The sequence below is a fragment of the Gordonia prachuapensis genome (genome assembly GCF_036350515.1).
GTDB lineage: Bacteria > Actinomycetota > Actinomycetes > Mycobacteriales > Mycobacteriaceae > Gordonia > Gordonia prachuapensis.
In genome coordinates, this window is the sequence record NZ_JAZDUE010000011.1 from 1 (window position 1) to 57,671 (window position 57,671).

The 57,671-nt window shown below is 66.9% G+C and carries 50 protein-coding genes and 1 tRNA gene (1 of these 51 running past the window's edge); 33 read left to right on the plus strand and 18 right to left on the minus strand.

Annotated features, from left to right (window positions below):
* Window positions 1–173: 173 nt before the first annotated feature.
* The 3 genes from benC to benA form a co-directional block, all read right to left on the minus strand.
* Window positions 174–2,960: a benzoate 1,2-dioxygenase electron transfer component BenC gene (benC, locus tag V1Y59_RS13935; protein WP_330505566.1), complete on the minus strand. Its 2,787-nt coding sequence runs from the start codon at window positions 2,958–2,960 to the stop codon at window positions 174–176.
* An 11-nt stretch (window positions 2,961–2,971) separates the two neighbouring features.
* Window positions 2,972–3,511 (minus strand): benzoate 1,2-dioxygenase small subunit, encoded by a 540-nt coding sequence (gene benB / locus V1Y59_RS13940; protein WP_330505567.1) that lies wholly within the window; start codon window positions 3,509–3,511, stop codon window positions 2,972–2,974.
* 147 nt (window positions 3,512–3,658) lie between these two features.
* Complete coding sequence (gene benA, locus V1Y59_RS13945; protein ID WP_330505568.1) at window positions 3,659–5,041, minus strand: benzoate 1,2-dioxygenase large subunit; 1,383 nt, start codon at window positions 5,039–5,041, stop codon at window positions 3,659–3,661.
* 243 nt (window positions 5,042–5,284) lie between these two features.
* On the opposite strand from benA, the gene V1Y59_RS13950 reads away from it, so the two are divergent.
* From V1Y59_RS13950 to V1Y59_RS13975, 6 genes are read left to right on the plus strand one after another with little or no spacing between them, the layout of a single operon-like run.
* Window positions 5,285–6,220 (plus strand): LysR family transcriptional regulator, encoded by a 936-nt coding sequence (locus tag V1Y59_RS13950; RefSeq protein WP_330505569.1) that lies wholly within the window; start codon window positions 5,285–5,287, stop codon window positions 6,218–6,220.
* Window positions 6,217–7,323: a mandelate racemase/muconate lactonizing enzyme family protein gene (locus V1Y59_RS13955; RefSeq protein WP_330505570.1), complete on the plus strand. Its 1,107-nt coding sequence runs from the start codon at window positions 6,217–6,219 to the stop codon at window positions 7,321–7,323. The genes V1Y59_RS13950 and V1Y59_RS13955 overlap by 4 nt, the downstream gene beginning before the upstream one ends.
* A gap of 2 nt (window positions 7,324–7,325) precedes the next feature.
* The gene (gene catC / locus V1Y59_RS13960; RefSeq protein ID WP_330430875.1) at window positions 7,326–7,610 is read left to right on the plus strand and encodes a muconolactone Delta-isomerase; all 285 of its coding nucleotides are present in this window, start codon (window positions 7,326–7,328) and stop codon (window positions 7,608–7,610) included.
* 55 nt (window positions 7,611–7,665) lie between these two features.
* Window positions 7,666–8,541: a catechol 1,2-dioxygenase gene (gene catA / locus V1Y59_RS13965; protein WP_330505571.1), complete on the plus strand. Its 876-nt coding sequence runs from the start codon at window positions 7,666–7,668 to the stop codon at window positions 8,539–8,541.
* A 4-nt stretch (window positions 8,542–8,545) separates the two neighbouring features.
* Window positions 8,546–10,141 carry an ATP-binding protein gene (locus V1Y59_RS13970; protein WP_330505572.1) on the plus strand — a complete coding sequence of 532 codons (1,596 nt, stop codon included), beginning with the start codon at window positions 8,546–8,548 and terminating at the stop codon, window positions 10,139–10,141.
* A 17-nt stretch (window positions 10,142–10,158) separates the two neighbouring features.
* A complete protein-coding gene (locus tag V1Y59_RS13975; protein WP_330505573.1) occupies window positions 10,159–10,701 on the plus strand; it encodes a molybdenum cofactor biosysynthesis protein in 543 nt (180 codons plus the stop codon).
* Between the two features lie 183 nt (window positions 10,702–10,884).
* On the opposite strand, the gene V1Y59_RS13980 is transcribed toward V1Y59_RS13975, so the two are convergent.
* Window positions 10,885–11,841, minus strand: a complete 957-nt coding sequence (locus V1Y59_RS13980; protein ID WP_330505574.1) for a proline dehydrogenase family protein — start codon at window positions 11,839–11,841, stop codon at window positions 10,885–10,887.
* Window positions 11,838–13,475, minus strand: a complete 1,638-nt coding sequence (gene pruA / locus V1Y59_RS13985) for an L-glutamate gamma-semialdehyde dehydrogenase (RefSeq protein WP_330505575.1) — start codon at window positions 13,473–13,475, stop codon at window positions 11,838–11,840. Before pruA ends, V1Y59_RS13980 begins: the two co-directional genes overlap by 4 nt.
* Before the next feature lie 105 nt (window positions 13,476–13,580).
* Here pruA and V1Y59_RS13990 point away from each other — a divergent pair, with 105 nt between their 5' ends.
* Window positions 13,581–15,206: a PucR family transcriptional regulator gene (locus V1Y59_RS13990; RefSeq protein WP_330505576.1), complete on the plus strand. Its 1,626-nt coding sequence runs from the start codon at window positions 13,581–13,583 to the stop codon at window positions 15,204–15,206.
* 16 nt (window positions 15,207–15,222) lie between these two features.
* Window positions 15,223–15,597 carry a TraR/DksA family transcriptional regulator gene (locus V1Y59_RS13995; RefSeq protein ID WP_330505577.1) on the plus strand — a complete coding sequence of 125 codons (375 nt, stop codon included), beginning with the start codon at window positions 15,223–15,225 and terminating at the stop codon, window positions 15,595–15,597.
* 106 nt (window positions 15,598–15,703) lie between these two features.
* Here V1Y59_RS13995 and V1Y59_RS14000 read toward each other — a convergent pair whose 3' ends face one another.
* Window positions 15,704–17,875: a glutamine synthetase III family protein gene (locus V1Y59_RS14000; RefSeq protein ID WP_330505578.1), complete on the minus strand. Its 2,172-nt coding sequence runs from the start codon at window positions 17,873–17,875 to the stop codon at window positions 15,704–15,706.
* Between the two features lie 149 nt (window positions 17,876–18,024).
* On the minus strand, window positions 18,025–19,305 hold the full coding sequence (locus V1Y59_RS14005; protein ID WP_431309172.1) for an acyltransferase: 1,281 nt from the start codon (window positions 19,303–19,305) through the stop codon (window positions 18,025–18,027).
* A 313-nt stretch (window positions 19,306–19,618) separates the two neighbouring features.
* Here V1Y59_RS14005 and V1Y59_RS14010 point away from each other — a divergent pair.
* A tRNA-Arg gene (locus V1Y59_RS14010) sits at window positions 19,619–19,691 on the plus strand.
* 42 nt (window positions 19,692–19,733) lie between these two features.
* On the opposite strand, the gene V1Y59_RS14015 is transcribed toward V1Y59_RS14010, so the two are convergent.
* Window positions 19,734–20,834, minus strand: a complete 1,101-nt coding sequence (locus V1Y59_RS14015; RefSeq protein ID WP_330505580.1) for an FUSC family protein — start codon at window positions 20,832–20,834, stop codon at window positions 19,734–19,736.
* A 72-nt stretch (window positions 20,835–20,906) separates the two neighbouring features.
* Between V1Y59_RS14015 and V1Y59_RS14020 the strand changes: the two genes are divergently transcribed.
* Both V1Y59_RS14020 and V1Y59_RS14025 read left to right on the plus strand, forming a co-directional pair.
* A complete protein-coding gene (locus tag V1Y59_RS14020) occupies window positions 20,907–21,404 on the plus strand; it encodes a MarR family winged helix-turn-helix transcriptional regulator (RefSeq protein ID WP_431309173.1) in 498 nt (165 codons plus the stop codon).
* Between the two features lie 42 nt (window positions 21,405–21,446).
* The gene (locus V1Y59_RS14025; RefSeq protein WP_330505582.1) at window positions 21,447–22,109 is read left to right on the plus strand and encodes a nitroreductase family protein; all 663 of its coding nucleotides are present in this window, start codon (window positions 21,447–21,449) and stop codon (window positions 22,107–22,109) included.
* Here V1Y59_RS14025 and V1Y59_RS14030 read toward each other — a convergent pair.
* Entirely contained in the window at window positions 22,072–23,547 is a 1,476-nt protein-coding gene (locus V1Y59_RS14030; RefSeq protein ID WP_330505583.1) for an MFS transporter, read from the minus strand. The two genes, V1Y59_RS14025 and V1Y59_RS14030, sit on opposite strands and share 38 nt — an antisense overlap.
* Window positions 23,548–23,646: 99 nt before the next feature.
* On the opposite strand from V1Y59_RS14030, the gene V1Y59_RS14035 reads away from it, so the two are divergent.
* The 4 genes from V1Y59_RS14035 (at window position 23,647) to cobF (ending at window position 27,570) form a co-directional block, all read left to right on the plus strand.
* The gene (locus V1Y59_RS14035; protein WP_330505584.1) at window positions 23,647–24,087 is read left to right on the plus strand and encodes an SRPBCC family protein; all 441 of its coding nucleotides are present in this window, start codon (window positions 23,647–23,649) and stop codon (window positions 24,085–24,087) included.
* 260 nt (window positions 24,088–24,347) lie between these two features.
* Entirely contained in the window at window positions 24,348–25,940 is a 1,593-nt protein-coding gene (locus V1Y59_RS14040; RefSeq protein WP_330505585.1) for an LGFP repeat-containing protein, read from the plus strand.
* A gap of 35 nt (window positions 25,941–25,975) precedes the next feature.
* Window positions 25,976–26,809, plus strand: a complete 834-nt coding sequence (locus V1Y59_RS14045) for an SDR family oxidoreductase (RefSeq protein ID WP_330430858.1) — start codon at window positions 25,976–25,978, stop codon at window positions 26,807–26,809.
* A 5-nt stretch (window positions 26,810–26,814) separates the two neighbouring features.
* Window positions 26,815–27,570 (plus strand): precorrin-6A synthase (deacetylating), encoded by a 756-nt coding sequence (gene cobF / locus V1Y59_RS14050; RefSeq protein ID WP_330505586.1) that lies wholly within the window; start codon window positions 26,815–26,817, stop codon window positions 27,568–27,570.
* Between the two features lie 7 nt (window positions 27,571–27,577).
* Here cobF and V1Y59_RS14055 read toward each other — a convergent pair whose 3' ends face one another.
* On the minus strand, window positions 27,578–28,318 hold the full coding sequence (locus V1Y59_RS14055) for a 3'(2'),5'-bisphosphate nucleotidase CysQ (RefSeq protein ID WP_330505587.1): 741 nt from the start codon (window positions 28,316–28,318) through the stop codon (window positions 27,578–27,580).
* Between the two features lie 25 nt (window positions 28,319–28,343).
* Here V1Y59_RS14055 and V1Y59_RS14060 point away from each other — a divergent pair, with 25 nt between their 5' ends.
* Both V1Y59_RS14060 and V1Y59_RS14065 read left to right on the plus strand, forming a co-directional pair.
* Window positions 28,344–29,237 carry a DNA-formamidopyrimidine glycosylase family protein gene (locus V1Y59_RS14060; RefSeq protein WP_330505588.1) on the plus strand — a complete coding sequence of 298 codons (894 nt, stop codon included), beginning with the start codon at window positions 28,344–28,346 and terminating at the stop codon, window positions 29,235–29,237.
* 22 nt (window positions 29,238–29,259) lie between these two features.
* Window positions 29,260–30,009, plus strand: coding sequence for an SDR family oxidoreductase (locus tag V1Y59_RS14065; protein ID WP_330505589.1), 750 nt, complete (start codon window positions 29,260–29,262; stop codon window positions 30,007–30,009).
* Window positions 30,010–30,035: 26 nt separating this feature from the next.
* Here the strand turns inward: V1Y59_RS14065 and V1Y59_RS14070 are convergent, their stop codons facing one another.
* Window positions 30,036–30,689 (minus strand): hypothetical protein, encoded by a 654-nt coding sequence (locus tag V1Y59_RS14070; protein ID WP_330505590.1) that lies wholly within the window; start codon window positions 30,687–30,689, stop codon window positions 30,036–30,038.
* Window positions 30,690–30,708: 19 nt separating this feature from the next.
* Between V1Y59_RS14070 and V1Y59_RS14075 the strand changes: the two genes are divergently transcribed.
* A complete protein-coding gene (locus V1Y59_RS14075; RefSeq protein ID WP_330505591.1) occupies window positions 30,709–31,242 on the plus strand; it encodes a hypothetical protein in 534 nt (177 codons plus the stop codon).
* Between the two features lie 242 nt (window positions 31,243–31,484).
* Here V1Y59_RS14075 and pgi read toward each other — a convergent pair whose 3' ends face one another.
* Window positions 31,485–33,176 (minus strand): glucose-6-phosphate isomerase, encoded by a 1,692-nt coding sequence (gene pgi / locus V1Y59_RS14080; RefSeq protein ID WP_330505592.1) that lies wholly within the window; start codon window positions 33,174–33,176, stop codon window positions 31,485–31,487.
* Between the two features lie 167 nt (window positions 33,177–33,343).
* A complete protein-coding gene (locus V1Y59_RS14085; RefSeq protein ID WP_330505593.1) occupies window positions 33,344–33,679 on the minus strand; it encodes a chorismate mutase in 336 nt (111 codons plus the stop codon).
* A 46-nt stretch (window positions 33,680–33,725) separates the two neighbouring features.
* On the opposite strand from V1Y59_RS14085, the gene V1Y59_RS14090 reads away from it, so the two are divergent.
* Window positions 33,726–35,585: a hypothetical protein gene (locus V1Y59_RS14090; RefSeq protein WP_330505594.1), complete on the plus strand. Its 1,860-nt coding sequence runs from the start codon at window positions 33,726–33,728 to the stop codon at window positions 35,583–35,585.
* A gap of 19 nt (window positions 35,586–35,604) precedes the next feature.
* On the opposite strand, the gene V1Y59_RS14095 is transcribed toward V1Y59_RS14090, so the two are convergent.
* Window positions 35,605–37,200 carry a hypothetical protein gene (locus tag V1Y59_RS14095; protein WP_330505595.1) on the minus strand — a complete coding sequence of 532 codons (1,596 nt, stop codon included), beginning with the start codon at window positions 37,198–37,200 and terminating at the stop codon, window positions 35,605–35,607.
* Between the two features lie 190 nt (window positions 37,201–37,390).
* On the opposite strand from V1Y59_RS14095, the gene V1Y59_RS14100 reads away from it, so the two are divergent.
* On the plus strand, window positions 37,391–39,892 hold the full coding sequence (locus V1Y59_RS14100) for a UvrD-helicase domain-containing protein (RefSeq protein ID WP_330505596.1): 2,502 nt from the start codon (window positions 37,391–37,393) through the stop codon (window positions 39,890–39,892).
* A gap of 250 nt (window positions 39,893–40,142) precedes the next feature.
* Here V1Y59_RS14100 and V1Y59_RS14105 read toward each other — a convergent pair whose 3' ends face one another.
* Window positions 40,143–41,258, minus strand: a complete 1,116-nt coding sequence (locus V1Y59_RS14105) for a M23 family metallopeptidase (RefSeq protein WP_431309174.1) — start codon at window positions 41,256–41,258, stop codon at window positions 40,143–40,145.
* 407 nt (window positions 41,259–41,665) lie between these two features.
* Here V1Y59_RS14105 and sucC point away from each other — a divergent pair, with 407 nt between their 5' ends.
* From sucC to V1Y59_RS14125, 4 genes are all read left to right on the plus strand, one after another.
* Window positions 41,666–42,829: an ADP-forming succinate--CoA ligase subunit beta gene (gene sucC, locus V1Y59_RS14110; RefSeq protein ID WP_330505597.1), complete on the plus strand. Its 1,164-nt coding sequence runs from the start codon at window positions 41,666–41,668 to the stop codon at window positions 42,827–42,829.
* A 10-nt stretch (window positions 42,830–42,839) separates the two neighbouring features.
* The gene (gene sucD / locus V1Y59_RS14115) at window positions 42,840–43,730 is read left to right on the plus strand and encodes a succinate--CoA ligase subunit alpha (protein ID WP_330505598.1); all 891 of its coding nucleotides are present in this window, start codon (window positions 42,840–42,842) and stop codon (window positions 43,728–43,730) included.
* Between the two features lie 99 nt (window positions 43,731–43,829).
* Window positions 43,830–44,510, plus strand: a complete 681-nt coding sequence (locus tag V1Y59_RS14120) for a hypothetical protein (protein ID WP_330505599.1) — start codon at window positions 43,830–43,832, stop codon at window positions 44,508–44,510.
* A complete protein-coding gene (locus V1Y59_RS14125; RefSeq protein WP_330505600.1) occupies window positions 44,503–44,979 on the plus strand; it encodes an RDD family protein in 477 nt (158 codons plus the stop codon). Before V1Y59_RS14120 ends, V1Y59_RS14125 begins: the two co-directional genes overlap by 8 nt.
* On the opposite strand, the gene V1Y59_RS14130 is transcribed toward V1Y59_RS14125, so the two are convergent.
* On the minus strand, window positions 44,967–45,443 hold the full coding sequence (locus tag V1Y59_RS14130; protein ID WP_330505601.1) for an SRPBCC family protein: 477 nt from the start codon (window positions 45,441–45,443) through the stop codon (window positions 44,967–44,969). The genes V1Y59_RS14125 and V1Y59_RS14130 overlap by 13 nt on opposite strands.
* Window positions 45,444–45,532: 89 nt before the next feature.
* On the opposite strand from V1Y59_RS14130, the gene V1Y59_RS14135 reads away from it, so the two are divergent.
* The 8 genes from V1Y59_RS14135 to V1Y59_RS14170 all read left to right on the plus strand — a co-directional run bounded on the left by V1Y59_RS14135 (window position 45,533) and on the right by V1Y59_RS14170 (window position 55,390).
* Window positions 45,533–46,969: a carboxyl transferase domain-containing protein gene (locus tag V1Y59_RS14135; RefSeq protein WP_330505602.1), complete on the plus strand. Its 1,437-nt coding sequence runs from the start codon at window positions 45,533–45,535 to the stop codon at window positions 46,967–46,969.
* On the plus strand, window positions 46,966–47,364 hold the full coding sequence (locus V1Y59_RS14140) for an NUDIX hydrolase (RefSeq protein ID WP_330505603.1): 399 nt from the start codon (window positions 46,966–46,968) through the stop codon (window positions 47,362–47,364). The genes V1Y59_RS14135 and V1Y59_RS14140 overlap by 4 nt, the downstream gene beginning before the upstream one ends.
* Window positions 47,365–47,477: 113 nt before the next feature.
* Window positions 47,478–48,098 carry a nitroreductase family protein gene (locus V1Y59_RS14145; RefSeq protein WP_330505604.1) on the plus strand — a complete coding sequence of 207 codons (621 nt, stop codon included), beginning with the start codon at window positions 47,478–47,480 and terminating at the stop codon, window positions 48,096–48,098.
* 45 nt (window positions 48,099–48,143) lie between these two features.
* Entirely contained in the window at window positions 48,144–48,767 is a 624-nt protein-coding gene (locus V1Y59_RS14150; RefSeq protein ID WP_330505605.1) for a TetR/AcrR family transcriptional regulator, read from the plus strand.
* Window positions 48,768–48,874: 107 nt separating this feature from the next.
* On the plus strand, window positions 48,875–49,243 hold the full coding sequence (locus V1Y59_RS14155) for an SseB family protein (RefSeq protein ID WP_330505606.1): 369 nt from the start codon (window positions 48,875–48,877) through the stop codon (window positions 49,241–49,243).
* The gene (locus V1Y59_RS14160) at window positions 49,231–49,866 is read left to right on the plus strand and encodes a type VII secretion target (RefSeq protein ID WP_330505607.1); all 636 of its coding nucleotides are present in this window, start codon (window positions 49,231–49,233) and stop codon (window positions 49,864–49,866) included. Before V1Y59_RS14155 ends, V1Y59_RS14160 begins: the two co-directional genes overlap by 13 nt.
* Window positions 49,866–55,010, plus strand: a complete 5,145-nt coding sequence (locus V1Y59_RS14165; protein ID WP_330505608.1) for a putative T7SS-secreted protein — start codon at window positions 49,866–49,868, stop codon at window positions 55,008–55,010. Before V1Y59_RS14160 ends, V1Y59_RS14165 begins: the two co-directional genes overlap by 1 nt.
* A complete protein-coding gene (locus V1Y59_RS14170) occupies window positions 55,010–55,390 on the plus strand; it encodes a hypothetical protein (protein WP_330505609.1) in 381 nt (126 codons plus the stop codon). Before V1Y59_RS14165 ends, V1Y59_RS14170 begins: the two co-directional genes overlap by 1 nt.
* Window positions 55,391–55,645: 255 nt before the next feature.
* Here the strand turns inward: V1Y59_RS14170 and V1Y59_RS14175 are convergent, their stop codons facing one another.
* A complete protein-coding gene (locus tag V1Y59_RS14175) occupies window positions 55,646–56,386 on the minus strand; it encodes an NAD(P)-dependent oxidoreductase (RefSeq protein ID WP_330505610.1) in 741 nt (246 codons plus the stop codon).
* A 113-nt stretch (window positions 56,387–56,499) separates the two neighbouring features.
* On the opposite strand from V1Y59_RS14175, the gene V1Y59_RS14180 reads away from it, so the two are divergent.
* Window positions 56,500–57,138, plus strand: a complete 639-nt coding sequence (locus V1Y59_RS14180; protein ID WP_330505611.1) for a TetR/AcrR family transcriptional regulator — start codon at window positions 56,500–56,502, stop codon at window positions 57,136–57,138.
* A gap of 181 nt (window positions 57,139–57,319) precedes the next feature.
* On the opposite strand, the gene V1Y59_RS14185 is transcribed toward V1Y59_RS14180, so the two are convergent.
* On the minus strand, window positions 57,320–57,671 hold the final stretch of the coding sequence (locus V1Y59_RS14185; RefSeq protein WP_330505612.1) for an indolepyruvate ferredoxin oxidoreductase family protein. It continues 3,212 nt past the right edge of the window; the window shows 352 of its 3,564 coding nt (coding positions 3,213–3,564); its start codon lies beyond the right edge, outside the window; its stop codon occupies window positions 57,320–57,322.

Below are 57,671 nucleotides of genomic sequence, written 5' to 3' on the forward strand. Positions count from 1 at the left end.
TGATGATTTCGACGTCCAGGCGGCGCCTCGCTTCGTTGGCGTCGTCGCAGGTACATCCAGTACCTGCTCCTCCGCCGCCTCGCGATGCATCCACCTGGACCGCCGAACTCATGAAACGAATTTCCGATGCGGGACACCAGGTTCCGATCGCCCCACGGCGGCCCGGATCGCACTCAGCCCAGGTCGCCTCCGGCGACGGGCAGGACCGTACCGGTGATGTAGGACGCCTCGTCGGACGCGAGGAAGGTGATCGCGGCGGCCTGCTCGTCGAGCGTGCCGTACCGATGCATCAGGCCCGATGCCAGAGTCTGGTCGATGTGGGCCTGGAACCACTGCTGTTCGGTGGCGTCGGCCGGTTCGGGCGTACCGCGCGAGATCCGCCGCGGCGGCGCTTCGGTCCCGCCGGGTGCGGTGGCGACCACGCGGATTCCGTCCTCGGCATATTCCATCGCCAGCGACGCGGTGATCGCGTTGATGCCGCCTTTTGCCGCCGAGTACGGGATCCGATTGATTCCGCGGGTGGCCGCCGACGACACGTTGACGATGACACCGGCTCCGCGCCGGACCATCGACGGCAAGGCGGCGCGGCATGCGAACAGAGTGGTCATCAAGGAGCGGTCGATCTCGGCGCGGATCTGGTCGTCGGTGAACTCGGTGAACGGCTTGAAGTTGATCGCACCACCCACATTGTTGATCAGCACATCGATGCGTCCATGTGCGGCGAGCGCCGCCGCCACCACCGATTCGGCGCCGGCGTAGGTCTCGAGGTCGGCGATCGCTGGTGTCGCGGCAGGACCGGTCGTGGCGAGTTCGTCGGCCAGCTCGGTCACGAGATCCGAGCGGTCGGCCAACACCACCTTGCCGCCCTCGGCACTGATCCTGCGTGCGGTCGCCGCACCGATACCCTGGGCGGCGCCGGTGACCACCACGACCTTTCCGGCGAATCGGCCGGGGGTGACGAAACGCGGCCGGTGGGCGGCGAGTTCGTCGGCCATCGCCCTGCGCATCGTCTGTTTGGAGCGGTCGGCGTGCGCGGAGATGAGCGTGCGGGCGGCGTCGCGGTCACCGGATTCGAACGCGGTGACGATGTCGACGTGATCCTGTGCGCAGAGTGGGTGACACCAGGTGGCGTGGCGGAGCACCTCGCTCATCCGGCCCTTCACACCGAGCGCCTGATACGCCTCCAACAGGTGGGAGTTGCCGGTCAGGCTGAACAGATAGTCGTGGAAATTGGCGTTCGTCTCGGTGTATTCGGCGGCATCGACGAATTGGTCGCCGTCGACGAACGGCAACGTCGTCTCTGCGAGCAGCCGGTATCCCGCGAGCTGCTGGCTGGTCAGTCGGCCGAAGGTCAGTTCGAGCGCGCCGAGTTCCAGAGCCGCACGGGCTTCGAAGAGCGCGTCGGACTCGTGGATGGCCGGATGCTCCTCACCGATCTGGTAGCCCTCCGATGCGACCGTCGGCGCAGCCGTATCCGGTTGCTCGACAGGCATTTCGGGTATCAACCCGGTGGGGGAGACTGCGGTGGGTGCGGACGCTGTGTCGGTCGGATGCAGAACGGTGACGCCGGCCGGCGCGAACATCTCCTGTCCGGCGATGCCGCGTGCCTGGATCGGGATGAGGCGACCGTCATCGGGGTCAACGGCGGCGTCCGAACCCGAAGCGGTCCAGACGGTTTGGCCCGCGATGCACAGCCGGGTGTCGTCGTCGGCCGGAGGTGCCGTCGCCTCGGGCCAGGCGGCGATGTCACTGGCGGGCAGCGTGATCTGGCCGGCGATCGCCCGGGCGTCGGGCGCCTCGATCAGGGCGTCCTGGGTGACGGTCACCGAAAGGGCAGCGGCCGCCTCGGTCGCGACCTCGGGCTCGGTCGTCGCCGCGGCCGCGGGAACCGCGAGCGCGAACTTCTCGTAGTAGAAGCCGGTTGGGTCGATGCCCTCGTCGGTGACGTGTTTGCGTACCGACTCCACCATCGGTGGCGGACCACAGAGGTAGATGGCGACGTCGCCGTCGTAGAGGTGGTCCGGCTCGATCAGGCTCATCACGTAGCCCTTGTTGGCGGCGGCGCTCTGCGGGTCGGAGACGCAGTGGTCCCAGGTGAATCCGGGCAGTTCGCGCGCGAAGTACTCGATCTCGTCGAGGGCCACCAGGTCGATGTCGGTGGAGACACCGTAGATCAGATGCACCTTGCGGCGACTGTTGTCGTCGTGCAGCTTTCGCAGCATCGACAGGATCGGCGCCAATCCGGTGCCGCCGGCCAGGAGCAGGACCGGTCGACTCGCCTCACGCAGGAAGAACGAACCGTGCGGACCGGTGAACGTGATCGACTCGCCGCGCCGGGCGCGATCGGTCAGGTAGGTGGACATCGCGCCGCCCGGTGACAGTTTCACGAGGAAGACCAGTCGCTCCTCGTGGGGTCCGTTGGCGAAGGAGTACGACCGCGACAGCAGTCCGCCCTCACCGTCGTCGGTACCGGGCACCGCGATGTTGACGTATTGGCCGGGCAGGAAGGCCAGATCTCCACGGTTGGGGATCTCGATCCCGAGCCGCATCGTGGAATCCGACAGCCGCTCGATGTCGACCACGGTTCCGGTGAACGTGGCGGCCTGTGTCTTGGCGACATCGGAGGTGGCCGAGATCTGCAGGATCAGATCGGTTCTCGGCTTCATGCTGCACGGCAGGGCATAACCCTCGGCGGACTCGGACTCCGACAGGGCATCCTCGATGTAGGTGCCGCCGTCGTAGTCTCCCGACTCGCAGAACGCCTTGCAGGTGCCGCACGCACCGTCGCGGCAGTCGAGAGGGATGTTGATCCGCTGACGGTAGGAGGCGTCGGCGACGGTCTGATCCTCGCGACAGGTGATGAACCGTGTGACACCGTCCTCGAAGGCAAGTGCGACCTGGTGCGTCGGTGCGTCCGCACCGGTTGCGGCAGCGGTGTTTCGGTCGGTCGTGACAGTCATCTGCTCGGATCCTAGAAGTGGTAGACGTCGACCACGTGATGGATGTAGTCGTTCTTGAGGACGATCGTCTTGCGCCGGATCAGCGGTTGCTCACCGGAGAAGTCGATCGTGTAGAACGAGGTCCCGTAATAGGGGTCCACCGTGTGATACCGGAAATACATGGTGTGCCAGTTGAATCGGACGTCGACGAGGTCGCCGCGCCGTTCGATGACCTCGACGTTGCTGATGTTGTGGCTGGTCCGGGGCTCGGGCAGAGATGTCGCCGACGATCGCTCGGTTCGGATGCGGAACACCCGGTCCTCGAGACCGCCCTTGTTGGGGTAGTAGATCAGCGAGATCTCGCGCTGGGGATCCTCGGTGAGCCGGTCGGCGTCGTCCCAGGACGGCATCCAGTAGACGACGTCGTCGGCGTAGCAGTCGAGCCACTTCTCGAACTCGCGGTCGTCGAGATAGCGGGCCTCGCGGTAGAGGAACTGCTCGATCATGTTCTGGGTGATGAGCTTTCCCTCCGAGGAGGGTACCTGGGTGGGGGTGGGCTGGGTGGTGGTCATGGGATGTCCTGTTCGGGGTTTGGCGGTCTGGTCTCGAGGTCTCGATACGCCCTCGGCTAGCGCCTCGGGCTACTCGACCGGCGAAGGGGCTAGCGCCTCGGGCTACTCGACCGGCGAAGAGGCCGGCGGTGGGGCCGGCGCCTCGGGCTACTCGACCACCGAAGGATCGGCTTCTTCCGCGGCCGCGGCCTTGCGCATCGTGTCCAGCCAGTAGCCGTGCTGCACCGGATACAGGCCCTCGTCCTCGTTCTTCATGCCCGCCGAGATGACCCCGGTCATGCCGAGGGTCTCGGCGACCTCGTCGGGGCCGGTGAGCCAGTGTTCGGCGCCGCGGCTCATGTCGTTCCACGGCGCTGCCTGCGCGCGGAAGGTGAGTTGGCAGGACCGGAACTCCTCGAGGTCGTCGGGGGTCGCCATGCCGGAGGCGTTGAAGAAGTCCTCGTACTGCCGGATCCGGTGGGAGCGGGCGGCATCGCTCTCACCCTTCGGGGCGATGCAGTAAATGGTGACCTCGGTCTTGTCTGGCGCGATCGGCCGGAAGTGGCGGATCTGCGTCGAGAACTGGTCCATCAGATACACATTCGGATACAGGCACAGATTGCGCGACCCCTTCACCATGAACTCGCCCTTGGCGTCGCCGAACTGCTCCTTGAGTTCGTCCATCTTGTCCCACAACGGACGATCCTGAGGATTCGCCGCCCAGGTCCACAGGCACAGATGGCCGTTGGGGTAGGACCAGTACCCGCCGCCGGACTTGCCCCAGCCGCCGGCGTCGAGCGCCTTGGTCTCGTTCTTGGACTCACCGGTGGATCGCCGTGAGGTGGTCGCCGCGTAGTTCCAGTGCGTCGCCGTCACGTGGTAGCCGTCGGCGCCGTTCTCCGCCTGGACCTTCCAGTTGCCGTCGAAGGTGTAGGTGGAGGCGCCGCGCAGCACCTCGAGACCGTCGGGTGACTGGTCGACCAGCATGTCGATCACGAGGCGGGTGTCGCCGAGGTGCTCATCGAGGTCGAGCACATCGGGGTTGAGGCTGCCGAACAGGAAACCGCGGTAGCTGTCGAACCGAGCCACCTTGGTGAGGTTGTGCGACCCGTTGACGTTGAAGGTCTCCGGGTAGCCGGCGCCGTAGGGGTCCTTCACCTTGAGCAGGGTGCCGTCGTTGCGGAAGGTCCAGCCGTGGAACGGACAGGTGAGGGTCATCCGGTTGTCCGTCTTACGGCGGCAGATCATCGCGCCGCGGTGGGCGCAGGCGTTGATCAGGCAGTGCAGTTCGCCGTCCTTGTCACGCGTGATCATCACGGGCTGCCGCCCGATGTAGGTCGTGAAGTAGTCGCCCGGATTGGGCACCTGGCTCTCGTGCGCCAGGTAGATCCAGTTGCCCTCGAAGATGTGTTTCATCTCGAGTTCGAAGATGTCCTCGTCGGTGAAGATGCGGCGATTGGCCCGATAGATGCCGGCCTCGCGGTCGTCGATGACGGCATCTTCGAGGACCGAGTGCACGTGCTGCAGGTTGTCGGTGATCGACGCGGTCATGTCCTACCTCCAAGAGATGTGGGCTGTCTCCTGCACTCTCGCACTGCGTGGTGGCGATCACACCCGGGCAAACGCTAGTCCTGACCTAGGACAATATTGATAACTGACATCGATCAATTGTAGGAAAATGTGTCCTTGTCTCGTATGGATTGCCGTCCTACCGTGGATTCAGACGTGGTGCCGATCACAATGCACTCCGTCGTGAGACATCGGGACCCGAGGCACACAGAAAGTTCGCGCAACATGGAGCTACGGCATCTCCGCTACTTCGCGGCCGTCGCCGAGACCTGCCATTTCGGGCAGGCGGCCCAGCAGCTGCATGTCGCGCAGCCCGCGCTGTCCTACGCGATCCGCCAACTCGAAGCCGAGCTCGACGTCACGCTCTTCACGCGGACGACGCGGCAGGTCTCCCTCACCCCCGCCGGGGAATACCTACAGGCCGAGGCTGCCCGGATACTCGGGCGCGTGGACGACGCCGTTGACGGTGTGCGACGCATCGCCGCCGGCCGAAGCGGCCTGATCCGGCTCGGGCTGACGGGCATCGCGGCGTTCTCCCATCTGCCGCGCATCGCCCGCGTCGTCAAGCGCGAGCTGCCCGATGTCGACCTGGAGATCAGTTCGGACATGCTGACCCCGGCCCAGTGCGACGGCTTGCGCGCGCTGAGCATCGATCTCGGTGTGCTGCGCCCGCCCGTGGTGGGCGAGGGTATCGACACCCGGATGATCGACGTCGAGCCCATGGTGCTCGCGGTGTCGGTGGATCACCGTCTCGCGATGGAGCCGGTGGTGTCGGTCGGCGATCTGCGCAACGAGATGTTCGTGATGTATGACAGCCGCGATTCCGCGGTCAACGATGCGACCTTGCGGACCTGTCACCAGGCGGGGTTCGTGCCCCAGCGTGCGCACCGGGCGCCCGGGACCGCCGTCCTGCTTGCCCTCGTCGCCGCGGGCATGGGGGTGGCCGTGGTACCGGCGTCGATCCGCTCGCTTCCGCTGGAAGGCCTGGTCGTTCGCGATCTCGTCGACGCGGGCAGTGTCGAACTGGCACTCGCGTGGCGAACAGACCAGGACAACCCCGTCGTCGATGCGGTCGGTGAGGTGATCGCGGCCGCGTTCGGTGCGGACGTGACAACCGGAGCGCATCCCACCAACGACGTCTACTTGGGAGAGTCAAGATGAAAATAACTGCAGTGGAGGCGATCCCGTTCTCCATTCCGTATTCGAAGCCGTTGCGATTCGCATCCGGTGAGGTGCATGCCGCCGAACACGTCCTGGTCCGGGTGCGCACCGACGACGGCATCGTCGGGGTCGCCGAGGCCCCGCCGCGGCCGTTCACCTACGGAGAGACGCAGGACGGCATCATCGCGGTGATCGAGAAGGTGTTCGCACCCCAGATCGTCGGCCTGACCTTGCTCGAACGGGAGGTCGTCACCACCCGGCTGGCCCGCACAGTCGGGAATCCGACCGCGAAATCCGCAGTGGACATGGCGATCTGGGATGCGTTGGGAAAATCCCTCGGAATGCCGGTGGCCGACCTGCTCGGCGGCTACACCGACCGCATGCGGGTCAGCCACATGCTCGGATTCGACGATCCGGCCACCATGGTCGCCGAGGCCGAGAAGATGCGGGATGTCTACGGCATCAGCACATTCAAGGTGAAGGTCGGGCGTCGTCCCGTCCATCTCGACACCGCGGTGGTCCGGGCCCTGCGCGAGCGGTTCGGCAACAGCGTCGACCTGTACGTCGACGGCAACCGCGGATGGACGCCGTCCGAATCCGCGCGGGCGATGAAGGACATGGCCGACCTCGATCTGCTGTTCGCCGAGGAACTCTGCCCGGCCGACGACGTGATCGGCCGGCGGTGGCTCGTCGGCCAACTCGACGTGCCCTTCATCGCCGACGAATCGGTGCCGACGGCAGCCGACGTCACCCGCGAGATCCTCGCGGGAGCGGCGACCGCCATCAGCATCAAGACCGCCCGCACCGGATTCACGGCGTCGCGACGAGTCCATCACCTCGCGGAAGGACTCGGCCTGGAGGTGGTGATCGGCAACCAGATCGACGGACAGGTCGGCACCGCCTGCGCGCTGGCGTTCGGGTCGGCGTTCGAGTCCACCTCACGCAATGCGGGCGAGCTCTCCAACTTCCTGGACATGACCGACGACCTGCTCACGATACCTCTCCGGATCAGTGACGGGTATCTGCACCGATCAGCTTGCGCCGGAATCGGATTCGAGATCGACCCGGACAAGCTGGCCCACTACCGACTCGATCGGAGCTGACGATGCTATTTCACGTGCGGATGGACGTCCACATCCCGACCGACCTCGATCCCGACGTGCGTGCCGAGATCGTGGCGCGCGAGAAGGGGTATTCGCAGGATCTGCAGCGCAGTGGCAAGTGGCCGCACATCTGGCGCATCGTCGGCGAATACTCCAACTTCTCCATCTTCGACGTCACCGACAACGACGAACTGCACGAGATCCTGTCCGGCCTCCCATTGTTTCCCTACATGGACATCGCGGTGACCCCCCTGGCCACCCACCCATCGGATATCGCTGCGGGCTGACCGGCCCCCTCCCACAGCGCCAGCCCACGGGCCACATCAAGAAGGAGCACGACCCATGACCGACACCAGTTTCGACACCGAGGTCAACGCCAAGGCGGCGGAGTCCGGCGCCAACGCATCCGCCCGTTTCCGTGAGCGTATGGCCGGCGCCGGCACGCGTTCCGGCGTCGTCGACACCGCGCGGGTCGACCATCTCGCGTCCAAGGTCATCAAGGCGATCAACGACATCGTCATCGACGACAAGGTCAGCTACGAGGAGTACAACGCGCTCAAGGCATGGCTGATCAAGGTGGGCGAGGACGGCGAATGGCCGCTCTTCCTCGATGTCTGGGTCGAGCACTCCGTCGAAGAAGTGGCCAGCGCCCACCGCGAGGGCAGCAAGGGCACCATCGAGGGTCCGTACTACCTGGACGGCTCACCCGAGCTGGGGTGGAACGGAACCATCCCGATGCGCGACGATGAACCCGGCACCCCGATGGTGTTCTCCGGTCAGGTCCGTGCCGTCGACGGCACCCCGCTCACCGGAGCGAAGATCGAACTGTGGCACGCCGACGATCTCGGCTTCTATTCGCAGTTCGCGCCCGGACTCCCGGAGTGGAACCTGCGCGGCACCTGGACGGCCAACGAGGACGGCCGGTTCGAGATCCACAGCCTGCGTCCGGCGCCGTATCAGATCCCGACCGACGGTGCCTGCGGCCAGCTCATCGCGGCCGCCGGTTGGCATGCCTGGCGTCCGGCGCACCTGCACTTCAAGGTGAGCGCTCCCGGCTACGAGCTGATCACCACGCAGCTCTACTTCCCGGGCGACCCGCACAATGACGACGACATCGCATCGGCGGTCAAGCCGGAGCTCATGCTGGACCCGCACGACATCCCGAACGGCGAAGGCGTCGCGGTGGAGTACGACTTCGTGCTCGACCCGGAGCGCTGAACGCGTGCTCGTCGCCCCGACGTCACTGGTGGCCGCCACGTCGTCCGACGCTCTCGTCGCCGCACGGCGACAGGCGCAGGCGTGGCGATCACCGGAGATGGCGATCGCCGACCGCGATCTGACCGACGCCGCGTTGAGTGACCTCGCGGTCACGGCGGAGGGCGTAGGGGAGGATTCGTTCGGCCGTGCCGTGTCGGCGATCCAGGCGGCGCGGTCCGGACGATTTCCCGTCATCCCGCACATCGATGCGGCGACAGAGATATTCCGGAGCTTCCTGTCGCATGACCTGATCGACGGATGGGTCTACGTCCGCGAATCCGACGGGCATCTACACCCGTATCTGGTCACCGACATCACCATGGAGCATGCCGACCGCACCCACGGTGCCCGGATCAAGATCACCATGGAGGCCGACAACGCAACGGTGAAGCGGCCGTCGCGCAAACCCCGGGTGTTGTTGTTCGAGGCCACCGAAGTCGTCGGCAAGGTTCCCGCCGACGTCCTCGCGGCCGGCGGGGCCTACAAGGAGACCCGAGAGCTGAAGGCTGCGTACGAAACCCGCCGCAACGACTACCGCGACATCATCGACAACGGGTTCGGCAGACAGTTCCGGTTCACCGGCCGGGTGATCCGGACCGACGACTACCGGTCGCCGAACACACGGGAGAACCGCAAGGTCGTCCACGACGTCGCGCCCGGCGAGATCGCCGCGTTGCGGATGGTGGCGCCGTCGATCCTGTTCTCGGACAGCGTCGCCGGGGATGGCGCCTACGGCCCCGTCCCGGTCATCACCGCCGTCCGGGTCTTCGACCTCGGCGCGCAGGACTTCCTCGACGTCAACACCGCCGACCTGCGGTCCTACGAGTACGACGCCCACCTACAGGACAAGCTGGTGTTGCCCGACGAGCAGCGGGAACTGCTCAACATCCTCACCACCGACATCTCCGTCTTCACCGGCGACATCATCGACGGCAAGTCGGCGGGCAACGTCATCCTGGCGAAAGGCCGACCGGGAGTGGGGAAGACGCTGACGGCCGAGGTGTACGCGGAAGTGACGGGACGTCCGCTGTACTCCATCCATTCCGGCTCGCTCGGGGTGACCGCCGAACTGGTCCGCAAGAACCTCGAGGTGATCTTCGACCGCGCGAAGCGGTGGGACGCGGTCCTGCTGCTCGACGAGGCCGATGTGTTCGTGATGGAACGTGGACTCGACCTCGCGCAGAACGCGATCGTCGCCGAGTTCCTGCGCACCCTGGAGTATTTCGACGGCCTCCTGTTTCTCACGACCAACCGGGTCGACGGCGTCGACGAGGCGATACTCGCGCGCTGCGCCGCGGTCATCGAGTACCAGCCACCCGGCCCCAAGGATGCCCGCGAGATCTGGCAGATCCTGGCGGCCGGCAACGACGTCGCCCTCGGCGAGGAACTGCTCGACGACCTCGTCGGCGGATTTCCCGACATCACCCCGCGTGACATCAAGATGCTGCTTCGCCTCGCGTTGCGGATGGCGCGGCACCGCGGTGTGGAACTCGAGCCGTCGGTGTTCGCGAGCAGCGCGGTGTTCCGCGGCTTGCACTACCTGCCGGTGAGCGAGCGCTGACGCCTACCCTCGAACTCGTGGAGTATCCCTTCGAGATCGTCTCGCTGTTGGTGTCGCCGCGCCACGCGTACTTCGGCAGGCCGAAGGACGGGCCGGCCGACGAGGTCGAGACGTCTACACCGGAGCAGGTGGAGATCGTCGCGGACAAGGGCATTCGCGGCGACCGCTTCTTCGGGGTCCGTGCGCACACCGAAGCGGCGGTCACCTTCCTGGCGCTCGAGGCGTGGCAGGCCGCGGCCGGGGACGTCGATCCGGTCGTCGCGCGCCGCAACGTCGTCGTCCGAGGACTCGAACTCGATCCGCTGCGGGGCAGGGAGTTCACCATCGACACCGGCGACGGGCCGGTGCGGTTCCGCGGCGGACGGCCTGCGCATCCGTGCTCGTGGATGGACACCGTTGCCGGCGACGGGACCCGTAAGGCATTGATCGGGCGCGGCGGCCTTCGAGCCCAACCGCTCTCGTCCGGCCTCCTTCGGGTCGGGTCGGCGGTGATCGGCGCGGACGTCGAACTCGACGCCGCCCGCGCGGCCGATCAGGTGAAGCGGGCCCAGCCGTTGTAGGTTGGATTCGATTGGGTGAGCGGAGATCTCGATACGGTGACTCGCCTAGCGGCTCGCCACCTACTCGATCAGCGGAACAGGCGCCTCCCCCCCGTTGGTCGAGTAGCCGGCGAGCCCCCGCCCCCCGATGGTCGAGTAGCCGGCGAGCGGCAGCGAGTCGGCGTATCGAGACCTCGTGACCCGTCAACCCGCCAGCGAGCGCAGGAAGAACCGCAGATTCGCCGGCTTCTCGGCAAGTCGGCGCACGAAGTAGCCGTACCACTCGGTGCCATACGGGATGTAGACCCGAACCCGGGCGCCCTCGGCGGCCAGCCGACGCTGCTCGTCCGCGCGGATGCCGTAGAGCATCTGGTGTTCCCAGCTGTCGGGTGCCCGGTCGAACTCGTCGGCGGTGGCGCGAGCCGCATCGATGATCACCGGATCGTGGCTGGCGATCATCGGATAACCGTTGCCCTTCATCAGGATTCGCAGGCACCGCAGATACGACTCGTCGATCAGGGCACGGGTGGGATAGGCGACCGAAGCCGGCTCCGCATAGGCACCCTTGCACAACCGGATGCGTGCGCCCGACTCCGCGAACTCGACGCAGTCGTCCTCGGTCCGCCGGAGGTAGGCCTGCAGCACGGTTCCCACCTCGGGGAAGTCACGCCGGAGGCTCCGGACGATGTCGAGGCGTCCGTCGACCGTCGTGTGATCCTCGGCATCCACGGTCACCAGCACGCCGGCCTCGTGTGCGGCGGCGGCGATGGTGCGAGCGTTCTCCTCGGCGATCTTGGCGCCGTGCTCGGGAAGCGACTGGCCCAGAGCGGTCAGTTTGAGAGACACCTCGAGTCGCGCTGCACCGGACCCGGATTCAGGGAGACTCCCCATCGCTGCGATCAGTTCGAGGTAGGCCTCGACCGTCGCCGTGGCCTGCGATTCGTCCGTCGTGTCCTCACCCAGGAAATCGATGGTCACCGACAGTCCGTCGTCGAGGGATTCGCGGATCGCGGTCAGGGCGGCGGACCGGGTCTCGCCGGGCACGAACCTCTCGACCACACGGCGGGTGACGGTCAGTCGCTGTAACGAGTCCTTGATCCGCGCGCTTCGGGCGGCCGCGAGGATCATCGGGCGCAGCGTGTTGTCGAAGACGGTGCTCATGTGGGCTGCTCCATGTGGGGGTAGGCCGACGATGTCGGCGGGACGAACGTCTCTTTGATGGTGCGCGTGGAGGTCCAGCGCATCAGGTTCGCCTTGGAGCCGGCTTTGTCGTTGGTGCCGGACGCGCGGGCGCCGCCGAACGGTTGTTGTCCGACAACGGCTCCGGTCGGCTTGTCGTTGATGTAGAAGTTGCCGGCGGCCTGTCGAAGCGCACTCGACGCGGTAGCGGCTGCGTCGAGGTCGGTCGCGATGATCGAGCCCGTGAGCGCATATTTCGCGCTCGAATCGACCTGCTGGAGAGTCGATTCGAAATCGGCGTCGTCGTAGACGTGGACCGCCAGGATCGGGCCGAAGTACTCGGTGGAGAACGCCTCGTCGGTGGGGTCGTCGGACAACAAGACCGTCGGACGGACGAAGAAGCCTTCGGTGTCGTCGCAGCTCCCGCCGGCAGCCACGGTGAGGTGCGGTGCGGTCTTGGCGCGGTCGATGGCCGCCACGTTCTTGTCGAAGGCGCGTCGATCGATCAGTGCCCCACCGAAGTTGGACAGGTCGCGGACATCGCCGTAGGCCAGTTCGGTGGCCTCGGTGAGGAAGTCGTCGCCCATGCGGTCCCAGACCGACCGTGCCACGTAGGCGCGGGAGGCGGCCGAGCACTTCTGGCCCTGGTACTCGAATGCGCCTCGGATCAACGCGGTCCGCAGTACGTCCGGGTCGGCCGAGGTGTGCGCGACGATGAAGTCCTTACCTCCGGTCTCGCCGACGATCCGCGGATAGTTGCGGTATCGCTCGATGTTGGTGCCGACCTCGCGCCACAGGTGCTGAAATGTCCGGGTCGATCCGGTGAAGTGGATGCCGGCGAGGTTCTCGTCGGCGAGGACGACGTCGGAGAGGTCCTGTCCGTCACCGTGCACCAGGTTGATCACCCCGTCGGGAAGGCCGGCGGCCCGCAGCAGTTCCATCGTCTGGGCGGCAGCGTGGGCCTGGGTGGGCGACGGCTTCCAGATGACCGTGTTGCCCATCAGCATCGGTGCGGTGGGGAGGTTGCCGGCGATCGCGGTGAAGTTGAACGGGGTGATCGCGTAGACGAAACCGTCCAGCGGACGGTGGTCGAGGCGATTCCACACCCCGGGGGACGAGATCGGCTGCTCGGCGAGGATCTCACGGGCGAAGGCGACGTTGAACCGCCAGAAGTCGATGAGCTCGCACGGCGCGTCGATCTCGGCCTGCTGCACCGATTTGGACTGTCCCAACATGGTCGCCGCGGCGATCCGCTCCCGCCACGGGCCGCTCAGCAGATCTGCGGCGCGCAGCAGCACGGTGGCGCGCTCGTCGAACGAAGCGGCGGCCCACTGCGGTGCGGCGGCACGAGCGGCGTCGACGGCGGCCCGCGCGTCGTCGTGGGTGGCGTTGCTGATGGTGCCGAGCACCTCACGGTGCGCATGTGGCTGCACGATGTCGACGCGCGATCCGCTACCGCGATGCTCGCGGCCGCCGATGATGTGCGGCAGGTCGATCGGGTCGGCCGTCGACTGGCGTTCGAGTTCGGCCTGGATTCTCGCGCGCTCGGCGGTTCCGATCGCATAGGTGTGTACCGGCTCGTTGACGGGGCGTGGGGGAGAGGTGATGGCGTCCATGAAGACAGTCCACCTGGAGCTCTCACCAGGCGAAATGTTCTATCAGTCAATACTTGGTGGGTCTTGTTGTCCGATCGGACAAGGCTGGTGCGGCATACTCGAACCATGACGGCATCCGCAGGCGCCACCCTCGGACGGTTGTTGCTGGCCTTGGACCGCACGGTTGCCACGCTGTCGGTGGCGCCGACCGGGCTCGATGTCCGGGTGACGTCGGCGGCTCTGCTCGACGTCGACGACATCCGGCTCGGGTTGGGACGGGCGGCCCGCGGCGCCGATCTGTTCCTGTTCGTGGGTGTGCCCGACGACGCGGTCCTCACCTGGTTATCGGGTCTGTCCGGCCGACAGCCGGTGGCCGTCTTCTGCAAGTCGCCGTCGGATCGGGTGGTCGCCCGCGCGGAGGAGGCCGGGGTCGCGGTGGTCGCGGTCGACCCGCATGCACGGTGGGAACGGATCTATCACCTCGTGATGCGTGTCCTGGAATCGGATACCGACGGCTCCCTGATGGCCGGGGAATCGATGCGGTCGGGAACCACCGGGGACCTTTTCGACCTCGCCGCCGAGATCGCCCGCCGCACCGGCGCCCTGGTGAGCATCGAGGACGAACGTGCGCACGTCCTCGCCTACAGCAGCGCGGGCGACGAAGCCGACGAACTGCGCAGGCTGTCGATCCTCGGCCGGGAGGGACCACCCGAGATGATGGCCTGGTTGCGCAACTGGGGTGTCATGGACGTGCTGCGGACCACGTCGGAGATCGTCACGGTCGCCGAGCATCCCGACCTGGGTGTCCGATCGCGCCGGGCCGTGGCGATTCGCGGACCTGCAAGGGAACGATCACCCGGCGAATTCCTGGGCGTGATCTGGCTGCAACGCGGTGCCACGCACTTCTCCCGAGACGTCGACGACATCCTCACCGGGGCCGCAGCCGTTGCCGCACGGGTGATCTCGCGCAGCCGCTCGGTAGGGTCGGGCCACGACGACGTGGTACGACGACTTCTGGGGCTGCGCGGTGAGGTCGTCGACGCTGAGTTCCTTGCGACGCAACTCGGCATCCCCGTCGCAGCGTCGATTGTTCTCGTCGGATTGGCAGCCGCCGATCCGTCCGGCTCCGACGGCCCGAACCCGTTCGGGTCCTCCGGCGCGATATCCGCATTGACCCTGCATGCGAGCGCGTTCAGCCCGTTGTCGGTGACGACCACCTCGGGTTCGCGCGCTTACGTGATGCTGCCCGAGGTGACGAGTCCGGGGACGGTGACGTGGGCACGCGCGACCCTCCTGGCGTCGCGTCGACAGTTCGGCGCGAGGTTGCGTGCGGTCGTCGCGGGCCCGGCGAACGGACTGCATGAGGTACCTGCGCTACGCGGGCAGGTGGACCGGGTGCTCGATGCAGCCGAGCGCGAGGGAGAACTGATCGACGAGGTGAGCACAGTCGAGCAATCACAGACAGGCGTGCTGCTCGGCGAGATCGTGGCCCACCTGGCGGCCAACCCCGAGCTCGTCGACAGCCGCGTCACCGAGCTCGCCGATCTGGATGAGCGCACCGGCAGTGCGTTCACCGAGTCGCTGCGCGCCTATCTCGATCATTTCGGCGATGTCCGCGCCGCCGCATCCGCGTTGCACGTGCACCCCAACACCCTGCGCTACCGAATTCGCCGACTGCACAGTCTCACCGGCATGGATCTCGACGATCCGGCGACCCGGCTGGTCGTCGCGCTGTCCCTGCGTGCAACGTGATGACGGGAGCCGACCGATGAGCAACGATTTCGAGTTCGACACAATTCGCGAGGCATTGCGCGTCGAACGCGAAGACACGGTCGCGCTGATCGACCAGATGGCGTCGCGACTCGACGCCGTCATCGAGGCGACGGCGGACTCGAGTTCCGACGACGAGCATGACCCGGAAGGGTCGACGCTCGCCGTCGAACGCGGCCACCTCGTGGCGCAACTCGAACGGTCCCGTGTTCGTCTCGACGAGCTCGACGCCGCCCTGATCCGGGCGGAGCGCGGCGACTACGGCATCTGTGAGATCTGTGGCGAACGGATCTCGGCCGCGCGTCTCGAGGCACTACCGGCCGCCCGTCTCTGCATCACCTGCGCGACAAGGTATCCCACCCGCCGCTGGTGACTGTGGGCTCTCACCGCCGCACTGGCCGGAACGACGCCGACCGTGCCCACCATCTGGAGATGGGCACGGTCGGCGTGATTCGGGACCCGGTCGGCGAGTCCGGGGATCAGAGGATGGTGAGCATCTCGTGATAGGTCGGGAGCGGCCACAGATCATCGGCGACCATGCTCTCGAGTTTGTCGGCGACCGTTCGGACGTCGTTCATCGCCGGGATCAGGGCCTTGAGCGCGCACTCGGCCTCGGCTTCGACGGTGTCCCCGTGGAAATCGTCGATGGCTTCCTCCAGGGTGAGCATCGCGGAGTACAGATCCTTGATGTTCTTGGTGACCGTATGCATCAGCGGGTGATCGGTCTCGACGCCCGCTGCCTTGAGACTTGCTGCGGTGGCTGCCAATTCACCCTGATAGCGGTTGGCGGCCGGCAGGATCATCGTCTTGGCGATCTCCAGGGTCTCCTTGGCCTCGACGAGCAGGGCGAGCGCGTACTGCTCGAGGACGACCTCACGGCGTGCCTCCAGTTCGCGGTTGCTCAGGATGCCGTAGTCGCTCATCACCGACTTGATCGCCGGCTCCTCGAGCTGTGCCATCGCGTCGACGGTGGTGCGGAGATTCAGCAGCCCGCGTGATGCCGCTTCCTCCTGCCATTCGTCGGAGTACCCGTTGCCGTTGAACACCACCTTGCCGTGTTCGACGATGATGTCCTCCAACAGCTTCTGCACGGCGGCGTTGAATTCGGTGCCGGCGCTGATCTCCTTCTCCAGGAAGGTCGCCACGTAGTCGAGGGACTCGGCCAGCATCGCGTTGATGGCGATCATCGGGTCGGCGATCGACTGGTTCGAGCCCGGTGCGCGGAACTCGAAACGGTTGCCCGTGAAGGCGAACGGGCTCGTGCGGTTGCGGTCGCCGGCGTCGGCCTTCAACGGGGGAAGGGCGTCGACCCCGAGTTCGAGGACACCGGACTGCTTGCTCGCCTTGGCGCCGCCCTTGGCGATCTGGTCGAACACGTCGGCGAGCTGATCGCCGAGGAAGATCGAGATGATCGCCGGCGGAGCCTCGTTCGCGCCGAGACGATGGTCGTTGGACGCCGACGCGATGGACGCGCGCAGCAGGCCGCCGAACTTGTGCACACCGCGGATGATCGCCGCGCAGAAGACGAGGAACTGCTCGTTCTCGTGCGGGGTGTCACCGGGATTGAGCAGGTTGCCCTGGTTCGAGTTGCCCAGCGAGAAGTTGACGTGCTTGCCGGAGCCGTTGACCCCCTCGAAGGGCTTCTCGTGCAGCAGGCACACCATGCCGTAGCGCTCGGCCACCTTCTTCATCGTGGTCATCATCAGCTGTTGATGATCGTGCGCCAGATTGGACTTCTCGAAGACCGGTGCGATCTCGAACTGGCCCGGCGCAACCTCGTTGTGACGCGTCTTGGCGGGGATGCCCTGCTTGAACAGCTCACGGTCGAGCTCGATCATGAACGCCAGCACACGGTCCGGGATGGCGCCGAAGTAGTGGTCGTCGAACTCTTGTCCCTTGGACGGTTTCGCTCCGAACAGAGTGCGGTTGCTCGACATCAGGTCGGGGCGGGAGAAGTAGAAGTGGCGATCGATCAGGAAGTACTCCTGCTCGGCGCCGGCGTAGGACACGACGGTGTCGACGTCTTCGTGGCCGAAGAGTTTCAGCACCCGCATCGCCTGCTTGCTCATGGCCTGCTGGCTGCGCAGGAGCGGCGTCTTCTTGTCGAGGGCCTCGCCCGTCCACGAGATGAAGATCGTCGGGATGCACAGCGTGTTCCCGTTCGGATTCTCCAGGATGTAGGCGGGACTGGTCACGTCCCAGCCGGTGTAGCCGCGGGCCTCGAACGTGCCGCGCAGGCCACCGTTGGGGAAGCTCGATGCGTCGGGCTCGCCCTGCAGCAGGGTCTTGCCCTGGAACTCGGCGAGCGACGCGCCACTCGAGTCGGGTTCCAGGAACGAGTCGTGCTTCTCGGCCGTGAACCCGGTGAGCGGATAGAAGACGTGTGCGTAGTGCGTCGCACCCTTTTCGATGGCCCAGTCCTTCATCGCCACCGCGACGTAGTCGGCCAGCGCCGGGTCCAGCGGGGCGCCGTTGTCGATGGTGGCCGAGACGGCCTTGAACACGTGCTTGGGCAGTCTGTTCTTCATCACGGTGAGTGTGAAGACGTTGCGGCCGAACGTGTCCGCCAGCGGTTCGGGGAATCCGTCCGTCTCCACCGCGTACGTTGTGACGGCTTCGATTGCTTGACGGCGAGACATGCTGCCACTCATGATCACTCCTCGGTTCGTCGCCCTGACGGCAGGGGTCACCGACAAGGTCGTTGTGCGAGCGATACGACGCTATGAGCGCGAGGTACCTCAGCCATTTCCCGGATGTGACGGTCGTGAAAACACGTGTCGCTTGTGTGAATTCTGGGCGTTCAGTCGGACTTGCGCACGGGGATGCGCGGCCGGGCCACCAGCCATCGGCTCAGCGGGGTACGAAGCAGCAGGTCCACGAGCACCAGCGAGAGCGTCAACGTCACGACGACGAGGAGAATCGACCGGAGTACCGCGGAGTTGGGGAACCAATCGAACAAGGCGCCCATGAAGCCCAGTCGCGCCAAGATGTCGAGGATCAGCGGATGAACCGCGAACACCCCGAACGCGCGCACCGTTGCGGCACTGACCACCTTCGCACCCACCGGCCTGCCGGCCGCACGGAGATCGTCCCACCCCATCGCGGCCAACCAGAGGAGAGCGAGCCCGCCGAGCAACCACGGCAGCGTGGCGGGGTTCCACGGCGTGTTCGATTGGAGCGGGACGTGTCCGGGTGACGTGGCGAGCAGATAGGCGCCGACGCTGATGGACGTCCCGACGAGCCCGGCCGCGATCACGCCGACGACGTGGTCGCGCAACCATCGCTCGACCGCCTCGTGGTGGTAGGCGGCCAGGGCGCCGATGGCGACGAACAGCGCGTACATCGGCAGTGTCTTCCAGAGGTTCTCGTACACCTGGAACCAGAACTCGCCGCCGGGCCGGGGCAGGTACTGGTAGACGACGAACATGGTGAGCTGGATCGCGGCGGCCGCACCGAGCACCGCCCAATGCCGGTTCTCGGTGCGACGCAACAGCCAGGCGATGGCGGGGAATGCCAGATAGATCTGCATCGAGATCAGCAGGAAGTAGAGCTGATACTTGCCTTCGCCGTCGATCATGTTGAGTGCCAGGTCGCCGACGAACTGCGACGGAGAGCCGAACGGGTTGCCCTGGATGACCAGATGATCGGTGACCGAGTAGATGAGGGTCCACAGCAGGTACGGCCACACCACCAGCCCGAATCGGCGCCGCCAGAACGTGCGGGGAGCCATCGGCCGGTCGCGAGTGCTGAGGACCAGCACGAACAGGGTCACCGCGACGAAGCCGTAGCGGGTGAGGTGCAACAGCGTGCCCGCGAGGTTGCTCGCGCGGACCACGTCCGGGGCCGTGTTGATGCCGTGGATGCTGTGTGCGACGACGACGCCGGTGAACAACAGGACGCGGACGAGGTCGGCGGTGTGTGCCCGGCTGCGCGTGGTCGCGGCCCGCGACGAGGCAGCGGTCTGTGCGGGTGCGCCGGGCCGAGTGGAGACAGGGGGCCGAGCGGTCGATGACGCGACCGCGGCCGGATCGTTCGTGTCCGGGTCCGCGGCGGTTCTGGCGGCGCCCTGTTGCACGTGCACCCTCCTGCCGACGTCGTGATGGCAACCGTCGCGCAGTGTACTGGCACTTCCTGGTATTCAGATCATCGAGCAACGCGGGGGTGACGACGACATCGCAGGTCAGCGCGGTTTGACAGGTGTAGGACTATGGCACGCGCCACACCGTCGTTCACCTCGAGCGGCTCGCGGCGCGCGAGTGACATCCGTCCCGCTCGAGACGGATGGGTCTCGCGGGAGCGGAAACGGACTCGCGGCGGCGAGGGTCGATCGGTGTCGTAGACTCTCGGTGTTGCGTCGCCGCGTCGGCGCCCGACGAGAGGGTGAACCCTCTCTCGCTCTCGTAGCTCAGGGGATAGAGCACGGCTCTCCTAAAGCCGGTGTCGCAGGTTCGAATCCTGCCGGGAGCACACCCTGTGGCTGACGGCAGTGCCCGACTCCGGGCGGGCCGGCTATCCGCCCCCGGGATGCTCGTCCGCCGAGATCGTCAGAGCGGCCACCACGACTCCCACCACGACCCCGATCAACGTGTCGGCGACACGGTCGACCGCCGCGTCGGCACTGAGTCCGGCGCTCAGGGCGGTGAGCAGCAACGCCATCGGCGTGACCGCGATGGACGTGACCGCGTAGTTCACCGGCGCCCAGATCTCGGCTGTGATCAGGCATGCCACGATCGCGGCCACCGATCCCCAGTAGCCGAGGCCCGACATGAGCAGCGCGGCCCCGATGAGCGCGCCGACCACACTGCCCAGCAGCCGCTGGACGCCGCGCTGGACGGTGAGGTGGTAGGAGAGCCCCTGCATGGCGGCCAGCGCTCCGAGGGCGGCCCACATCGGGTGTGCGAATCCGGCCCATGCGGCGATCACGGCACTCAGCGCGGTCGGGCCGACGATCCGCACGCTGTTGCTCAGGAGGTCGGCCCGGGGCCGCCTCAGCAGGATGACCCAGCTCGATTCGTGCTGGGCCGCAGATGCGCCGGGGCGTCCGCGCACTCGTCGCCACAGATCCGGCGCCAAGGAGGCCACGACACCGGCGACCGCGCCAAGAGAGGTGGCGGCGACCGCCACCGCGAGATCTGCCGCGTCGCGGGTGAACACGGTTGCCGCAGTGGCCGCGAAGACGAACACCACCGCTCCCGGTCCGGTCACCTGCAGCGCGCCCACGCCGAGCGCGACCAGCCCGCCGAGCAGCGAGAGCGTCGCGATCTCCACCGTCAACGGAGCATTGGTGAGACCGAGGACCGCACCGATGGCCACGGAGGTGACGATTCCGATTCCCAGGGCCGTGAGCCGCTCGGCGCGCACCCGGTACGGCGCGGTGCGGCAGAACGCGGCGACCAGCGCACCGAGGGCCGCGAGTCCGGCGACGCCGTGATGACCGAGCAGGCCGCCGAGGACGAGGGTGCTCCCGACCGCGACGCCGACGCGCACGGGCGCGGCGAGGGCCAGGCGGTCGAGGTCGGCTGCCAGCGCCGCACGCCACACCGACGGTCGGAGCGCAAGCGTCAGCGCAGTCCGACGCTGACGCGCGTGTCCGACGAGGTCTGTACTCACGGTCGGATACTTTACCACTATTTCACTAGTAAAATAACTGGATGATCGAGGGTCGCGCCTACGATGTCCCATGTGACCGGCCCAGACACGTCTGATCTCGTCGAACGCATCCAACAGGAGTGGGCGCAGGCGTACCCGGATCTCGACGTCGCGCCCATCGGAATCCTCGGTCGCATCCAGTTCATCGCCGCCCGGAGTAGTCACCGACTCGACCGTCGGCTCGAGCCGCACGGCGTCACCCGATCGGAATACGACGTGCTCGGCGCCCTCGCGCGGTCGCCCCACCCGCTGCGGGCGAGTGAAGTGGTGTCGACGACGATGCTCAGCGGCGCGTCCATCACCAAGATCACCGAGAACCTGGCGCGTCGGGGACTCCTGGTCCGCCGAAAGTCCGAGCGCGATGGTCGCGTGGTCCTCCTGGAACCGACTGACGCCGGACGGGAATTGGTCGAGACGGAACTCCCGCGGCGCCTCGCCGACGACGAGGCGGCCCTGTCCGGGCTGACTCCGGCGGAACGGGAATCGCTGGCCGAGCTGCTCCGGAAGGTGTCGGCGGCGGTGCACGTCTGAGCATCGTCGCCGGTCGGCGACGACGGCGGGCATAGTGGACGCATGGAGCTCTACGACGTCATGCGGACCACCTTCGCTGCACGCGAGTTCACCGACGACCCGCTGCCCGACGACACGCTGCGCCGCATCCTCGACAACGCGCGCTTCGCGCCGAGCGGCGGCAACCGGCAGGCGGCGCACATCGTGGTGGTGCGTGATCCGGACACCAAGCGTCGACTCGCCGCCCTGGGCGAGTCGACGGTGCGACGCTATGTGGCGCAACGAGTCGCCGGCGAGAACCCGTGGAATCCGGTGATTCCCACCGCTGTTCCCGATCAGGTCATCGAAGCAACCGCAGTGCCGGACAGTTTCGTCGAACCCATCCGAACTGCACCCGCCGTGTTGGTCGTGTCCGTCGACATGCGACGGGTCGCCGCCGTCGACCAGTACCTCGACCGCGTCGGCCTGGTCAGCGGTGCCAGTGTCTATCCCCTGGTGTGGAACATCCTGCTCGGTGCCAGGGCCGAAGGTTTCGGCGGCACCATCACATCGATGGCGGTGGCGCAGGAACCCGCGGTGCGCGAACTGGTGCATCTGCCGGCCGAACACGCTGTCGCGGCGGTGATCCCGATCGGGAAACCGGTCAAGCAGCTGACGCGACTGCGCCGTCAGCCCGTCGACGACTTCGTCACCGTGGACTCCTTCGACGGGGCGGCGTTGGGCTGACCGGACCCGGGCGCACCGACGCGACCGCTGCGAGCACCCCGACGCCGGCGAGTGTGGCGAAGCCGAACGTCAGGAAACGCGCCGACGTCACATACGGTTCGGTGCCCGCCCCGACCGTCGCGCCGACACTCACCAGGAGCCCGGCCATCGCCGACCCGACCGCGTTGGCGATCATCTGCACGGTGTTCACGCCGGCCGAGGCGCGTGCCGCTTCGGTGTCGTCGCGGGTGATCGTCATCGCGGCGGTCGCGATGTGTGGGAAGGCCATCCCGATGCCGGTCCCGGCGATGAACAGGGCGACGAACCAGCCGGCGACGCCGATCCCGCTCGACGCGAACTGGAGCGCTCCATAGCCCGCCAGGCCAACCGCCAGGATCGCCGGTCCGATGACGCGGACCATCGCGGTCGCCGGTCCGTGCACCCAGGTGGTGCTCACGAGCTGGGCGCTCGACCATCCCCACGACAGGGCTGCTCCGAGCATCCCGGCGACAAGTGGATTCATCCCCGCGATCTGTTGGCCGAACAGCGGGATGAACGCCTCCGCGGTGGAGCCGACGGCGAGAACCGCGATCGACACGTAGATCCACTTCAGCGGGTTCTGCCTCGCATATGTCAGTCGCGGGAACAGTCCGTTCGACGTGCGCCGATCGACCGCGACGAAGACGACTGCCAGCCCGGCGGCGAGGACGACGAGGGCGAGCGGGACCCGGATTCCGTCGAGCACCCCGGCCACCGACACGGCAACCGTGGCGGCCACCAGCCACGCCAGGGAAGCCGATGGCACGGAGTCGGCGCCGGGACCGTCGCGCCGCCGCGTCGGGAGGGCACGCAGCAGCCCGGTCATCAGCGCGGCGACGATGACGAGCAGCCAGAACGATCCCCGCCAGAAACCGATCTGGGCGAAGAATCCGCCCAGCACAGGCCCGATCAGGTTGCCCACACCCCACATCGCGGACGCGAACCCCACGGCCCTGACCCATAGGCGTTCGGGCAGGGCCATGCGGATGACCGCGAACGACAGCCCGGTCAGCAACCCGCCGCCCAGACCCTGCACGCCCCGTCCGGCCAGCATGACCGCCATGACCGGACTGATCGCACACACGAACGAACCGAGCGCGAAGAGTCCGAAACCGAGGAGATAGGCGCCGCGAGCACCCCATCGGGACAGTGCCCGGGTGACGAGCATGGACGAGAACACCGACGTGATCAGAAAGACCGTCATCACCCAGGCGTAGAGCCGTTGGCCCCCGATCTCGGCGACGGCGCTCGGCAGCGAGGCCGCCGTCAGATATGTGTTGATCGCGAAGACAGCGATTCCGCCGGCGAACACGGTGACCGCCGCGCGATGGCCGCGGTCGAACAACTCACGCCACGTGCCTGATGTGGCAGAGTCGGAAGCGCCGGAATCCGGATGCGGTGAAGGATCCTGTTCCGGCATGCTCCGACGAGTAGCGCTCCACGCCGGCGTGGTCAAGTGACCCGACGGGCGCCACGGGTCATACACATGCTCGGTCAGACACACTGGGAGGAAACAACTGTGGCGACGATTCGCCATCGGTCCGCGGTCGCCGTATCGCGAGATCGCGTCTTCGCGTACGTGAACGACTATCGGAACGTTCCGAAGTTCTTCTTCGGGGTCAGCCGGTTCGAGCCGGTGACCGACGCCACCGATGGTGTCGGGTCGCGATTCACGACGACGCTGAAGGTCGGTCCCAAAACTCTCTCCTCGACGGTGGAGACCGTGGAATGGGTGGAGAACGAGGTCATCCGACTCGAATCGGTGGAGGGTTTCTCGGCCAACACGACGTGGCGCTTCACCGACAAGGACGGCGGCACCGAGGTAGACGTCGACTTCGACTACACCCTGCCCGGCGGAATCGCCGGGCGCGCGCTCGGCGGCATCATCGAACCCTTCGCCGGCCAGGCCGTTCGGCAGACGGACAAGAATCTCACCGAACAGGTCTCCCGGCTCGCCTGAGCGCTATTCGACAGTTTGCGGCGGAATCCGTCGTGAAATTGATTTCCGGCACGGCTCCCGGATTCTGCGGAGGTCGCGACGTACATTCGTGACCAGGCGATTCTCCTGTACAAAAATGGCTTTCCGCGCGTTGCGCCTTTGCCGACCGTTCATCGGTGTATGTTCAATTGTCGATTGAGTCATATCGGTACATTGGGCGGTTTGCGCCGCCTCGGACGACAGGTGCGGCCACAACTGCGATGACGACAGGTCGAGGTGCCATGACGACGACTACACGCAGACGGGCACGGAACAGGGTCGCCGGGCTCGTTCTCGGCATCCTGGCATTGGCCGGTTCTGCCTTCCTCGCGACGCCGACGGCAGTTGCCGATCCGCAGAGCGACGCCCAGTCCGCGATCGCCGAACTCTCCGACCAGATCGACAGCGGGGACGTGGACGGTGGCCGCGCAGGCAGCGGCCTCGGCGACGAGGAGGGCTCGCTCGAAGCGGTCGGCGACGGCTACCAACAGGAGTTCGCCAACGGGACAGTGTTCTGGTCACCCGACAACGGTGCTCGGGTGCTCTACGGCGCCATCCTGAGCAAGTACGACGACGAGGGCGGTCCGACCGGCAGCCTCGGCTTCCCGGCCTCGAATGAGGCACCGGCCGACGACGGCTCGTCGGCTCGCGTCGCCGAGTTCGCAGCTGCCGACCGACCGCAGATCTACTGGACTCCCGACGACGGGGCGTGGGTGGTGCGCGGGCCGTTCACCGTCGCCACCGACGAACTGGGCAGCGAACTGGGCGCTCCGACGGCCGACATGACGAGGTCCGGCGACGTCATGTCACAGGAGTTCGCGAACGGGACCATCACCTACGACACCGCTTCCGGCGAATGGACCAGCTCACCGGACGACGGCTGGGCCGACCAACTGGCCGGGTCGCCCATTCCCGGAACCGCAGATCCGTCCGACGTCGGGGCGTCGAGCGCCGACACCAATGCCACTGACGACGCCACCGAGGGAAGCGGCTGGTGGTGGCTCCTGATCCCGTTCCTCATCATTCTCGTGGGACTGATGCTCATCTGGCTGTTCCGGAAGTTCGGACAGCCGGTCGGCGCCCGCGACCAACACACCGATGACGCACCGGACACCGCAGACCGCGCGGACGCCGCAGCAGGGCCGGATGGCACGACTGCCGGACTGGTGGGTGCGGCGGCAGCCGGAACCGTCGCCGGCGGCGCGGCCATCGCGGCAGACCGTCCAGACGCGGAAGACGCCGACGCGACACCCGGAGACGAAGTGCCGGGCGGCGAATCGGAGTCGGCCGATGCAGAGTCCGGGGCCCCGGTAGGCGACACCGCTTCGACGGACGAGCCCGTCCTGGACGAACCCGCCGACGACGCGACGCCCGACGACGGGGCGACTGTCCTCTCGGACGCCGAGGTCGCCGACGCCGGGACCGAATCCGACGTGCCGGCCGCCGCCGTCGGATCGACCACAGCCGCGGCGCCTCTCACCGACGAGACGATGCCGCTGTCGCTCGAGGAGTTGATGGCCGAGGACATCTCCGAAGTGATGTCGCCGCCCGACGACGCCGAGTTGGGTCTGGGTGACACGTCGCACCACGCGTCCGGTGACGGCGTCGGGTCCTACTACCGCAATGGTGAGAAGCTGCCGGTCCCGCTGGGTGCGCACCTACCGCTCGACGGTGACGACCCGGCGCCGGAGGGTTATCCGGTGAAGGCGGATGTCGCCGCGGGCGTCTACCACACACCCGACCAGGCCTCCTACGGCGACGTCGTGCCGGAGATCTGGTTCGCCAGCGAATCGGCCGCCGAATCGGCCCATTTCCGCAGAGCCGACGCCGACTGACCGAACGGACTCGTCGACGCGCTACGGTGTTCGACGTGGCTTCATCACAATCTGCACCGTCGAAATCCCAGGTCGTCCTGGTCACCGGGGCCTCGAGCGGAATCGGCGCCGAGGTCGCCCGACAGTTCGTCCAACGCGGGCACACCGTGTACGGCACCACGCGTCACCCGGAGAACGTCGCCGATCCGATCCGCGGGGTCAACTATGTGCGGCTCGACAACGCCGACTACGACAGCGCCGCTCAGTGCGTGGCGAAGATCGGTGTGATCGACATCGTGATCAACAACGCGGGGGAGAGCCAGGCGGGCGCCCTCGAGGACACGTCGATGGAAGCGATCGAGAAGCTGTTCGCGGTCAACGTATTCGGGCCGATCGCACTCACGAAAGCGGTGCTGCCGGGTATGCGGGAACGCGGTACCGGCACCGTCGTCATGGTGGGGTCGATGCTGTCGAGCTTCCCGGTCGCATTCCGATCGAACTATGCGGCAACGAAATCGGCCCTCAAGGCATTCGCGCTCGCCACGCGCCGGGAGGTGGCGCCGTACGGAATCCGGATGATCTCGGTCGAACCCGGAACGATCGCGACCGGGATCGGCGACCGGCGCAGCATCCACATCGGCGACGGTTCCCCGTATGCCGACGAATACGAGACGCTGGCGTCGGCCACCCGCACCAACGAGGACGCCGGCATCGGGGCCGCCACCATGGCCCGCGTCATCGTCGACGCCGCCCTCGCCGAACATCCGAAGCCGTTCTACGCCAAAGGCAATCAGGCCGGCATCGTCTTCGCTCTGCGGCGGCTGTTGCCCCGTCAACTGATCCTGGACATGACCGCACGCAAGCACGGTCTGCCCCGGGTCAGGGTCTAGCCGCCGTGCGGATCACGCTGCGTGTCATCGGGATCGGCCCCGGCAATCCGCGACAACTCACGCTCGAGGCCGTCGATGCGCTCGCCGACGTCGACGTGTTCCTCGTCCTCGACAAGGGAAGTGCCAAGAGGTCTCTGGTCGCCGCGCGCCATGAGATCCTGGCCCGCCACGCCCCGGCCGACCACCGCGTCATCGAGATCGCCGACCCGCCCCGCGACCGCCATCCCGACGACTACGACGCCGAGGTGCGGCGCTGGCATGCCGCGCGCGCCGCGGTCATCGCCGAAGCGCTGGCCGGTGAACTCGCCGACGGCGGTGTGGCCGCGTTCCTCGTCTGGGGTGACCCGGCGCTCTACGACAGCACTCTGCGGATCGTCGACGACCTGTGTGCGCAACCGCATCTCGACATCGACGTGCAGGTCATCCCCGGCGTGACCAGCGCCAGCGCGCTGACCGCCGCCCATCGCATCACCGCCAACCGCGTGGGCGAACCCATCCACATCACCACCGGACGGCGACTGGCGGAGACGCCCGACGGCGCGGACACCAATCAGATCGTCATGCTCGACGGCGACCTGACCTTCCGAGACATCGCCGACCGCGACGACCACATCTGGTGGGGCGCCTACGTCGGAACCGACGACGAGATCCTCATCAGCGGCCGCGTGGCCGACGTCGCCGACCGGATCGTCGCCGCCCGCGCCGAGGCCCGGTCGCGGGTGGGATGGATCATGGACATCTACCTGCTGCGCAAGAATTGAGTGCCGGTCACCAGATCTCATCGATCGCGGCCAGGACGTCGTCGCGGATCTCCTCGCGGCAGATGACGAAATCGGGCATGTACGGCTGCGGTCGGTTGTAGACGATGGTCGATCCGTCGAGTCGGCTGCAATGCAGGTCGGCAGCCAGCGCGACGCCGACGGGTGCGCAGTTGTCCCACTCGTACTGACCGCCGGCGTGAACGTAGGCGTCGACGTCGCCGCGCACCACTGCCATCGCCTTGGCGCCCGCCGAGCCGATACCGATCATGTTGAGCGACAGACGGCGTGACACCCACGCGCTCTCGTACGACCCGCCGTAGCGTGATGCCGCCATCCGGCCGGTGAGCGGTCCGCCCGGAGGTTTGACGGTGTCGGATCGGAACACCTCACCGACCGCCGGCAGGGAGACGGCGGCCTCGGTGACCACGCCGTTCTCGGTCAGCGCCACGTGGACGGCCCAGTCGGCGGAACCGGCGGCGAACTCGCGTGTGCCGTCGAGCGGATCGATGATCCAGACCCGGTCGGCGGTCGCACGGTCGCCGATGTCGGCGCCCTCCTCGGACAGCACGGCGTCGTGTGGGCGGTGACGGACGATGACATTGGCGATCCAGGCCTGCGCGATCGCGTCGCCGACGTCGCCGAGGTGGCGACCCGCCAGCAGGTCGCCGTGGCGAACACCGAGCAGGATCTGGCCTGCGCCCTCGGCGAGCCGCGCTGCCAGGTCGGCGTCGGAAAGGCGCGAGATCATCCCCCTACTAGAGCACACTGGACACATGCCTGAGCTTCCTGAGGTCGCGGCGATCGCGGACTACGTCGACGGGCGCGCGGCCGGTCTGCCCATCCGGCGCGTCGATGTGGCGTCACTCGCGGTGCTCAAGACCGCCGACCCGCCCTATTCCGCCCTCGCGGGGCGCATCGTCGAATCGGTGAGTCGCATCGGCAAGTACCTGGTCATGCGCACCCTGCCGGGGCCCGACGACGACGCGGCCGCCGAACCACTCGTCGTGCTCGTCATCCACCTGTCCCGGGCGGGTTGGCTGCGCTGGAGCGACCAGCTGTCGCAGACACCGCCGCGGCCGGGTGGGAAGGGGCCGATCGCTCTCCGCGTGCATTGTGGCCTTCCCGGTGAGGGATTCGACGTCACGGAGGCCGGCACACAGAAGCGCCTGGCGGTGTGGATCGTGCGTGATGTCGGCGAGGTGGAGCGGATCGCCACGCTGGGGCCGGACGTGCTGGCGATGGGCCGCGACGAGTTCGGTGCGATCCTGGCCGGGTCTTCGGGCCGGATCAAGAACGTGCTGACCGACCAGCGAACCGTGGCCGGTGTCGGCAACGCCTACTCCGACGAGATCCTGCACACGGCCAAACTGTCGCCGTTCGCATCGGCGAAAACCCTGGACGACGCGCAGGTGGACATCCTCTACGACACGATCCGGTCGGTGCTCACCGACGCGATCTCCCGGCTCGAAGGGCAGGAGGTGGCGCGCCTGAAGTCGGAGAAGCGCACCGGTCTGCGCGTGCACGCCCGGACCGGTCTGCCGTGTCCGGTGTGCGGTGACACCATCCGCGAGGTCGCGTTCACCGACCGGTCGTTCCAGTACTGCCCGACCTGCCAAACCGGTGGGAAGGTGCTCGCCGACAGGCGGATGTCGCGCCTGCTGAAATAGCGACCCGGTAGGTTGGGGAGCCGTGAAAACGACCACACGGCAGAAGATCCTGATCACCGGCGCGAGTTCGGGTCTCGGTGAGGGGATGGCGCGCCGCTTCGCCGACGACGGGCGGGCGCTGGCGCTGTGCGCACGGCGGCTCGAGCGTCTCGACGAGCTCGCCGTCGAACTGCGGCCGCGGGCAGCGCAGATCGCCACCGCTCGTCTCGACGTCACCGACACCGACTCGGTACCAACAGTTTTCGCAGCTCTCGCGGACGAACTCGGCGGATTGGACCGAGTCATCGTCAACGCGGGACTGGGCAAGGGTGCGCCGATCGGTACCGGCAAGGCGGCCGCCAACATCGAGACCGTCCAGACCAATCTGGTCGGCGCGTTGGCCCAGGCGGAGGCGGCGCTCGAGATCTTCCGCGCCCAGGGACGCGGGCACCTGGTGCTGATCAGCTCGATGAGTGGCATTCGTGGCCTGCCGAAGGCGCAGGCCGCGTACTCCGCGTCCAAGGCGGGACTCTCCGCGCTGGGACATGGACTCCAGGCGGAGTTCGCCGGGTCGCCCATCACCGTTTCGGTACTGCTGCCGGGCTATATCGAGACCGACATCAACCGGGGCGTCGAGACCGCGTTGATGACCGACACCGACAGCGGTGTGCGTGCGATGGTCGCGGCGATCGAGAAGGAAACCGCGTGGGCGCCTGTCCCGACCTGGCCGTGGCTGCCGATCGCCGGCGCGCTCCGTCTGCTGCCCTCCGCGATCACCCGCAGGTTGGTCTGACGCGCGCGGAGCCGGCCAGAACAGGCTCAGCCGGTGGGCGGCGGGGATGCGGACGGTGACGGGGCGGGCGCCCAGACGACCGGTGCGCTCTGGTAGTCCAGCGCCGGGTCCGATGTGGTGTCCGCCCAATAGATCACCTGCTCGAGCCGCTGCTCGGGATCAGCAACAGAGACGAGGCAGGTGGCGTACGACTCGCCGCGACTCATCTGCTCGGGCGGCGTGGACTGGGGGCACTCGGCGAGACCCGGTGTCGGCGCGAGGGTGAGGGTCGGTGTCATGCCGTCGGCGCTGCCGCTGAGGCCGATCACCGATGGAGCCGGGGCCGGGCGGTCGGCCAGCGAGGTCACCGTCACGTAGAGGAAGTATGCGACGCCGCCGTCGGTGACGTCGTCGGGGACGCCGGTACCCGGCGTGATTCCGGTGACGGTGAACATGGCGCGCCGACCGGCGGCGGCGAAGGCGTTGGCCGGCAACACCGCGGATTCACCGAACGCCAGACTCGAACCCGGTGCCGAGCGGGGCGCCTGACCCGCGGGCACGGACACCGACGCGCTGGTGGGCACCGAGGTCGGGGCCGGACCGTCGGGCGTCGACGACGAACAGGCGCCGATCGCGAGCACACCGACGATCGTGGACACGAACACACGCCGCCTCGCACGCGTCGCGGGACTGAGGGTCACGTTGCGTAAGGTAGCCGATGTGTCGTCGAAGCAGGGACAGGTTGTGGCCAATGGCGCATTTCAGCTGTTCGGTGCGCGCCGGCGCGCCGATGTGGGCGAGGTCCTGACCGACGTCTTCGGTCGTGACGACATCGCGGCCCTCGGTGCGGATTGGCGCGGCATCGTGTATTTCACGCTCGACGACGACGCCGAGATCGATGCGGACACCGTCGTCGGGTTCGATCCGTCCAGCGGCAGCAGCGGGCCGTTGGCCTCCGTCGGAGAGGTGCTTACCGCGGTCCGCAACGGGGACATCGCCGACGCCGTCGACGTCGCCAGTTTCGACGCCTGGCGCACCGCGACCGGTCAACGGTCGATCGACATGGGTGACTGTGTGCCGCCGTCCGTCCACGAGTTCATGGGTGGCGATCCGGCCGAACGTTCAACGGAGCCACAGGATCTCGTCACCTTCATCGCCGTGGCCGCCGCACTCATGGGGCGGCTCGAGAAGCTCGGTGTCGAACCCGGTGAGGAGATCCCCGACGAGGTGTTCGACGAGACCCGGTGGCAGTAGCCCCGACGCGATTCTCGCTGGTCGAGTAGCCGAGACGCCCCATCCGCCGGTCGAGTAGCCGAGACGCCCCCAACCGCTGGTCGAGTAGCCGAGGCGCCCCCAACCGCTGGTCGAGTAGCCGAGGAGCTTGCGACGAGGCGTATCGAGACCTCGGGACCGGTACTCGATCTCGATACGCACGCTCGCCTGGGGGGCTCGCGGGCTACTCGATCATCGGGTGGGGCGAGCGTCGCCCCAACCGACTACGCAGAACGCCCGCGATGCCCGCGGTACCAGCGGACCAGGGCGTCGGTGGACGAATCGTCCTGGGCCGGTGGCGATTGCCCGTCGACGATGACACCCAACAGTTCCTTCGCCTGGGTCTTGCCGAGCTCGACGCCCCACTGATCGAACGGGTTGATGCCCCAAATCGCGCCCTCGACGAACACCTGATGCTCGTACAGGGCGACCAGTTGGCCGACGACCGACGGCGTCAACGTGGGCGCGAGAATCGAGGTGGTCGGCTTGTTGCCGGGCATCACCTTGTGCGACACCACGTTCGGCGGCACACCTTCGGCCGCGATCTCGTCTGCGGTCTTACCGAAGGCCAGCACCTTCGTCTGCGCGAAGTAGTTGCTCATCAGCAGATCGTGCATCGATCCGGTGCCGTCGGCGGTCGGCAGATCGTCGGTGGGCTCGGCGAAGCCGATGAAGTCGGCCGGGATCATCCGGGTGCCCTGGTGGAGCAGCTGGTAGAAGGCGTGCTGTCCGTTGGTGCCGGGTTCTCCCCAGAAGATCTCACCGGTGTCGGTGGTCACCGGATGCCCGTGGGCGGTCACGGATTTGCCGTTCGACTCCATCGTCAGCTGCTGCAGATATGCCGCGAATCGGGCCATGTCGTTGGAGTAGGGCAGCACCGCGCGGGTCTGGGAATCCCAGAAGTTGTTGTACCAGAGGCCGATCAGGCCGAGGACGACCGGAGCATTCTGCTCGAGCGGAGCGGTACGGAAATGCTCGTCGACGATGTGGAATCCGTCGAGGAACTCGCCGAAGCGTTCCCTGCCGATCGCCGCCATCACCGCCAGGCCGATCGCCGAGTCCACCGAGTACCGGCCGCCGACCCAATCCCAGAACCCGAACATGTTGGCGGTGTCGATGCCGAACTCGGCGACCTTCTCGGCGTTCGTGCTGACCGCGACGAAGTGCTTGGCCACCGCGTCGTCGCCGGCGCCGAGCGTCTTGAGCAGCCACGTCCGTGCGGCTGCTGCGTTGGTCAGCGTCTCGAGGGTGGTAAAGGTCTTGGACGCGATGATGAACAGGGTCGTCTCGGCGTCGAGGTCGGCGAGGGTGCCGACCATGTCGGCGGGATCGACGTTGGAGACGAAGTGGCAGCGGATGTTCGAGTCCACATAGTGCCGCAGTGCCTGATACACCATCACCGGCCCCAGGTCGGAACCGCCGATGCCGATGTTCACCACGTCGGTGATCGGCTTGCCGGTGTGTCCCTTCCATTCACCGGAGCGCAGCTTGTCGGTGAACTCGCCCATGGCCGAGAGCACTTCGTGGACGTCGGCGACCACGTCCTGTCCGTCCACCGTCAGGTTGGCGTCGGCCGGAAGCCGCAACGCGGTGTGCAGCACCGCGCGATCCTCGGAGGTGTTGATGTGCTGGCCTGCGAACATGTCGTCGCGTCGGTCCTCGAGCCCGGCCTCGCGGGCCAGACTCGCGAGCAATTCCAGGGTTTCGCGCAGGACCCGATGCTTGGAGTAGTCGATGTGCAGGTCGCCGACGTCGATCGTCAGCTCCCGGCCGCGATCGGGGTCCGCGGCGAAGACCTCGCGGAGGTGCATCGCGTACACGTGGGGTTGGTGGGCGGCCAGAGCTTGCCAGGATTGCGTTGCGGTGATGTCGTCGTGGTCACTGATGTCGAAGTCGCTACCTGAGACGTGACTCATGCACTCACCCTATGCGGTCATGCGTCGGTGCGCGACGGCTCGGATGGCGCCGACGAGTGGTGTCCGGGAGTGGCACGTGGGGCGCTGGATGGTCGGGAGCATCACCACTCGGGACCGTCGACTGGATTATCCAATCGGACATGCTCTGCGGTGATGCGGACGGACACCTACCGCCCGAGCGGACCGCGCCCGAGACGCAGTAACAACATCGCCAGGGTGTGGCCCTCTTGGCCGAGTTCCGCGAACCGGTCGAGAACCTTCACCTCGCGGCTGTGAACCAGGCGGGTGCCACCGGAGGCCATGCGCGCGGCGCCGATCTTCTTCGAGACCGCCGATCGCCGTTTGACCGCCGCCAGGATCATCGAGTCGAGTCGATCGATCTCGAGACGCAACTCGTCGATGTCGGAGGCCAGGGTCGACACGTCGTCGGACAGGTCGTAGGCATCGGCGTCGAAAGGCGTGGATGCGCGGGTCTGCTCGTCGGGTGTGTTGGCGTCGGTCACGCGCACGATTTTGCCACGCGCGCAGTGCGCCGTGAGACTGGACCGCATGCTCAGCAGGCGGACGGTCGCAACGGCGGCGATCACCCTGATCGTGGCGCAGCTCGCCATCCGCGCCTGGCTCGCCGGAACCGGCAACTTCTACTGGGACGATCTCGTCCTCATCGGGCGGGCGTCGTCGAATCCGATTCTGAGCTGGGACTACCTCGGTCACAGTCATGACGGACACTTCATGCCTGCGGCGTTCCTGGTCGCGGGGGTGACCACGGTGATCGCTCCGGTCAACTGGGTGGTCCCGGCGATCACGCTCGTGGTCCTGCAGGGCCTGGCCTCGTTGGCCGTCTGGCGGATGATTCGGGTGCTCGCGCCGCGTGCGGGGATCGGGGCTCTGGCCGCGTTGGCGTTCTACCTGTTCACACCGATGACGGTGCCGGCCTTCGCGTGGTGGGCGGCCGCGTTGAACTCGCTGCCGATGCAGGCGGCGATGGCGTGGATCGTCGCCGACGCGGTGCTCCTGGTGCGGTCGCGGGGACGACCGGATGCCCGGCTGCTCGTCGTCCGGTCGTCGGTCGTTTTCGTGTTGGCCCTGGCGTTTTTCGAGAAGTCGCTGTTCATCCTGCCGGTCGCATTCCTCGCCGCGGTGCTGTCCGCGCGCCGGTTCACCGACAGCGGTGACGCGCCGGACATCGAGACGTCGCCTGCCGGGGCGCCCCAGCGCATCGACAGCGCCCTCACCCGCGCGTTCGTCGGCGCACGAACGTTGTGGGTCGTCATGGGCGCGATCTTCGTGGTGTGGGTGCTGATCTTCTTCTCGGTGTCCGACGCCACCGCGGGCGAACACTCGATCGGACAGACCGTGCGGCTGGTGTGGCGGTCGATCAACAACGCGGTCGTGCCGTCGTTCGTCGGCGGTCCGTGGCAGTGGGACCGCTGGATACCGAGTCCGCCGATGGGTTTCGCACCGACGTGGATGATCGTGCTGGGCTGGCTGGTCGTCGCGGCTCTGGTGACCTGGGCGGTCCTCGCCCGACGCGGGTCGATCGCTGTGGTGGCGTGCACGATCGGTTACCTGGTGGTGGCTCAGCTCCCCGTGATGTGGAACCGTTCGAGCACCAACACGGCTCTCGAACTCGCGCAGACCATGCGCTACCTTCCCGACACCGCAGTCGTCGTGACCATCGCGATCGCGCTGATCGTCGCCTCACCCCCAACGGCACGCGCGGCCACCGGTCGTCATACCGGGACGGCCTCGGAGCATGGGCGTGTCGTGGTCGCGGTGACTGTCGTCGGCGGGCTCCTGATCGCGTCGGCGACCATCTCGCTGGTCGGGTTCTCCACATCGTGGCGCGACAACCCCACCGGGGACTACCTCGCCAATGCCAAACGTTCGCTGGCCGCCCATCAGGAGCAGACGATGTTCGACCAGGCGTTGCCGCTCGAGGTCCTCCTCCCCGTGGCGTATCCGAACAACCAGATCAGTCACACGTTCGGTCGCTTGTCGGACCGGCCGCAGTTCGGGGTGACGACGGATCGGCTGCAGGTTCTCGACAGCAACGGGAACATGGTCGCCGGTGCCGTGACGCCGGCTCGGACGATCCGGCCGGGTCGCGGCGCGTGCGACCGGCCGGAGGTCACCGGCCCGGCGCGGTTGCGGCTGTCGGGCCCGTTGTTGCGCTGGCGCTGGACCGTCGCCGTCAGCTACTGCGCGAACCAGGCCGGCGAGATCGAATTGTCGCTCGACGACGGTGATCCGGTGCGTGTACCGGTCGACGCCGGCCTCCACGTGGTGTACGTGCAGCTCGAAGGTCAGGGTGAGCGCATCGCGATCCGGCCGGTGACCCCCGGGCTCACCCTGCACACCGGCGAGGGTCGCGTCGGTGAGGTCGCCGACGCGCGGTTCGTCGGCTGACAAACGCCGTACCGCGACATCACTGTTCGACCGGTGTCGAGAAGACGGTGATGTCGTCGAAGTCGACTCCCTCGGTCAGCGCGAGCAGACGTAGAGCCGATGCCAGCTCGGGTTCGGCTGTGACATAGGTGATCTCGCGGTCACCCGCGGCCGCCACCTGGGCGTCGAGTTGCTGCGTGAGCAGGTCCGTGCCCGCCCAGTCCGCATCCAGGCGCCCGCCGGTGATGTGCTCGGCGTAACCCGGCGCGAACGCCACGAACAGGTTGCCCTGCGGTCCCACGCCGTCGAACACGTAGTCGCCGACCTTGACTCCGTAGCTACTGGGGAAGCCGACCACCTGATCGTTGTACCGTGCGGCCTCCGCCTGCTTGATGCCCGTGCGCACCAACGAGATCGGCTGCTTGCTGGACTCTTCCTGACTGTCGATGTACTCGTTGAGGTCGCCCTCGGTCGAGTCGACGAACGGGAGGTACTGCAGCGTGGGAATCGCCCGGACACCGCGTGCACCCTGGGGGAGATCGGTGGCCGCACACCTGGTATCGGCGCGCCCGCCGAACGGGGTGGTGAGAACCCGGGTACAGGTGCCGCCGCGTTCGCCGGGCCGCCCGTCGTCGACCGCGTAGCGCACGGTGATCCCGAAATTGACGTGGCCGTTCACCGGTCGCATCTCGTCGGCGACCTCGGGGTTGAGCGCGCCACTGGCAGTGATGGTGAAACCGCACGAGGCGGGTGTGCACGATCCGGTCGCGCGGGTGGTGATCGGATTGTCCGCCAGCGGGACCGCCGGGGCGGGGATGCTCAGGAGATCGGGGACCAACGCGCGTTCGTCCGCGTACAGCGTGGCGAGGTCGTCGGGCGCCAGCACGGTGACGTCGGTGTCGATGCTGACGTGGATGCCCTCCCGCTCGAACTCGCCGGTGATGTGGGTGACTTGTTTGGTCGACGGATCGAACGTCGTCTCCATCGACCCGACACGCAGGGTGTCGGCGTCGACGGCGGTGATCACGGGGTCGCTGGTGGGCCAGAACCGGGCGTCCGGTGTGCCCTGATTCGGTGCCGGGAGTTCCAGGCCGAGTTGGGGTGGCTCCACACGTTCGGTGTTGCCGATACGGCCGGCGAGCAGTGCCGGCGACAGGAGATAGCCGAGGTCGGGCAGGCCGGAGTAGCGCAGATCGGTCCAGGTGTCGTCGACCGCGCCGAGGTCGAGGGCGGAGGCAACCGGCGCACCGTCGAACAGGTCGGTCCACACCCGCGACGGACCCTTCAGATACCGGTAGTTGCCGATCTGTCGGTACTCGGCGGGCGTCGAGTTGTAGGCGATCTCGCCGTCGGCGTTCTTCGTCGCCGCGACCGTCAGGTCGGTGAACTCCACCGTCTGCGGATCGGAGTCGGGCGCATCCGACGTGGTCGTGAGGGTGCCCGTGTATCGGGCTCCGGGACTTCCACCGAGGCCGAAGGCCACCTCGTCGAGGTTCTTCTGGGCGGTGAACACCGCGGTGGGTGATGCGGAACCGTCGGTGGGGAAGGGCACGAGGGACAGCACGACCCCGGCGACGAGCGCCACCACGCCGATACCGAACAGAACCGCGGGACCGGCTATCGACCGTTGGCGCATCGCAGACCTTTCCAGGTGCCTCGACGACCCCCGCGGTCGTCGGTGTGACCAGCAGATCATGCCGGACCCGGCGGGCGACATGCACCGGATGAATGACCCGGCGACGCCTCCCCCGATTCGGGCATATCGTAACCGCCGGTCACCGACCTACGCCGGGGGTGTCGGCGCTCGGGGGTAGCCTTGTCTCCTGATGACAAGCTCCACCCGCGCGACGGCCGCCGGTACTCCGACAGCCCGGTCCGCCGACACCTCCGATGACCCCACCGCCCGCCTGCTGGCCGATCTGAATCCGCAGCAACGTGCGGCGGTGCTGCATGCCGGTTCACCGCTGCTCATCGTCGCCGGCGCCGGGTCCGGCAAGACGGCCGTGCTCACACGGCGTATCGCGTACCTGCTCGCCGAACGGGACACCACTCCCGGACAGATCCTGGCGATCACGTTCACCAACAAGGCGGCGGCGGAGATGCGGGAGCGGGTGATCGACCTGGTCGGGCCCCGCGCGGCCTACATGTGGGTCTCCACCTTCCACTCGACCTGCGTCCGCATCCTCCGCGCGCAGTCCGCCCTGCTCGGCGCACGGAACTCCAACTTCTCGATCTACGACTCGGACGACTCGAAGCGCCTGCTGGGCATGATCATCCGCGACATGGATCTCGACCCGAAGAAGTTCAGCGCCCGCGGCGTGGCGGTGAGCATCTCGAATCTCAAGAACGAGTTGATCGACCCCGACGAGGCGCTGACGAAGGCCGGCGAGGGCGAGCCGTCGGTGTTGGTGATCGCGCAGATCTACGCCGAGTACCAGCGGCGCCTGCTCGCGGCCAACGCGTTCGACTTCGACGATCTCATCGGCGAGACCGTGTCGTTGCTGCAGCGCCATCCGGAGGTGGCCGAGTACTACCGGCGCCGGTTCCGTCATGTCATGGTCGACGAGTACCAGGACACGAACCACGCCCAGTACGTGTTCGTCCGCGAGCTCGTCGGCGAGGAGAACACCGACTCGCCGGTGCCGCCGTCGGAGTTGTGCGTGGTCGGCGACGCTGATCAGTCGATCTACGCGTTCCGCGGGGCGACCATTCGCAACATCGAGGAATTCGAACGCGACTACCCGAACGCGGAGACGATCCTGCTCGAGCAGAACTACCGCTCGACGCAGACGATCCTGTCGGCCGCCAACGCGGTGATCGCCCGCAACGAGAACCGCCGGGACAAGCGGCTGTGGACGGATTCGGGCGACGGTGAGCTGATCGTCGGGTACGTGGCCGATTCGGACCGCGACGAATCCCTGTTCATCGCCAAGGAGATCGAGGATCTCACCGACTATTCGATCGGCGGCTCCACGAGTCACTCGTACTCCGACATCGCGGTCTTCTACCGCACCAACACCGGTTCACGGCCCCTGGAAGAGGTGTTCGTCCGGCACGGCATCCCGTACAAGGTGGTCGGCGGCACCAAATTCTACGAACGCAAAGAGGTCCGCGACGTCGTCGCCTACCTGCGTGTGGTGGCGAATCCCGACGACTCGGTGAGTCTGCGGCGCATCCTCAACACCCCGCGACGGGGGATCGGCGATCGGGCCGAGGCATGTGTGGCGGTGCATTCGGAGAACCGCGGCATCAGCTTCTACGAGGCGCTTGTCGAAGGTGCCGAGGGCAAGGTGGGGATGCTGAACACCCGTGCGGTCAAACAGATCGGCGGCTTCGTCGAGCTGATCGAAGGTCTGCGCAACGACTTCCTCGCGACGTTCGGGGCGGCCGGTGACGCCGCCGAAGACGTCGCGGTCGTGGACGCGACCGAGGAGGGCGCCGACATCGGCGAACTCGTCGACGCCATCGTCGAGCGCACCAACTACCGCGCCGAACTCGAGGCATCGCGCGACCCCCAGGACGGTGCGCGGCTCGACAACATCAACGAATTGGTCGCCGTGGCAAGAGAATTCAGTGCCGAAGCGGCGGGGCTGGCCGCCGACGACGGAATCGACCTCGATGACCTCGACGACGTCGACGCCCCGGTGGGTGACGGCGAGCCCGAGCCCGGATCCCTGGCCGCGTTCCTGGAGAAGGTGTCGTTGGTCGCCGACGCCGACCAGGTGCCCGACGAGGGCGAGGGAGTGGTGACCCTCATGACGTTGCACACGGCGAAGGGGCTGGAGTTCCCCGTCGTGTTCGTGACCGGTTGGGAGGACGGCCATTTCCCCCACATGCGGGCATTGGGTGATCCTGCCGAGCTCAGTGAGGAACGCCGCCTCGCCTACGTGGGCATCACCCGCGCGAAAGAACGGCTCTACCTGACCCGGTCGATGACCCGGGCATCATGGGGTCAACCGGTGTCCAACCCGGAATCCCGTTTCCTGCAAGAGATTCCGCAGCATCTGCTGGATTGGCGACGAACCGAGCAGTCCCGATCGGCGGGCCGTCGGTTCGGCTCGTCCGGCGGTGTGTTCGGGCGCGGTGACTCCGGATTCGGCAGTGATCGGCTCGGCCGGTCGTCGTACTCGTCGGACCCGACGCGCGGCCGAAACAAGCAGGTGCACTACGACATCGGCGACCGGATCAACCATCCGAAGTACGGCATGGGCAAGGCCGTCGCGAAGGAGGGGAGTGGTGCCACCGAACGCATCACCTTCGACTTCGGAGGCAGCGTCGGCCGCGTCACGCTCCTGACCGCCGGTGGTCTACCCGGCGACAAGCTGTAGTCCAGCCTTCCGCAACCGCACCAGAGGCTCCCAACGCCATCAGCACGGAGGTCGACTGGGCGCTAGATTTCGTCGAGTGTGCACACCATCCCGACTTCGTTAGCCGAGTTCTGAACCCGTGTGCACACTCGACGAAATCTAGCGCCCAGTCGACACGAACTGCTAACCCAGGCGACAACCTACGCCCAGTCGACCTCCGTGCTGATGGCGTTGGCGGCCTAGGTGCGGTTGGGAGCGTTGGGTGCGGTGGCTAACTACCGTAGGCGGACAGCTGAACGCCGTGCTCGGCCAGCCACGGTGTCGGGTCGACCTTGGTGGTGCCGTTCTTCCAGACCTCGAAGTGCACGTGCGGGCCGGTGGAGAAGCCTTCGTTGCCGACCAGGGCGATGACGTCGCCCGCGGTCACGTGCTGGCCCTTCTGGACCAGGACGCCGGAGGACGACATGTGGCCGTACATGGTGACGGTGCCGTCTTCGGCGCGGATCTGCACCCAGTTGCCGTAGCCGGAGGCCGGGCCGGCGTCGATGACCACACCGTCGGTGACGGCGTGGATCGGGGTGCCCAGCGGGGCTGCGAGATCGATACCGCCGTGGAAGCTGCCCCAGCGCATCGCGAAGCTCGACGTGAAGTCGTACTGGCCCATCGGGATGGGCGAGGCGAACATGGGACGGCGGGCCAACGCCTCGCGACGGTCCTCCTCGGCGGCCATGGCCTTGCCGACGGCGAGCTGCTCGGAGTAGCCGCTCATGTCCTTGGTGGGGGCGGTGGCAGCGAGTCCCGGTCCGAGATCGGGCGTCTCGCCGGTGGTGCCGACGTTCGCGGTGTTCGACGGCGCGGGCGCATCGATGCTGTCGGTGGAGCCGACCTGGGCGACGGCGGCGACAGCGGCGCCGGCGGCCATGGCGATGAGTGCGGCACGACCGCCCTTGAGGGCGGTCGGTGGGGCGCTGATGCGGTGCTTCCCGCCGCGGCGGGCCGGAGCGGAGGCGGGGCGGGTGCGGAACGGCTTCTCGTCGCCCTCCACACGCATCGGGAGGTCGTCGCTCTCGGTGCTCGTGAGGGCGTAGTTGTCGAGGCGGGCGCCGTCGATGTCGAACGGTTCGTCGTGCTCGTAGCCGTCGAACTCGCTCTCCGGGATCAGGATGTCCTGGGTGATCTCGGAACGGGTCGGTCGGTAGTAGCGGTCCCACGACGCGGGATCCCACGTCTGGTCCGTGGACTCCCACGCGGGCGACTCGGCGGTGAACTCATCGATCGGGATGATCGTGGTGACTTCCGTGCCGGAATGATCTTCGTCGCGGGCGGCGGGGTGCCCGGTGGTCGTGACCGACCGGCCTGAGAAACCAGATCCCGTCAAATCGTCCACCTCATCTCTTTACTGCCGAGGACTACCCGTTGCCGTCCGTAATCCTTTTGTGACCAACTGCCAGCCGACGGTAACGAAATGATTGCGGCAAGTCCAACGCAGGGACCCGAAAACCCGGCAATCTGTGAGCCGCATCACAGCGGATCGAACCGGAAAGTGGCGTTCGTCCGAATACGGCGCGGGCGGCCCGTCTGTCGGCGGACAATCTATGAGAGCACGCGTCGGCCACGCCCGGACGCCCCGGGTCGCTTTGTCGTGGCCCATCCGACCGAGCGAGTGATCTGTCGCACAAGCGCCGGGTGTGCCGACAAAGCCCATACGCGGCAGGTTTAGAGTCCGATATGGCCCGCACAACACCCCTGCGGTGTACATCCTTCCGCGGTCAAATCTACGAGATGGTGAGCTGAATGGATCTCTTCGAATACCAGGCGAAGGAACTCTTCGCCAAGCACGAGGTGCCCACCTCGGCCGGTCGTGTCACCGACACGGTCGCCGGGGCACGTGAGATTGCCGAGGAAATCGGCAAGCCCGTCATGGTCAAGGCCCAGGTCAAGGTGGGTGGCCGCGGCAAGGCCGGCGGCGTCAAGTACTCCAAGGACGTCGACGAGGCCGTCGCGAACGCCGAGGCGATTCTCGGCCTGGACATCAAGGGCCACGTCGTCAAGAAGCTGCTGGTCGCAGAGGCGAGTGACATCGCCGAGGAGTACTACATCTCCTTCCTGCTCGACCGCACCAACCGCACCTACCTGGCCATGTGCTCGGTGGAGGGTGGCGTCGAGATCGAGGTCACCGCGGAAGAGAATCCCGACGCCCTCGCCAAAATCCCCGTCGACGCCGTCAAGGGTGTCGACCTCGCGTTCGCGCGCAGCATCGCCGAGGCCGGCAAACTGCCTGCCGAGGTGCTCGACGCCGCAGCCGTCACCATCCAGAAGCTCTGGGAGGTGTTCATCAAGGAAGACGCCCTGCTGGTCGAGGTCAACCCGCTGGTGCGCACCCCCGACGACCAGATCCTCGCCCTCGACGGCAAGGTCACCCTGGACGCCAACGCCGACTTCCGCCAGCCCGGTCACGAGGCGTTCGAGGACAAAGAGGCCACCGACCCGCTCGAGCTCAAGGCCAAGGAGAACGACCTCAACTACGTCAAGCTCGACGGTCAGGTCGGCATCATCGGCAACGGCGCGGGGCTGGTCATGTCGACCCTCGACGTCGTCGCCTACGCCGGTGAGGCCCACCAGGGTGTCAAGCCGGCCAACTTCCTCGACATCGGTGGCGGCGCCTCCGCCGAGGTGATGGCTGCGGGCCTCGACGTCATCCTGGGCGACGAGCAGGTCAAGTCCGTGTTCGTGAACGTCTTCGGCGGCATCACCGCCTGCGACGCGGTCGCCAACGGCATCGTCGGCGCGCTGCAGAAGCTCGGCGACGAGGCGAACAAGCCGCTTGTCGTCCGGCTGGACGGCAACAAGGTCGAAGAAGGCCGCAAGATCCTGGCCGATGCGAACCACCCGCTGGTGACGCTGGCCGAGACCATGGACAGCGGCGCCGACAAGGCCGCCGAACTGGCGAGCAAGTAGGAGCAGCAGAATGTCCATCTTTCTGAACAAGAGCAACAAGGTCATCGTCCAGGGCATCACCGGCGGTGAGGGCACCAAGCACACCGCCCTGATGCTCAAGGCAGGCACCAACATCGTCGGCGGCGTCAACGCCCGCAAGGCCGGCACCACCGTCAGCCACGACGGCGGCGTGGAGCTGCCGGTGTTCGGGTCGGTGTCGGAGGCCATGAAGGAGACCGGCGCCGACACGTCGATCGCCTTCGTGCCGCCGAAGTTCGCCAAAGACGCGATCATCGAGGCCATCGACGCCGAGATCCCGCTGCTCGTCGTGATCACCGAGGGCATCCCGGTGCAGGACAGCGCCTACGCCTGGGCCTACAACCAGTCCAAGGGCAACAAGACCCGCATCATCGGGCCCAACTGTCCGGGCATCATCACGCCGGGTGAGTCGCTGGTCGGCATCACGCCGAACAACATCACCGGCAGCGGCCCCATCGGTCTGGTGTCGAAGTCGGGCACGCTGACCTACCAGATGATGTACGAGCTGCGTGACATCGGCTTCTCCACCGCCATCGGCATCGGCGGCGACCCGGTCATCGGCACCACTCACATCGACGCCATCGAGGCCTTCGAGAAGGACCCCGACACCAAGGTCATCGTGATGATCGGTGAGATCGGTGGCGACGCCGAGGAGCGTGCCGCCGACTACATCAAGGCCAACGTCTCCAAGCCGGTCGTCGGCTATGTCGCGGGCTTCACTGCGCCCGAGGGCAAGACGATGGGCCATGCCGGCGCCATCGTGTCCGGCAGCTCGGGCACCGCGCAGGCCAAGAAGGAAGCCCTCGAGGCCGCCGGCGTGAAGGTCGGCAAGACGCCGAGCGAGACCGCGAAGCTCGCCCGCGAGCTGTACCAGGGCCTGTAGCCCACAGATCGAAGGATGTAGCCGTTGTTCCCGTCTCGCGGGGGCAACGGCTACATCTCTTTGTGCTCCTTGCGCGTGTGCGATGTCTACGATTCATCCGTGGGTCATGACAGCAAGGTGCCGAGAGGTGCCGTGCCCGCCATCGGGGCGGTGGCGCTCGGCGCCCGGGCAGTGGTGGCGTCGGCGCGCATCGGCGCGGCCGGTGCCGGGTTCGTCCTGCGACTCCCCGTCGTCGGGCCGTTGGGCCGCAAGGGCATCGAGCGCCTCGACGCCGAGGGCGACCGAGTCCTGGCGGCCGTACCCGCTCTGGTCGACCGGGTGCGATCCCTCGTCGTCGTGGTCGTCACAGCGGTGATCGAGGAGTTGGACCTGACGACGTTGGTGCGCGAGAACGTCGATCTGAACGCGATCGCCGAGGCCCTCGACATCGAGGCGGTTCTCGACCGCGTCGACCTCGACGCAGTGATCCGAGATCGGGTCGATCTGAACGGGGCGGTCGCCCTGGTGGACCTCGATGGTGTCGCGGCGAGAATCGACATCGACGGCATCGCGGCGCGGATTGACATCGATGCCATCCTCGGCCGGGTCGACCTGATCGGGTTGGCCGACGAGATCATCGAGGGGGTCGATCTGCCCGACATCATCCGCGAGGCCAGTACATCGGTCACCGCCGACGTCATGACCGACGTCCGCAGCACGAGCGAACGTGCCGACGACGCCGTCGCGCAGGTCGTCGGCCGCATCCTCCGGCGGGCACGGGAGACGACGCCCGATGACTGATCAGCACCGTCCCGCCGCCCACCACGCACTTCATTCCCCTGCGGTACACGACACCGACAAGAGCGCCGGGATCGTCAGCCGTGGCGTCGCCGCGTTCGTCGATCTGCTGGTCGTGCTCGCGATCCTGAGCGGCGCCTACCTCGGATACGCCATGGTGCGCTTGCTGTTCAGCATCCGCGACTTCTCGTTCCCCCAGCCGAATGCAGTGTTCACCGCCACCGGGTTCATCGTGGTCTCGGTCGGCTATCTCGCACTGTGCTGGGCGGTGTCGGGCCGCACTTTCGGTTCGGTGGCGATGGGCTTGCGCGTGGTCAACCACAAGGGCAGTCGACTGAAGCCGGTGGCAGCGCTGTTGCGCGCGTTGATCTGCGTCTTCTTCGCGATCGGATTGCTGTGGGTCGCAGTGCATCCGCAGCGACGGTCGGTGGCCGACATGATCCTCCGTACGCGAGTGGTCTACTCGCGCTGACCCGCTGCGCGCTCTGCCTCGGATTTGAGCGCGGTCAAGCCCTTCTCGAAGTCCTTCCCGAGCATGCGGTCGAACAGGCCCAGCGGAGCTGCGATCCGGGAGAACAGTGAGTGCGGCCCGGTCATCGTCCACGTCACCTCGGTCATCGCCTCGCGAGGGGCGAGGGTGAACACGCTGGTGCTGCTGGATTTCATGGGCTTCTCGAAGGTGACGGCAACCGCGACACGGGTGGGTGTGGTGTCCTCGACGATCTCCATGGTTCCTTTGCCCGCCTTACCATTTCCGGACCACGCATACTTGGCGCCGACTCCGCTCTCGGCGCCGGAGTATTCGCGATGCAGATCAGGGTCGATGTCCTCCCACGGTGACCAGCGCCGCCATTCATGGAGGTCGACGATGAGCGGATAGATCTGGTCGGGCAACGCTGCGATCGTTTCGGTCCGGGTCACGGTGTACTCGCCCATGGTGATCTCCTGTCTCGGTGATGGTCGCATGCAGTATGACCGAGGTGACGCGCAAGATTCATCGTCATGCCCGGGACTAGGGTGGAACCGTGACCGACCCACTTCGCGTCGACGCCCGCACGTTGGTCGAACTCCTCGTCGACGAGGGCACCTGGATCAGCTGGGATGCGCCTGCGGTGTGGGAGCCCGATGACCCCGACTATCGGGCCGCTCTGGGCCGGGCACGCGACCGCACGGGTGTCGACGAGTCGGTGATCACCGGCGCCGGTCGGATGCGCGGTGTGCCGGTTGCGCTGGTGATCAGCGAGTTCGGGTTCCTCGGCGGATCGATCGGCCGCACCGCAGGTCAACGTGTCGTCGCCGCCATCGAACGGGCCGCCCGTGACGAACTACCCGTGGTGGCATTGCCGGCGTCGGGTGGTACCCGGATGCAGGAAGGCATCTCTGCCTTCCTGCAGATGGTCGCGATCACCGGGGCGGTCAACGCGCACAAGGCGGCAGGTCTGCCGTACATCGTGTATCTGCGGCACCCGACCACCGGCGGGGTGTTCGCGTCCTGGGGTTCGCTCGGCCATGTCACCTGGGCGCAGCCGGGAGCGCTGATCGGGTTTCTCGGTCCGCGTGTCTTCGAAGGGCTGACCGGCCACGCGTTCCCGGACGGTGTGCAGACGTCGGCAAACCTGCACCGCCACGGCCTGATCGACGCCCTGGTCACCCCGGATGAGCTGGCCGACGCCCTCGGCCCGGTCCTGCGACTGCTGAGCACCGGCGGTGCCGAAAAGCCGTCGAGGATGACACCTGCCATCGTCGACCCGACACGCGAGGTGTGGCCGTCGGTCCTCGCGACACGCGATCCTCACCGCCTCGGTATGGCAGACCTGCTCGCGCCCGACAGGTCGGCGGTGTTGCGGGGCGATGCGCCGATCTGGTTGGCGCTGAGACGATTCGGCGGACGAGTCGCGGTCGTGATCGGACAGGACCGTCGGCGTCAGGCAGGCGGTGATCTGATCGGCCCGGCAGATCTGCGAGCGGCGAGGCGTGCGATGGAATTGGCCACGGACCTGCGGTTGCCCGTGGTCACCGTCATCGACACGCCGGGTGCCGAACTGTCCCCGGCCGCAGAGGAGGGCGGGCTTGCCGGCGAGATCGCCGGGTGCACATCGGAATTGATCGCGCTGCCGGTGCCCACGGTGTCGGTGCTGCTCGGTCAGGGCGCCGGAGGGGCGGCGCTGGCGTTGTTCCCGACCGACTTCCGGGTCGGTGCTGTCGACAGCTGGTTGTCGCCGCTCCCGCCGGAGGGGGCCAGCGTCATCGTGTACCGCGACACCGAACACGCCGCGCAGATGGCCGAGGCGCAGGGCATCGCCGCGAGCGCGCTCTACGTCGACGGCACCCTCGATCACCTCGTGGACATCTCTGCCGACCACGGCATGGACGTGCTGGAAGCCGTGATCGCCGACGAACTACGGAGTCGATCACGTCCGTCGGTCCGGCGTCGGACCCGCACCCCCGGCGGTGGTCGGTGACGCGGCGGGTCGTCGGCGTCGGCGCGATCGTCTGGGACACCGCAGACAGGCTCCTGTTGGTGGAGAGGGGTCGCCCACCGCAGGCAGGTCGATGGACCGTGCCCGGTGGCAAGGTCGAGCCGGGTGAGTCGCTGCCCGCCGCTGCGGCCCGGGAGGTGTTGGAGGAGACCGGCCTTCACGTACAGGTGGGTGTCGAAGCGTGGGTCGTCGACATACCGGGCGACGACGATGTGGTGTTCGAGGTACACGATTTCGTCGCCGAGGTGCGCTCGGGAACCCTGCGGGCAGGGGATGACGCGGCCGACGCGCGGTGGGTGCCGGTCGCCGAGCTGCAGCGTCTGCCGTTGACAGATGGACTGGTCGAACACCTGACGCGGTACGGCCTGATGCGCTGAGCAGCGACTTCGACATGGCGACGATTGCCGAGCAAGCTGGGTACGTGACGGGCGGGCCCCGCCCCATGGGAACAGGCGCCCGTGCGACAACACGCCTCGATGAAAAGGACGACATGACCGAACTGCTGCCCCTCGATCCCGACCAGTTGCTCACCACCACCCGCTCGGTGCGCAAGCGACTCGACCTGGAGCGGCCGGTGGAGCTGGAGGTGGTCCGCGAGGCCCTGGAGGTGGCGCTGCAGGCACCATCCGGCAGCAACAGCCAGACCTGGCACTGGATCGTTCTGACCGACCCGGAGGTCAAACAGAAGGTCGCCGACCTGTATGCGAAGTCGTTCGCGGCGTACTCGGCCAATCAACCGGGGAAAGACGCGACGGCGCAGCGGGTCAGGTCGAGTGCGCAGTATCTCGCCGACACCATGGGTCAGGTGCCGGTGCTGGTGATCGGCGCGATCTACAGCGGCGGTGAGCTGTCGAAGGGGAATCAGGCCGGGTTGTGGGGATCGCTGCTGCCCGGAGCCTGGAGCCTGTCGCTCGCACTGCGGGCCCGCGGTCTGGGCTCGGCGTGGACGACGCTGCACCTGGCTTACGAAAAGGAGATCGCCGAGATCCTCGGTATCCCGTCGACCGTCCACCAAGGTGTTCTGCTGCCGGTCGCGTACACCAAGGGCACGGACTTCAAACCCGCCGGCCGCAAGCCGCTCGACGACATCCTCCACGTCAACCACTGGTGAGGTGCGGCCGGGCCGCCGACCGGGCCGGTAGAGTCCGAATGCACCATGACCACCTCGCCCTCCGCTGAACAGCCGCCGCGCACGCGCCGAGGTCAAGCGAAGGCCGCGCGCCGCGCAGAGCTGCTCGAGGCCGCCGCGAGACTGATGGCCGAACGCGGATTCACCGGGGTCACCCTCGAGGACATCGGGCGCGCCGTCGGCATCAGCGGCCCGGCGATGTACCGGCACTTCTCGTCGAAGACCGACCTGCTCGACCAGATGCTCGTCGACATCAGCCAGCGGCTTCGCGACGGCGGCGCCGAGGTCGTCGAGGGCGCGACAGATCCGGAGCAGACCTTGCGCGAGTTGATCCGCTTCCACATCGACGTTCTGGTCACCAAACCGGACCTCATTGCCGTGCAGGACCGCGACCTCACCTCGCTGACTCCCGCCGCCAACCATCAGGTGCGCTCTCTGCAGCGGCGATATGTCGAACAGTGGGTCGACGTGCTGCTCGCAGTGGACGACGCTCGTCGCGCCGGGCTGTCCCGAGCGGAGGCTCGCGTCCGCGTCCATGCCACCTTCGGACTGCTCAACTCGTCACCGCGGCTGCCGCCGTTCGCGCCCGACGATCTGAGGGCGTTGCTCACGACGATGGCGTGGGCGGCCTTGGTGGCGCCTCGCGGGTGAGTGGCGTCGGGCGGACGAATGATCTGTGCGGTGCCGTGAGCTCCGAGAGGCATCTGTCCTGATAGCGTCCTGTCAGGGCCATTCGGGGATGGCCAAAAGGGGGATCGATGGGTGCGCAGTGCGACGATCTGGTCGATGAGATCGATGCGTTCTACCAGGGGTTCGGACAACCCGCCGCGTTGATCGGTGCCCTACGGACTGCTGTCCTCCTCGTTCCCGTCAGCGAGGCCGGATGTGTATGGCGCACCGTGGTAGATGGTGTCGGTTGGATCGGCGTGTTCACCAGTGAACGCGAGTACGCCAAGTTCCTGGCGGCCCGAGGCGAGTACGGCCCGGCGAAATACCATGCGATGCTCGGCTCTCGAATCGTGGACGACGTCACCCTCAGTTTCGACGATGCCACCGGAATCGTGATCGACCCGTGCGGCGATCGGCCCATGCCCTTCCCGCAGGAGGCTTCGTCATGGGCGAGCTGAACGTCGATCCGAAAGTGCTGCAGCAGGCGGCCGACGGCATCACCGGAATCATCGACGGGCTCTCCGGGCTGGGAGTGGGACAGACCGGCGCGCTGGGCCGTGGATTCTCACTGCTGACCATGTCGCCGGAGGAGGCCGGAAAGCAGGAGATCCAGACGAGCTTCGAAGAATTCGCGGAGCGCTGGTCGTGGGGCGTGCGTCACCTCGTGCAGGCTGCCAACGAGATCGCAGAGGCGCTGGACCTGTCGGCCGGCCGCTACCACATCATGGATGAAACGGCGTCCGACGCGTTCAAGACCATGTGGACTCACCTCGCCGGCAACCCGCACCTGAGCTCCGAGGAGATCAGCGAGCGGAGCTGGGGAGACACCTTCGCGGACAACCCGATCAACAACGTGATGAATCCCGACTACAGCGCCGAGTCCTTCGACGAGGCCCTCGATCACATCGAAACCAACAACGCCGTCATCGGTGCCGTCGGCGACCAGGCCCTCGCCAACCTGTCGCCCACTGCCGGGCTTCTCGGTGCAGGAGACCCCGCGTACAACTCGGGTGCGGCCGACGAGGCGGCGGAGATCCTCGACGGCGCGCAGTCGCCGTCCGACACCGGTAGCTCCGACTGATGGGACTTCTCGACGGGATAACCGACGGCCTCAACCAAATCGGCGACGCTGCCGAGGATGTCATCGAGAGCGGAGTCGAACACGCGGGCCAGGCCATCGATGCGGGACTCGACGCCGCAGCGGGGGTCGCACGACACCTCGGAGCCGACGGGGTCGCCGAATCGCTGGATGATGCGGGTGACCGGGTTGCCAGCGCGACCGGTGGTGCGGTGGACGAACGCGAACTCGGCGAGACCGAGGACAAACGCGAACTGGTCCGCGGTGACCCGGGAAAGATCAACGAAACCGCAAGCACCCTGGACGACATGGGCGCGGACATCGGTTCCACCGGTTCGGCATTGCGTCAGGTGGACGCATCGGGCTGGACGGGCGACGGTGCGGACGCGTTCAATGCGGTTTTCGATCAGCAGCCGGCGCTGTGGAACGAGGCGTCCACGGCGATGGCCGCGACCTCGGCACAGTTGTCAGGGTGGGCGAGCACGGTGGAATGGGCTCAATCCGAGGCTGCCGAAGCGATAGCGAAATGGCGAGAAGCCGAGAACGACGAGCGCGCCAAGAAGGCCGAATACAACGCACTGTCCGGTGACGAGCAGGCGGCTACACCGCTGGTCGACACCTGGACCGCCAAGTACGACGAAGCACGTCGAATCCTGACAAGGGCCCGGACCGAACGTGACAGCATCGCCGGTGAGATCGCGGGTTCCATCGACGCGCAGACTGCCATGGCGCCCACCGAGCCGCCGTTCCTCAATCGGATGGGCGCCAACGCGATCGACGCGAAGGATGCGGCCGACCATGCACGCCTGAGCTTCACGACCGGATTGGCGACGAGTCTGACCGGCATCGTCCAGTTCGGTCGAAAGATCAACCCCACAGACCCGTACAACATGAGCCATCCGGCCGAGTACCTGAAGGGGACAAGCGATCTGGTCACGGGAATGGTTGTCGCGGCGGCGGATCCGGGTGCGGCGGTGGACACTTTTCTCTCCGAAGCGCGCAAGAACCCGTTCGAGACGATGGGCAGCCTCACCGGTGACGCGATTCTGACGGCGGCCACCGGAGGCGGCGGCGCGGCAGTTGCCCTGGGCAAGAATGGCGCACGGGTGAGTGGGCTGGGGCGGGAAGCGCTTGATTCGGCACGTGGGGCCGAACGCGCCACGGATCCACCGCGTGGGGACTCGCGGGCGTCCGGCCGCAGCGCCGAAGGTCGAGGTGCGACACCGCGAGATGACGCCGCTCCGGAGAGTCGCCCGACCACGGCCGGTGACGACCCACCGCATGCCGCCGGCGAGGCACAGCCCGGGAAGGAGCCGTCGCAACCGACGGTGCACGCGCAGGAGCGTGACGAGCCTGCAACATCTGGCTCGAACGACACCGAATCCCGACCGGAAACCGCCGCGACAACGTCGGACTCGGCGGAGCCGGGTACCCCGACCGACCCGTCCACGTCCGGGTCATCGGACTGGGCCGACCCGGCCGATGGCGGTGAGGCGTCGGGTGACGCCTCCTCCGACGCGACCACGCCCCATGCCGACAGCAGTCGAGATGTGGAGGAATCGGGTCCGACGGTCACCCAGCAGGCTGCCGACGACCAAGGCGCCGGCCGAGCTGTCGAGGAGTCGGGCGGGGCCAATGATCAATCCGCACAGGATGTCACAGTGGGCGGCGACCCGGTCGACCTGGCGACCGGCGAGTTCCTGCTGCCCGAGGCCGATCTCGAACTGCCGGGTGTGTTGCCGCTGACCATCGGTCGCCGCCACCGCTCCGGATACCGTTTCGGTCGGTGGTTCGGGCCCAGCTGGTCGACGACTTTCGACATGCGGGTCGTCGTCGAACAGGCGGGCGTCACCATGCTGGCGGAGGACGGTGTGATGCTGACGTATCCGCACCCAGGCGTCGACGTACCAGTGTTGCCGCGAGATTCCCGGCAGCGATGGACCATGTCGCGAACCGATCGTGGCGGCTATCGGGTCCATGATCCCGACCGTCGTCTCACCTGGCACTTCGCGCCCAAACCGGAACTGGCTGGGCTGGATACGGCTCTGGGGAATCTCGCCATCAGCGCCATCACCGACCGCCACCACAATCGGATTCGGTTTCACTATGACTCGGAGGGAGCTCCCGCCGAGATCAGTCATTCGGCCGGGTACCGGGTCGCCGTCGACACGCGGGACGGACGAATCCGCTCAGTCGCTGTCGTAGCCCCAGGTCGGGAAGCCCCCACCGTGGTTCGCGAGTTCGACTACACGGCAGGCCATCTGACCACGGTCACCAAGCCGTCCGGTGGCGTCACCACCTACCGGTACGACGAGCACGGACGCATGGTGTCCTGGCATGACGCCAACGGCAATCAGATGGCGAACACCTACGATTCGGACGGACGCGTCATCGCCCAGGACGGAACCGACGGCATCATGTCCACCGGCCTCGACTACGTCACCACCGGCGACGGATCGGGATCGGTCACGGTGCTCACCGACTCGGTCGGCACGCGGACAGGGTACGGATTCGACCAGGACCTGCGGCTGCGCGACGTCCAATTGCCCAGCGGCGCGCGAACACATACAGACTTCAATCAGCGCCGCGACCCACTCCGGGTGACGTCACCGGACGGTGCTGTCACCCGGTACCTCTACACACCTGACGGCGACGTCGCCGAGCTGACACGACCCGACGGCGCCACCGTTCGCATCGAGTACACAGCCCCGGGTCGTCCGTCCGCCATTCACAACGTCGACGGTTCCGTCACCCGGCACGAGTGGGATGACCAGGGCAATCTGGTGGCGGTCACCGGTCCCCGGGGTGCTCGAACCGAGTACGGCTACCGGGGTGACGGTGCCCTCGAGACGATCGGCCACGCGACCGGTGGCCAGACCCAGATCCGTTGCGATGCGGCGGGGTTGCCGATCCAGGTGGTCGACCCCGCCGGTGCTGTCACATTCGTCGACCGGGACCCGTTCGGGCGTCCGACCGCGGTGACCGATCCGCTCGGGAAGACCACGTCGTATGAATGGTCAGGGGACGGGAAGCTCCTGAGACGCGGCAACCCGGACGCCACCCACGACTCGTGGGATTACGACGGCGAAGGAAACCTGCTCAGGCACACCGGTCCCGGCGGTGAGATCACCGCATACACCTACGGCGCGTTCGATCTCCTCGCGACCAGAACCGATCCCGACGGCAGCGTGACCAGCTATACGTGGGATACGGAACGGCGGCTCACCGGCGTCACGAACCCGCTGGGCCAGAGCTGGACCTACGAGTACGACACCGACGGCCGCCTCGCGGCGGAGATCGACTTCAATGGAGCGCTGACGAGCTACACCCACGATGTCGCCGGTCGGGTCGCGACGGTGACGCCGGCAACCGGAAGCACTCGCCGCCTGCGATACGACGTCCTCGGGCAGTTGATCGAAACCCGCGCCGACACCGGCGAATTCCGCACCTATGCGTACGACCTCGGAGGCCGCCGCACAACCGCCATCAGCGGAGTACATGACGCGGTCACGCACACGGTCCGCTTCGACACCACCACGACAGGGCTACTGGTCGGTGAATCGATCGACGACTGGTCGGTGCTGCGATTCTCTCACGACGCCGTCGGGCGCCGTGTGAGCCGAAGCTCGTCCTCTGGTGGGTTGACCACTTGGCAGTGGAACCCGACCGGCGATGTGTCGATGATGCAGGTCGACGGGCACCCGATGGGCTTCGAGCACGACGTCCGCGGGGCACTCACGAACTGGCGAGTCGGTGAACTGGCCGTGTCACGCGCGTACGACGGCGTGGGCCGGTTGACCGAGCAGCAGGCTCTCGCACACCCGGTCCGGCTCCTCGACCTCGGGCTGGGAGGCGCGGATCGTCCCGACCCGAAAGTGATTCGCGCGGACGAGTACGCATACCGCCCGGATGGCTTCCTGTCGGGCCAGCAGACGTCGACACCGAGTGGTTCGCGCGTTCGCACATACGATCTGGACGAATCGGGACGTGTCACGCACGTCATGGACGACGACACGACAGCCGAGCGGTATTCGTATGACGCTCTCAGCAACGTCGTCGGCGAGCACGTCGGCTTGGACGATGGTGCGGCAACTGATCGGCGTGAGTTCCGCGGGAACCTACTGGTGGCCGACGGGCGTACACGGTTCTCCTACGATGCCGCCGGGCGTCTGGTGCGTAAGACCGTCCGACGGCTGTCGCGGCCTGCCGACGTGTGGCACTACGGCTACGACGCGTTCGATCAGCTCACCAGTGTCACAACGCCCGACGGAACCCGCTGGCGGTACACATATGATGCTTTGGGACGTCGAATCACCAAGGCGCGCCTGAATTCTGCCGGCGAGGCCGAGGAAACGACTCGGTTCGTCTGGGACGGCCACACCGTTGTCGAGCAGCAGTCGTTGGCGGAGACGGTGCGATGGTCGTACCGGCCGGGTACGCATACACCGCTCACCCAGACCCGCGTCCGGGGCGAGGTCGATGACCAGGATGCCGTGGATGCCGAGTTCTTCGCGATCGTCACCGATCTCGTCGGTACGCCGACGGAGCTGGTGGAACCGGACTCTGGCGACGTTGTTGGCCATGCGTCGTCTACCCTGTGGGGCTCGACGACATGGTCGGGTGCGGATACGCCCATCCGGTTCCCGGGCCAGTACTTCGATGCAGAGACCGGCTGGCACTACAACCTGCACCGCTACTACAGCCCCGAGACGGCGCGGTATGTGACACAGGACCCGCTGGGCCTGGTGCCGTCGCCGAATCCGATGGCCTACCCGTTCAATCCGACGGCGTGGGTGGATCCGTTGGGGTTGGTGCCGGAGGGGTGTGAGCCATCCGGCGCTCCCGTTCAGGAAACGGAAACCCGGGCTCCTCGACCAGTCGGGCCCGTTGACGCACTAGACCGGTGGAACGATTTTCTCGGTCCAGGCGAGCATTCAAACTTGCACCCCAGGACCGGGGTGCCGGATTTCGACCGCATCGTTTCTGAGGACGGACAACGAAGTATTCGGTTTGGTCCGCACGAGATGAATAGCAGGCCGACGAAGTTCCATTACCACGAAGAGCAGTGGACCTACTCGCCGCAGCAAGGGGTATGGATTCTCGATAACACTATGGTTAGGGTCCCGTTTCCGAAGGAGAGTTGGTAGTGCAGATCAGGGTCGTGGTCGGTGGGCCTCCGAGAAACGAGATCGTGGTGACAGCCGGATTCGGCGAGTTCCGGTGCGAATGGCGCGGACGCGAAGAAGTCCCGACTGGTTCAGTTGTCGACGTAGAAATCGAAGTAACGGAGAATGCGAATTCAATGCAGGTCGTTGGCACCGACGCGACACCCGGAATCACGTCGGTGGACAACAGAGTCACAATAATTGGACGGATTGCTGAAGTTGAAGACGAGGATCTCTATGTTCTCGACCTTGAACCCGGAATAATCATGGTGGATAGACCTTCTCAGCCGATGGACGTAGCCGTCGGTGACTTGGTTTCGGTGATGGTCGAAGAAGTCCTGGCGTTTCCAACAAATCTCTGAGCTCGTGTCTCTTCATAACTGGTCGCCTGAAGTCTCCGGCAGTTGCAAGTAGATCGGACGTGCTCCTGCAGCCTCATGTGCTGGATCAACGTCGACACGTCGGGCGTCAGAATGGCCGAGTGCAATGACGACACCGATCATATGGTGCGGGACTTGTCAGGTGTGCCCGCCCTGCTGGCCGAGACGCGGCCACCCCTCATGTGACCGAGACGATCCCACCACCGTTCACCTGGTCGAAGCCCGCTTACCTTACGGCTACTCAGCACCTCCCGCTGAAACGAGATGCTCGTGCGCCCGTGCCGATTCCGTCGCACACCCGTTGATCGCCGGCGCTTCCCGGACGAGTTCGTCATCGGTCAACGCCGCAACCATGAACAACGCGAAGTCGATCCGGCGCGTCCGGTTGCTGGCCAGGATCGGATCGCCGACGTGGCGGCTCCACACGGGCAGGCCCTGGCTATCGCCCTCTTCCAGGTCGCTGCCGCGCACCACCGTCCACCGGGTGTCGGAGTCGAAGATGCGTCGGGTCGCCCGCACCTGGTCGTCGATGTCGACGAACCGCGCCCAGCGTGCGAGGTGACTGACGATCGGCACCGCGTAGCGCAGCTTCCACGAGTACCGATCGAGCCCGTCGCGAGAGATGTGCCATCCGCACGAGAAGACCAGTCGGGCGTCGGGTTCGGCGAGGTCGAGGACAGCCTGCGCGGTACCGGTGGAGTAGTTGTGCACACCCCACGGCACCAGCACGGTCAACACCCCGTCGCAGCCTGCGACGGCTCGGGCGATCACATCTCGGTCGTCGGTGCGGCCGGGAATGATCTCGATGCGATCGGCGAACTCGTCGAGTTTCGCCACGCTCTCCGGTCGGCAGACGCTCACGACCTCGTAGCCGCGTTCGAGGCAGTGGCGAATCATATAGTGCCCCAGCTTTCCTGAGGCGCCGACGATGCATACGCGCATCGGTTGGGTGGTGTCGTGTTCTGGGGTGGTCGGCATATCGGCCTCCGGTCTCATTCTGCCCTTACGATGTAAGGTGAGCTTACGCTGTAAGGTAGCGACTGTCCAGAGGAGGTCGAGTGCCGAGTACACGACAGAAAGATCGGGCCCCCGTGACCCGTGCGGCTGTGGTCGCCACAGCGGTGCAGATCGCCGACGCCGAGGGCATCGCTGCGGTGACCATGCGCAAGATCGCCCAGCAACTCGGTGTCGAGGCGATGTCGCTGTATCACCACGTCCGCAACAAGGACGGGATTCTGGATGTGATGGTCGACCACGTGTTCGCGGAGATCGAGATCCCGACGAACGTGGTCTGGCGCGATGCGTTGCGGGTGCGTATGGAGTCCGCGCGGGCCGCGCTGGTTCGCCACCCGTGGGCGCTGGGGCTGATGGACTCGCGGCGCGACCCAGGACCCGAGACCCTGCGGCACCATGATGCCGTCATCGGCGTGATGCGGGGAGCCGGGTTCACGATCCGTGGTGCCGCCCATGCCTTCTCGCTGCTGGACAGTTACCTCTACGGGTACGTCCTGCAGGAGACGACGATGCCGTTCGACTCAGCGGACGAGGCGGCCACGCGGGAGGTCGCCGAGGCGATCCAATCGGGGATCGACCCGGCGGACCTCCCGCACCTCACCGAGATGACCACTGCGCACGTGCTGCAGCCCGGCTACTCCTACGCCGACGAGTTCGGCATCGGGCTCGAGGTGGTGCTCGACGGGCTCGAGCGCAACCGTGAGCGGTGGGCGTGAGGACCCTTCGTGACGCTCGCAAGCTCGCTCCTCAGGGGGCGGGGGACGCTCGCAAGCTCGCTCCTCGGGGAGCGGGGGGACGCTCGCAAGCTCGCTCCTCAGGGGTCGTGGGATGGGTAATCCGATCCCTGAGGAGGGTCGGAGCGCTAGCGGAGACCCGTCACGAAGGGTCCGTGAGGCCTCAGATACCGAGCGCCTCCCGTCGACGCGCGACCTCCTCGCGGTAACGCGCGACGTTCGCCATCTTGATGCTCTCGTAGCCGCGCACCATGTCCGGTAGCGCGGCCAGTTCGACCGCTGCGGGCAACGCGTCCGGGCGCACGCGTCCGTCGCCCAGCCCCGACATCAGATCCTCGACGACCTGCCGGTACTCGCCGATCAGGGCCCGTTCGGTCCGTCGGATCTCGTTGTGCCCGAACGGGTCGAGCTTGGTGCCGCGCAAGCGCTTCATCTTCGCCAGGGCGGACAAGGGTCGGTCGGCCCAGGCGCCGAGCGACAACTTCTCCTTCATGCCCATGCTGCGCAGCGTCGGC

Excerpts from the sequence above, each read along its gene's own strand:
- V1Y59_RS14130 (WP_330505601.1), bottom strand. The coding sequence starts at position 45,443 with ATGGGCGAGTACACCGTGACCCGGACCGAAACGATCGCAGCGTTGCCC.
- V1Y59_RS14040 (WP_330505585.1), top strand. The coding sequence starts at position 24,348 with ATGACGACGACTACACGCAGACGGGCACGGAACAGGGTCGCCGGGCTC.
- benB (WP_330505567.1), bottom strand. The coding sequence starts at position 3,511 with ATGACCACCACCCAGCCCACCCCCACCCAGGTACCCTCCTCGGAGGGA.
- V1Y59_RS14060 (WP_330505588.1), top strand. The coding sequence starts at position 28,344 with ATGCCTGAGCTTCCTGAGGTCGCGGCGATCGCGGACTACGTCGACGGG.
- V1Y59_RS13995 (WP_330505577.1), top strand. The coding sequence starts at position 15,223 with ATGAGCAACGATTTCGAGTTCGACACAATTCGCGAGGCATTGCGCGTC.
- V1Y59_RS14155 (WP_330505606.1), top strand. The coding sequence starts at position 48,875 with ATGGGTGCGCAGTGCGACGATCTGGTCGATGAGATCGATGCGTTCTAC.
- catC (WP_330430875.1), top strand. The coding sequence starts at position 7,326 with ATGCTATTTCACGTGCGGATGGACGTCCACATCCCGACCGACCTCGAT.
- V1Y59_RS14055 (WP_330505587.1), bottom strand. The coding sequence starts at position 28,318 with ATGATCTCGCGCCTTTCCGACGCCGACCTGGCAGCGCGGCTCGCCGAG.
- V1Y59_RS14175 (WP_330505610.1), bottom strand. The coding sequence starts at position 56,386 with ATGCCGACCACCCCAGAACACGACACCACCCAACCGATGCGCGTATGC.
- V1Y59_RS13990 (WP_330505576.1), top strand. The coding sequence starts at position 13,581 with ATGACGGCATCCGCAGGCGCCACCCTCGGACGGTTGTTGCTGGCCTTG.
- catA (WP_330505571.1), top strand. The coding sequence starts at position 7,666 with ATGACCGACACCAGTTTCGACACCGAGGTCAACGCCAAGGCGGCGGAG.
- V1Y59_RS14000 (WP_330505578.1), bottom strand. The coding sequence starts at position 17,875 with ATGAGTGGCAGCATGTCTCGCCGTCAAGCAATCGAAGCCGTCACAACG.
- V1Y59_RS14160 (WP_330505607.1), top strand. The coding sequence starts at position 49,231 with ATGGGCGAGCTGAACGTCGATCCGAAAGTGCTGCAGCAGGCGGCCGAC.
- sucC (WP_330505597.1), top strand. The coding sequence starts at position 41,666 with ATGGATCTCTTCGAATACCAGGCGAAGGAACTCTTCGCCAAGCACGAG.
- V1Y59_RS14100 (WP_330505596.1), top strand. The coding sequence starts at position 37,391 with ATGACAAGCTCCACCCGCGCGACGGCCGCCGGTACTCCGACAGCCCGG.
- V1Y59_RS13980 (WP_330505574.1), bottom strand. The coding sequence starts at position 11,841 with ATGAGCACCGTCTTCGACAACACGCTGCGCCCGATGATCCTCGCGGCC.
- V1Y59_RS14030 (WP_330505583.1), bottom strand. The coding sequence starts at position 23,547 with ATGCCGGAACAGGATCCTTCACCGCATCCGGATTCCGGCGCTTCCGAC.
- V1Y59_RS14095 (WP_330505595.1), bottom strand. The coding sequence starts at position 37,200 with ATGCGCCAACGGTCGATAGCCGGTCCCGCGGTTCTGTTCGGTATCGGC.
- pruA (WP_330505575.1), bottom strand. The coding sequence starts at position 13,475 with ATGGACGCCATCACCTCTCCCCCACGCCCCGTCAACGAGCCGGTACAC.
- V1Y59_RS14165 (WP_330505608.1), top strand. The coding sequence starts at position 49,866 with ATGGGACTTCTCGACGGGATAACCGACGGCCTCAACCAAATCGGCGAC.
- V1Y59_RS14145 (WP_330505604.1), top strand. The coding sequence starts at position 47,478 with ATGACCGAACTGCTGCCCCTCGATCCCGACCAGTTGCTCACCACCACC.
- V1Y59_RS14125 (WP_330505600.1), top strand. The coding sequence starts at position 44,503 with ATGACTGATCAGCACCGTCCCGCCGCCCACCACGCACTTCATTCCCCT.
- V1Y59_RS14090 (WP_330505594.1), top strand. The coding sequence starts at position 33,726 with ATGCTCAGCAGGCGGACGGTCGCAACGGCGGCGATCACCCTGATCGTG.
- sucD (WP_330505598.1), top strand. The coding sequence starts at position 42,840 with ATGTCCATCTTTCTGAACAAGAGCAACAAGGTCATCGTCCAGGGCATC.
- V1Y59_RS14150 (WP_330505605.1), top strand. The coding sequence starts at position 48,144 with ATGACCACCTCGCCCTCCGCTGAACAGCCGCCGCGCACGCGCCGAGGT.
- V1Y59_RS13955 (WP_330505570.1), top strand. The coding sequence starts at position 6,217 with ATGAAAATAACTGCAGTGGAGGCGATCCCGTTCTCCATTCCGTATTCG.
- V1Y59_RS13950 (WP_330505569.1), top strand. The coding sequence starts at position 5,285 with ATGGAGCTACGGCATCTCCGCTACTTCGCGGCCGTCGCCGAGACCTGC.
- pgi (WP_330505592.1), bottom strand. The coding sequence starts at position 33,176 with ATGAGTCACGTCTCAGGTAGCGACTTCGACATCAGTGACCACGACGAC.
- benA (WP_330505568.1), bottom strand. The coding sequence starts at position 5,041 with ATGACCGCGTCGATCACCGACAACCTGCAGCACGTGCACTCGGTCCTC.
- V1Y59_RS14025 (WP_330505582.1), top strand. The coding sequence starts at position 21,447 with ATGGAGCTCTACGACGTCATGCGGACCACCTTCGCTGCACGCGAGTTC.
- benC (WP_330505566.1), bottom strand. The coding sequence starts at position 2,960 with ATGACTGTCACGACCGACCGAAACACCGCTGCCGCAACCGGTGCGGAC.